Source organism: Pseudomonas reidholzensis (assembly GCF_900536025.1).
Lineage (GTDB): Bacteria > Pseudomonadota > Gammaproteobacteria > Pseudomonadales > Pseudomonadaceae > Aquipseudomonas > Aquipseudomonas reidholzensis.
In genome coordinates, this window is the sequence record NZ_UNOZ01000010.1 from 1 (window position 1) to 57273 (window position 57273).

46 protein-coding genes and 11 tRNA genes (1 of these 57 only partly in view) are annotated in these 57273 nt (G+C 64.8%); 49 read left to right on the plus strand and 8 right to left on the minus strand.

Annotated features, from left to right (window positions below; translation table 11 throughout):
* The first annotated feature begins 736 nt into the window (after positions 1-736).
* The 4 genes from CCOS865_RS07560 (at position 737) to CCOS865_RS07575 (ending at position 3692) form a co-directional block, all read left to right on the plus strand.
* Entirely contained in the window at positions 737-1372 is a 636-nt protein-coding gene (locus tag CCOS865_RS07560) for a TetR/AcrR family transcriptional regulator (RefSeq protein ID WP_119139444.1), read from the plus strand.
* A gap of 106 nt (positions 1373-1478) precedes the next feature.
* The gene (locus CCOS865_RS07565; RefSeq protein WP_119139447.1) at positions 1479-2447 is read left to right on the plus strand and encodes a GTP 3',8-cyclase MoaA; all 969 of its coding nucleotides are present in this window, start codon (positions 1479-1481) and stop codon (positions 2445-2447) included.
* A gap of 66 nt (positions 2448-2513) precedes the next feature.
* Positions 2514-3119, plus strand: a complete 606-nt coding sequence (locus CCOS865_RS07570; protein WP_119139449.1) for a DUF4823 domain-containing protein — start codon at positions 2514-2516, stop codon at positions 3117-3119.
* A 12-nt stretch (positions 3120-3131) separates the two neighbouring features.
* The gene (locus tag CCOS865_RS07575; protein ID WP_119139451.1) at positions 3132-3692 is read left to right on the plus strand and encodes a DUF1285 domain-containing protein; all 561 of its coding nucleotides are present in this window, start codon (positions 3132-3134) and stop codon (positions 3690-3692) included.
* A gap of 56 nt (positions 3693-3748) precedes the next feature.
* On the opposite strand, the gene CCOS865_RS07580 is transcribed toward CCOS865_RS07575, so the two are convergent.
* Positions 3749-3824 (minus strand) — tRNA-Asn (locus CCOS865_RS07580).
* 64 nt (positions 3825-3888) lie between these two features.
* Positions 3889-5085, minus strand: coding sequence for an amino acid aminotransferase (locus CCOS865_RS07585; protein WP_119139453.1), 1197 nt, complete (start codon positions 5083-5085; stop codon positions 3889-3891).
* 278 nt (positions 5086-5363) lie between these two features.
* Here CCOS865_RS07585 and uvrB point away from each other — a divergent pair, with 278 nt between their 5' ends.
* From uvrB to CCOS865_RS07650, 13 genes are all read left to right on the plus strand, one after another.
* A complete protein-coding gene (gene uvrB, locus CCOS865_RS07590) occupies positions 5364-7379 on the plus strand; it encodes an excinuclease ABC subunit UvrB (protein ID WP_119139455.1) in 2016 nt (671 codons plus the stop codon).
* A gap of 208 nt (positions 7380-7587) precedes the next feature.
* A complete protein-coding gene (gene gltX, locus CCOS865_RS07595; protein ID WP_119139457.1) occupies positions 7588-9069 on the plus strand; it encodes a glutamate--tRNA ligase in 1482 nt (493 codons plus the stop codon).
* A 211-nt stretch (positions 9070-9280) separates the two neighbouring features.
* A tRNA-Ala gene (locus tag CCOS865_RS07600) sits at positions 9281-9356 on the plus strand.
* A gap of 76 nt (positions 9357-9432) precedes the next feature.
* Positions 9433-9508, plus strand: a tRNA-Glu gene (locus CCOS865_RS07605).
* Positions 9509-9561: 53 nt separating this feature from the next.
* Positions 9562-9637, plus strand: a tRNA-Ala gene (locus tag CCOS865_RS07610).
* A 43-nt stretch (positions 9638-9680) separates the two neighbouring features.
* Positions 9681-9756: transfer RNA gene (locus tag CCOS865_RS07615), tRNA-Glu, on the plus strand.
* 64 nt (positions 9757-9820) lie between these two features.
* Positions 9821-9896 (plus strand) — tRNA-Ala (locus CCOS865_RS07620).
* Between the two features lie 43 nt (positions 9897-9939).
* A tRNA-Glu gene (locus tag CCOS865_RS07625) sits at positions 9940-10015 on the plus strand.
* 170 nt (positions 10016-10185) lie between these two features.
* Entirely contained in the window at positions 10186-10725 is a 540-nt protein-coding gene (locus tag CCOS865_RS07630; protein ID WP_119139459.1) for a TetR/AcrR family transcriptional regulator, read from the plus strand.
* 25 nt (positions 10726-10750) lie between these two features.
* A complete protein-coding gene (locus CCOS865_RS07635) occupies positions 10751-11584 on the plus strand; it encodes an alpha/beta hydrolase (protein WP_119139461.1) in 834 nt (277 codons plus the stop codon).
* 43 nt (positions 11585-11627) lie between these two features.
* Positions 11628-12062: an acyl-CoA thioesterase gene (locus CCOS865_RS07640; protein ID WP_119139463.1), complete on the plus strand. Its 435-nt coding sequence runs from the start codon at positions 11628-11630 to the stop codon at positions 12060-12062.
* A gap of 53 nt (positions 12063-12115) precedes the next feature.
* Complete coding sequence (locus CCOS865_RS07645) at positions 12116-13084, plus strand: tRNA dihydrouridine synthase (RefSeq protein WP_119139465.1); 969 nt, start codon at positions 12116-12118, stop codon at positions 13082-13084.
* A 127-nt stretch (positions 13085-13211) separates the two neighbouring features.
* A complete protein-coding gene (locus CCOS865_RS07650; RefSeq protein ID WP_119139467.1) occupies positions 13212-13655 on the plus strand; it encodes an Hsp20 family protein in 444 nt (147 codons plus the stop codon).
* A gap of 733 nt (positions 13656-14388) precedes the next feature.
* Here the strand turns inward: CCOS865_RS07650 and CCOS865_RS07655 are convergent.
* Both CCOS865_RS07655 and CCOS865_RS07660 read right to left on the minus strand, forming a co-directional pair.
* The gene (locus CCOS865_RS07655; protein ID WP_119139469.1) at positions 14389-17685 is read right to left on the minus strand and encodes a PAS domain S-box protein; all 3297 of its coding nucleotides are present in this window, start codon (positions 17683-17685) and stop codon (positions 14389-14391) included.
* Positions 17686-17747: 62 nt separating this feature from the next.
* Positions 17748-18626, minus strand: coding sequence for a LysR family transcriptional regulator (locus CCOS865_RS07660; protein WP_119139471.1), 879 nt, complete (start codon positions 18624-18626; stop codon positions 17748-17750).
* Between the two features lie 130 nt (positions 18627-18756).
* Between CCOS865_RS07660 and leuC the strand changes: the two genes are divergently transcribed.
* From leuC to CCOS865_RS07775, 21 genes are all read left to right on the plus strand, one after another.
* The gene (gene leuC / locus CCOS865_RS07665; RefSeq protein WP_119139473.1) at positions 18757-20190 is read left to right on the plus strand and encodes a 3-isopropylmalate dehydratase large subunit; all 1434 of its coding nucleotides are present in this window, start codon (positions 18757-18759) and stop codon (positions 20188-20190) included.
* Entirely contained in the window at positions 20187-20831 is a 645-nt protein-coding gene (leuD, locus tag CCOS865_RS07670) for a 3-isopropylmalate dehydratase small subunit (RefSeq protein WP_119139475.1), read from the plus strand. The genes leuC and leuD overlap by 4 nt, the downstream gene beginning before the upstream one ends.
* Before the next feature lie 86 nt (positions 20832-20917).
* Positions 20918-21682: a class I SAM-dependent methyltransferase gene (locus CCOS865_RS07675; protein ID WP_119139477.1), complete on the plus strand. Its 765-nt coding sequence runs from the start codon at positions 20918-20920 to the stop codon at positions 21680-21682.
* A gap of 53 nt (positions 21683-21735) precedes the next feature.
* A complete protein-coding gene (gene leuB, locus CCOS865_RS07680) occupies positions 21736-22818 on the plus strand; it encodes a 3-isopropylmalate dehydrogenase (protein ID WP_119139479.1) in 1083 nt (360 codons plus the stop codon).
* Positions 22819-22881: 63 nt separating this feature from the next.
* Positions 22882-23994, plus strand: a complete 1113-nt coding sequence (gene asd / locus CCOS865_RS07685) for an aspartate-semialdehyde dehydrogenase (protein ID WP_119139481.1) — start codon at positions 22882-22884, stop codon at positions 23992-23994.
* A 1077-nt stretch (positions 23995-25071) separates the two neighbouring features.
* Positions 25072-26076, plus strand: coding sequence for an aspartate-semialdehyde dehydrogenase (locus CCOS865_RS07695; protein WP_119139485.1), 1005 nt, complete (start codon positions 25072-25074; stop codon positions 26074-26076).
* A 72-nt stretch (positions 26077-26148) separates the two neighbouring features.
* A complete protein-coding gene (locus tag CCOS865_RS07700) occupies positions 26149-28905 on the plus strand; it encodes a FimV/HubP family polar landmark protein (RefSeq protein ID WP_119139487.1) in 2757 nt (918 codons plus the stop codon).
* 206 nt (positions 28906-29111) lie between these two features.
* Positions 29112-29966 (plus strand): tRNA pseudouridine(38-40) synthase TruA, encoded by an 855-nt coding sequence (gene truA, locus CCOS865_RS07710; RefSeq protein ID WP_119139491.1) that lies wholly within the window; start codon positions 29112-29114, stop codon positions 29964-29966.
* A 59-nt stretch (positions 29967-30025) separates the two neighbouring features.
* On the plus strand, positions 30026-30646 hold the full coding sequence (locus tag CCOS865_RS07715; RefSeq protein ID WP_119139493.1) for a phosphoribosylanthranilate isomerase: 621 nt from the start codon (positions 30026-30028) through the stop codon (positions 30644-30646).
* 226 nt (positions 30647-30872) lie between these two features.
* Positions 30873-31766 (plus strand): acetyl-CoA carboxylase, carboxyltransferase subunit beta, encoded by an 894-nt coding sequence (accD, locus tag CCOS865_RS07720; RefSeq protein ID WP_119139495.1) that lies wholly within the window; start codon positions 30873-30875, stop codon positions 31764-31766.
* Positions 31766-33073 (plus strand): bifunctional tetrahydrofolate synthase/dihydrofolate synthase, encoded by a 1308-nt coding sequence (gene folC, locus CCOS865_RS07725; protein ID WP_119139497.1) that lies wholly within the window; start codon positions 31766-31768, stop codon positions 33071-33073. Before accD ends, folC begins: the two co-directional genes overlap by 1 nt.
* Positions 33057-33731, plus strand: a complete 675-nt coding sequence (locus CCOS865_RS07730) for an SPOR domain-containing protein (protein WP_119139499.1) — start codon at positions 33057-33059, stop codon at positions 33729-33731. Before folC ends, CCOS865_RS07730 begins: the two co-directional genes overlap by 17 nt.
* A gap of 218 nt (positions 33732-33949) precedes the next feature.
* The gene (locus tag CCOS865_RS07735; protein ID WP_119139501.1) at positions 33950-34504 is read left to right on the plus strand and encodes a CvpA family protein; all 555 of its coding nucleotides are present in this window, start codon (positions 33950-33952) and stop codon (positions 34502-34504) included.
* 42 nt (positions 34505-34546) lie between these two features.
* The gene (gene purF, locus CCOS865_RS07740; RefSeq protein WP_119139503.1) at positions 34547-36052 is read left to right on the plus strand and encodes an amidophosphoribosyltransferase; all 1506 of its coding nucleotides are present in this window, start codon (positions 34547-34549) and stop codon (positions 36050-36052) included.
* Between the two features lie 15 nt (positions 36053-36067).
* Complete coding sequence (locus CCOS865_RS07745; RefSeq protein ID WP_119139505.1) at positions 36068-37279, plus strand: O-succinylhomoserine sulfhydrylase; 1212 nt, start codon at positions 36068-36070, stop codon at positions 37277-37279.
* Positions 37276-38049 carry an SDR family oxidoreductase gene (locus tag CCOS865_RS07750; RefSeq protein WP_119139507.1) on the plus strand — a complete coding sequence of 258 codons (774 nt, stop codon included), beginning with the start codon at positions 37276-37278 and terminating at the stop codon, positions 38047-38049. The genes CCOS865_RS07745 and CCOS865_RS07750 overlap by 4 nt, the downstream gene beginning before the upstream one ends.
* A 1041-nt stretch (positions 38050-39090) precedes the next feature.
* Positions 39091-39166: transfer RNA gene (locus tag CCOS865_RS07755), tRNA-Val, on the plus strand.
* A 78-nt stretch (positions 39167-39244) separates the two neighbouring features.
* Positions 39245-39321: transfer RNA gene (locus CCOS865_RS07760), tRNA-Asp, on the plus strand.
* Positions 39322-39418: 97 nt separating this feature from the next.
* Positions 39419-39495, plus strand: a tRNA-Asp gene (locus CCOS865_RS07765).
* Positions 39496-39639: 144 nt separating this feature from the next.
* A tRNA-Asp gene (locus tag CCOS865_RS07770) sits at positions 39640-39716 on the plus strand.
* A 194-nt stretch (positions 39717-39910) separates the two neighbouring features.
* The gene (locus tag CCOS865_RS07775) at positions 39911-40801 is read left to right on the plus strand and encodes a DUF2242 domain-containing protein (protein WP_119139509.1); all 891 of its coding nucleotides are present in this window, start codon (positions 39911-39913) and stop codon (positions 40799-40801) included.
* Positions 40802-41041: 240 nt separating this feature from the next.
* Here CCOS865_RS07775 and CCOS865_RS07780 read toward each other — a convergent pair whose 3' ends face one another.
* Both CCOS865_RS07780 and CCOS865_RS07785 read right to left on the minus strand, forming a co-directional pair.
* Complete coding sequence (locus tag CCOS865_RS07780) at positions 41042-42082, minus strand: AraC family transcriptional regulator (RefSeq protein WP_119139511.1); 1041 nt, start codon at positions 42080-42082, stop codon at positions 41042-41044.
* Between the two features lie 4 nt (positions 42083-42086).
* Entirely contained in the window at positions 42087-43205 is a 1119-nt protein-coding gene (locus CCOS865_RS07785) for a carbon-nitrogen hydrolase family protein (RefSeq protein ID WP_119139513.1), read from the minus strand.
* A 193-nt stretch (positions 43206-43398) separates the two neighbouring features.
* Here CCOS865_RS07785 and CCOS865_RS07790 point away from each other — a divergent pair, with 193 nt between their 5' ends.
* Both CCOS865_RS07790 and CCOS865_RS07800 read left to right on the plus strand, forming a co-directional pair.
* On the plus strand, positions 43399-45435 hold the full coding sequence (locus tag CCOS865_RS07790; protein WP_119139515.1) for an NADPH-dependent 2,4-dienoyl-CoA reductase: 2037 nt from the start codon (positions 43399-43401) through the stop codon (positions 45433-45435).
* A gap of 248 nt (positions 45436-45683) precedes the next feature.
* Entirely contained in the window at positions 45684-46583 is a 900-nt protein-coding gene (locus tag CCOS865_RS07800) for a 1-aminocyclopropane-1-carboxylate deaminase/D-cysteine desulfhydrase (RefSeq protein WP_119139520.1), read from the plus strand.
* On the opposite strand, the gene CCOS865_RS07805 is transcribed toward CCOS865_RS07800, so the two are convergent.
* Entirely contained in the window at positions 46574-47119 is a 546-nt protein-coding gene (locus tag CCOS865_RS07805) for a cytochrome b (protein ID WP_119139522.1), read from the minus strand. The two genes, CCOS865_RS07800 and CCOS865_RS07805, sit on opposite strands and share 10 nt — an antisense overlap.
* On the opposite strand from CCOS865_RS07805, the gene CCOS865_RS28160 reads away from it, so the two are divergent.
* Positions 47118-47258 carry a hypothetical protein gene (locus CCOS865_RS28160; RefSeq protein ID WP_167469028.1) on the plus strand — a complete coding sequence of 47 codons (141 nt, stop codon included), beginning with the start codon at positions 47118-47120 and terminating at the stop codon, positions 47256-47258. The two genes, CCOS865_RS07805 and CCOS865_RS28160, sit on opposite strands and share 2 nt — an antisense overlap.
* Before the next feature lie 47 nt (positions 47259-47305).
* On the plus strand, positions 47306-48922 hold the full coding sequence (locus CCOS865_RS07810; protein WP_119139524.1) for a WG repeat-containing protein: 1617 nt from the start codon (positions 47306-47308) through the stop codon (positions 48920-48922).
* A 180-nt stretch (positions 48923-49102) separates the two neighbouring features.
* On the opposite strand, the gene CCOS865_RS07815 is transcribed toward CCOS865_RS07810, so the two are convergent.
* On the minus strand, positions 49103-50092 hold the full coding sequence (locus CCOS865_RS07815) for a DUF1853 family protein (protein ID WP_119139526.1): 990 nt from the start codon (positions 50090-50092) through the stop codon (positions 49103-49105).
* Between the two features lie 44 nt (positions 50093-50136).
* Here CCOS865_RS07815 and CCOS865_RS07820 point away from each other — a divergent pair, with 44 nt between their 5' ends.
* The 7 genes from CCOS865_RS07820 to CCOS865_RS07855 form a co-directional block, all read left to right on the plus strand.
* On the plus strand, positions 50137-51027 hold the full coding sequence (locus CCOS865_RS07820; RefSeq protein ID WP_119139528.1) for an NAD(+) kinase: 891 nt from the start codon (positions 50137-50139) through the stop codon (positions 51025-51027).
* Positions 51027-51998, plus strand: coding sequence for a metallophosphoesterase (locus CCOS865_RS07825; RefSeq protein WP_119139530.1), 972 nt, complete (start codon positions 51027-51029; stop codon positions 51996-51998). The genes CCOS865_RS07820 and CCOS865_RS07825 overlap by 1 nt, the downstream gene beginning before the upstream one ends.
* A complete protein-coding gene (locus CCOS865_RS07830; RefSeq protein ID WP_119139532.1) occupies positions 51995-52873 on the plus strand; it encodes a rhomboid family intramembrane serine protease in 879 nt (292 codons plus the stop codon). The genes CCOS865_RS07825 and CCOS865_RS07830 overlap by 4 nt, the downstream gene beginning before the upstream one ends.
* Positions 52874-52886: 13 nt before the next feature.
* Positions 52887-53147: a YeaC family protein gene (locus CCOS865_RS07835; RefSeq protein ID WP_119139534.1), complete on the plus strand. Its 261-nt coding sequence runs from the start codon at positions 52887-52889 to the stop codon at positions 53145-53147.
* Positions 53144-53974 (plus strand): DUF2797 domain-containing protein, encoded by an 831-nt coding sequence (locus tag CCOS865_RS07840; protein WP_119139536.1) that lies wholly within the window; start codon positions 53144-53146, stop codon positions 53972-53974. Before CCOS865_RS07835 ends, CCOS865_RS07840 begins: the two co-directional genes overlap by 4 nt.
* 13 nt (positions 53975-53987) lie before the next feature.
* Positions 53988-56645: an aminopeptidase N gene (gene pepN / locus CCOS865_RS07845; protein ID WP_119139538.1), complete on the plus strand. Its 2658-nt coding sequence runs from the start codon at positions 53988-53990 to the stop codon at positions 56643-56645.
* A gap of 323 nt (positions 56646-56968) precedes the next feature.
* Positions 56969-57273, plus strand: the start of a protein-coding gene (locus CCOS865_RS07855) for a WD40/YVTN/BNR-like repeat-containing protein (protein WP_119139542.1). The gene runs 724 nt beyond the window's last position; 305 of the gene's 1029 nt are visible here — the first part of the coding sequence; it begins with the start codon at positions 56969-56971; its stop codon lies off the right edge, out of view.

The window sequence follows — 57273 nt, forward strand, 5'->3', positions numbered from 1 at the left end:
GCCAGTCCAGGCACCACCCGTAACTTGGCGACCTCAGGAGGCCGAACGGAGGTCTTGCGGAGCGGGGTGACGGCCAGGAAGGCCGGCAAGGGCTGGGGGCCAGGAAGGCCCCTACAGCCCGGTCCACGCGGGAGCAAGGCCGGAGTGAGGGAACCCGCAGCGCAGCGGAGGGCCGTATGTGGGAGCCGGCGGTTTTTGGTTACTTTTTTCCAAGAAAAAAAGTGACCCGCCGTAAGGGCGGAAGGGGCCATCAGCGGCACCCCATCGAATGGATAAGCCCAAAATACACCGACCCAAACCCAAGCCCATCACCAGCTCCCCCGACAATCCGCAATGAACCAAAAAAAAACCCGGGTTCTGGGGGGGGAATCCGGGTTAAGACCATTAGGAGTAAACAAAGGCACACGCTCCCTGGGCACCTTTATCGATGCGGCACTTGGGGGGATGTGCCGCGTCAACACTTCAAGTATTGGTCAGCTTTGGCGCAGTGCCAGCGACAGTTGGTCGTTTTTTAAACAGATTTGGAATACGTGCGGGGTCCGTAGCGCACTCATTGCACGCAAATCGGCCTGATCGGCCCAGACACCCCTTCAATCCCCTGCCTGAAAGTGCACCGAAACGCGCACGTCGGCGCCTGCTCGAACTTATCGTGAAACACAGACATGGTCGGATGATCCGTGCAATTTGCTGCAAGTTAGGCATAATAATCCGCTTCGATTGTCAGCCAGTCCTTCCCATGCAGAAAGAACCTCGTAAGGTCCGTGAGTTTCGCCGCCGCGAACAAGAGATCCTTGATACCGCCCTCAGGCTGTTCCTCGAACAAGGTGAAGACAGCGTCACCGTCGAGATGATCGCCGACGCCGTGGGTATCGGCAAAGGCACGATCTACAAGCACTTCAAGTCCAAGGCGGAGATCTACCTGCGCCTGATGCTCGATTACGAGCGCGACCTGAACAGCTTGTTGCACTCGGCCGATGTCGACCGCGACAAGGAAGCCCTGTCGCGCGCCTACTTCGAGTTCCGCATGCGCGACCCGCAGCGCTATCGCCTGTTCGACCGCCTCGAAGAGAAAGTGGTCAAGGGCAACCAGGTGCCCGAGATGGTCGAGGAGCTGCACAGCATCCGCGCCTCCAACTTCGACCGCCTGACCCAGCTGATCAAGGGCCGCATCAGCGAAGGAAAGCTCGAGGACGTACCGCCGTACTTCCACTACTGCGCCGCCTGGGCCCTGGTGCATGGCGCCGTGGCGCTGTACCACTCGCCATTCTGGAGCAACGTGCTGGAAGACCAGGAAGGCTTCTTCCAGTTCCTCATGGACATCGGTGTGCGCATGGGCAACAAGCGCAAGCGCGACCCAGAACCGACCACCTGAAGCCCCTCGCCGGTAGTCTTCCGGCACTGTCCGACGGTGAGGCTTGCAAAAACCTGATTTTTGAGTCAGGTTTTGCACGCCCCATTCTTCCATGTCGGAGTCATCCATGATCGTCGATCGTCAAGGCAGGCGCTTTCGCAACCTGCGGGTCAGCCTTACGGCTGCCTGCAACTACGCCTGTACCTATTGCGTGCCCGACGGCAAGCGCCTGGTGGCGGCGCAGGATGAACTCCCGGGAGAAGCCCTGGCCAAGGGCGTCGCCTACCTGATCGAAGCCGCCGGCATCGAGCGCTTGCGGATTACCGGCGGCGAGCCGTTGATCAGCCCCAGGCTGGACGGGTTTCTCGCCGCGATTGCCGGCCTCGGCCTGCAGGATGTCGCCCTGACCACCAATGGCCAGCTGCTTTCACGCAAGCTGCCCCGCCTGCAAGAAGCCGGCATCCGCCGCTTGAACGTGTCCCTCGATACCCTGGATGCCAGCGCCTTTCGGCGCATTGCCCGCGGCGGTGACCTAGCCACTGTCCTGGAGGGCATGCGCCAGGCCAGTGCCGCTGGCATGCGCATCAAGGTCAACATGGTGCCGATGCGCGGGCAGAACCTCGATCAGGTATTGCCCTTGCTCGACTACTGCCTCGAGCACGGCTACGAGCTGCGCTTTATCGAACTGATGCGCATGGGGCACTTGGCCCGCGACAGCAATGCCTTCCTGCAGCAGTTCGTCAGCCTCGAGCAGTTGCTCGCGCTGATCGGCCAGGCGCACAGCTACCAGCAGGCCAGCGCGCCAATGGATGCCACCGCCTTGCGCTATCAGGTCGCCGGTAAGGGCCACTTTGGCGTGATCGCCAATGAGAGCGTGCCGTTCTGCCGGACCTGTTCGCGGCTGCGCTTGTCGTCGACCGGCTGGTTGCACGGCTGCTTGTCGTCAGGTAACCGACACTTCGTCGGCGACCTGCTTGGCAAGCCCCGCCACGAGGCGCTGCCGGCGCTCCAGCGGTTGCTGGTGAAGGCCCTGGGCGACAAGCAGGAACTGGCGTTTTCCGGTGGGGTAACGGTGATGAAGGTGATCGGCGGCTGACTCTGGCGCAAAAGCTGCATCTGGCGGCTATTCGCCGGTTTTTCGTCACCGGCCACTGGAGGAAAGATGCGTAGCCTGGTCTTGCTGCTGGCGCTGATGGCGCTGGGCGGCTGCATGAATGTCAGCGATATGGGTGAAGGCGTTCGCTATCACATGAGCGATGCCGGTTTGCTGGATCACAGCGATACCCAGCGCAACCTGTCTGTGCGCCTGCAGCCCGACTCGTTCATCTTCATTGGCCAGGGCGCGTTCATGCCGCCGGGCAAGGGGCCGTTGCCCAAGCAGAACGTGGTGGCCGAAGAAGCCTTCAAGGGCTTTGTCGAGTACTTCCCGCTGGTGCGCCGCGCACAGGCCCCGCTGGGCCTGGAAGACGCCCTCGCCGAGGCCCGTTCGGTGGGCGCGCATTACGTGCTGTACACCCGCTTTGCGCGCACCGACGATCGCATCGGCAACGGCGATGAGTGGTATGACGAGCAGGTCGTCGATCGCCTTGGCTGGGATACCGGCGTGGTGCAGATGATGCTGATCGAGACCAGTACCCGCTACCTGATCGACACGGCCCGGATCAAGAGCCGTGGCGGTTTGTTGACGTTCCACGACAACGCGCCGCAGGATTTGCTTGCCGCCCCCATGCGCGAGTACGCTCGTAGCCTGTTGGGCATGAGCCGCTGACAGGAGAGGGTGATGACGGATTCCGCGAAGGCCAATGATCTGCTGGCGCAGCTTCCCAAGGGCAAGGGCCCGGCGCCGGTGCACCTGTGGAATCCGGATTTCTGCGGCGACATCGACATGCGCATCGCCCGCGATGGCACCTGGTTCTACCAGGGCACGCCGATCGGGCGTAAGCCGATGGTGCGGTTGTTCTCCAACATCATCCGCCGCGACGGCGATGATTACTTCCTGATCACCCCGGTGGAGAAGGTCGGCATCCGCGTGGATGACGCGCCGTTCGTGGCGTTGTCGCTGGAAGTCGAGGGCAGGGGTGAGCAGCAGGTGTTGCGCTTTACCAGCAATGTCGACGACCAGGCCGAGGCGGGCGCCGAGCATCCGCTGCGGGTCGAAATCGACCCGCTGACGCAGGAGCCTTCGCCCTACATCCTCATGCGCAGCAACCTCGAAGCGTTGATCCACCGCAACGTGTTCTACCAGCTGGTCGAGCTGGCGGTGCCGCGCGAGATCGACGGGCAGGCGTGGCTCGGCGTCTGGAGCCATGGCGAGTTTTACCCCATCGGCCAGGCGGACTGAGCACCTGAAACGAAAAAACCTCCAGTGCTTGCGCATCTGGAGGTTTTTTCAGTGTCTGGCTCCGCGACCTGGACTCGAACCAGGGACCCAATGATTAACAGTCATTTGCTCTACCGACTGAGCTATCGCGGAATCTGCACGTATCTTACTGATAACAAAGGGGAAGTCAAGACTCCCCCAGCGTCATCCGGGTGGCTCAGAGGACCTCGACGATCGCCTTGGTCACCACGTGGATATTGTTCTGGTTCAGCGCCGCCACACAGATGCGGCCCGTCTCCAGCGCATAGATCCCGAACTGGTCTTTCAGGCGCGCAACCTGCTCGGCGGTCAGGCCCGAGTAGGAGAACATGCCGCGCTGACGGCCAACGAAGCTGAAGTCGGTCTGCGCGCCGTACTGGCCCAGCAGCTCGACCATCTGCTTGCGCATGCCGTGGATCCGGTCACGCATCTCGCCCAGCTCGGCTTCCCACATCTGACGCAGCTCAGGGCTGTTCAGCACGGTGGCGACGATGGTCGCGCCATGGGTCGGCGGGTTGGAGTAGGTGGTGCGAATGACCCGCTTGACCTGCGACAGCACGCGCGTGCTCTCGTCCTTGGACGTGGTGACGATCGACAGCGCGCCGACGCGCTCGCCATACAGCGAGAACGACTTGGAGAACGAGCTCGAGACGAAGAAGTCCAGGCCCGATTCGGCGAACAGGCGTACGGCGAAGGCATCTTCAGCGATGCCGTCACCAAAGCCCTGGTAGGCCATGTCGAGGAACGGCACGTGGCCCTTGGCCTTGACCACTTCGAGGACGTTTTTCCAGTCGTCCAGGCTCAGGTCGACGCCGGTCGGGTTGTGGCAGCAGGCGTGCAGGACGATGATCGAACCGGACGGCAGGTTCTCCAGGTCCTCGAGCATGCCGGCGCGGTTGACGTCGTGGCTCGGCGCATCGTAGTAGCGGTAGTTCTGCACCGGGAAACCGGCGGTCTCGAACAGCGCGCGGTGGTTTTCCCAGCTCGGGTCGCTGATGGCGACCACGGCGTCTGGCGACAGGCGCTTGAGGAAGTCGGCACCGATCTTCAGTGCGCCGGTACCGCCGACCGCTTGCACGGTCACCACGCGGCCAGCGGCCAGCAGCGGCGACTCGGCGCCGAACAGCAGCTTCTGCACGGCCTGGTCATAGGTGGCGATACCGTCGATCGGCAAGTAGCCGCGCGAGGCGTGCTGGGCGGCACGCTGGGTCTCGGCTTCGATCACGGCGCGCAGCAGCGGGATGCGGCCTTCCTCATTGCTGTAGACACCTACGCCGAGGTTGACCTTGTCGGTCCGGGGGTCGGTGTTGAACGCTTCGTTGAGGCCCAGGATAGGGTCGCGGGGTGCCAGCTCGACAGCAGAAAACAGGCTCATTGTTACCTTGGCTCTGATTGGAGTGTGATAGGGCGTGCACGCTCCAACCGAATGCACTGAAGCGGTGCACAAACGGGGAGTCAGTATAGTGATACCGCTCGGTCACTGCGACAGTCTGGCGCAGGTTTTCGGGCGTTTTACGCGAAATTTTTTGGACCATTGGTCGAATTGCCAGGTCCACTGACACAGGGGCGTGCCCGGCAACCTTGAAAGGGGGCCTGGCTGCGCCCATTTCGGTATAGACTACTGGCTATATTTACAGTTGCTCGAGGTCCGCCATGTCCGAGTTCCAGCTTGTCACCCGTTTCCAGCCGGCCGGCGACCAGCCCGAGGCCATTCGCCAGATGGTCGAAGGCATCGAGGCCGGGCTTTCGCACCAGACGTTGCTGGGCGTGACGGGCTCGGGCAAGACCTTCAGCGTCGCCAACGTGATCCAGCAGGTGCAGCGCCCGACCCTGGTGCTGGCCCCCAACAAGACCCTGGCGGCCCAGCTGTACGGCGAGTTCAAGGCGTTTTTCCCGAACAACGCGGTCGAGTATTTCGTCTCCTACTACGACTACTACCAGCCTGAAGCCTATGTGCCGTCGTCGGACACCTTCATCGAGAAGGACGCCTCGATCAACGACCACATCGAGCAGATGCGCCTGTCGGCGACCAAGGCCCTGCTCGAGCGGCGTGACGCGATCATCGTCACCACGGTGTCGTGCATCTATGGCCTGGGCAGCCCCGAAACCTACCTGAAGATGGTCCTGCACATCGACCGCGGCGACAAGCTCGACCAGCGTGCGCTGCTGCGCCGGCTGGCCGACCTGCAGTACACCCGCAACGACATGGACTTCGCCCGCGCCACCTTCCGCGTGCGCGGTGACGTGATCGACATTTTCCCGGCCGAATCGGACCTGGAGGCCATCCGCATCGAGCTGTTCGATGACGAGGTCGACAACATCGCCGCCTTCGACCCGCTGACCGGCGAGGTCATCCGCAAGCTGCCGCGCTTCACTTTCTACCCCAAGAGCCACTACGTGACCCCGCGTGAAACCCTGCTCGGCGCGGTGGAGGGGATCAAGGAAGAGCTCAAGGAACGCCTCGAATTCCTCCACCAGGGCAACAAGCTGGTCGAAGCCCAGCGGCTCGAGCAGCGCACCCGTTTCGACCTCGAGATGATCCTCGAGCTGGGCTATTGCAACGGCATCGAGAACTACTCGCGCTACCTCTCCGGGCGCCCCTCGGGCGCCGCGCCGCCGACGCTCTACGACTACCTGCCGGACGATGCCTTGCTGATCATCGATGAGTCGCACGTCAGCGTTCCGCAGGTCGGTGCCATGTACAAGGGCGACCGTTCGCGCAAGGAGACCCTGGTGGAATACGGCTTCCGCCTGCCCTCGGCGCTGGACAACCGGCCCATGCGCTTCGACGAGTGGGAGTCGGTCAGCCCGCAGACCATCTTCGTCTCGGCCACGCCCGGTGCCTACGAGGCCGAGCATGCCGGGCGGGTGGTCGAGCAGGTGGTGCGCCCCACCGGCCTGGTCGACCCGCAGGTGGAGGTGCGCCCGGCGCTGACCCAGGTCGACGACCTGCTGTCGGAGATCGGCAAACGGGTGGCGGTCGGCGAGCGGGTGCTGGCGACGACGCTGACCAAGCGCATGGCCGAGGACCTCAGCGACTACCTGGCCGATCACGGGGTGCGGGTGCGTTACCTGCACTCGGACATCGACACCGTCGAGCGAGTCGAGATCATCCGCGACCTGCGCCTCGGCACCTTTGACGTGCTGGTCGGCATCAACCTGCTGCGCGAAGGCCTGGACATGCCGGAAGTGTCGCTGGTGGCGATCCTCGATGCCGACAAGGAAGGCTTCCTGCGCTCCGAGCGCTCGCTGATCCAGACCATTGGCCGCGCCGCGCGTAACCTCAACGGCAAGGCCATCCTGTATGCCGACAACATGACCGGCTCGATGCAGCGGGCGATCGACGAAACCGAGCGGCGGCGGACCAAGCAGGTGGCCTTCAACGAAGCCAACGGCATCGTGCCCAAGGGGGTGGTCAAGGACATCACCGACATCATGGAAGGCGCCAACATCCCCGGTGGCCGCAGCAAGAAGCGCAAGGGCATGGCCAAGGCTGCGGAGGAGAGCGCCCGTTACGAAGCCGAGCTGCGCACGCCGGGCGAGATCAGCAAGCGCATCAAGCAGCTCGAAGAGAAGATGTTCCAGCTGGCCCGCGACCTGGAGTTCGAGGCCGCCGCGCAACTGCGCGACGAGATCACCCAGCTGCGCGATCGCTTGATCACCAGCTGATCGCCTGCGGCGTGCAGGCTGACCCCATCGCGGGGCAAGTCGCATCGGCGCACGGCCGCTCCCGGGCGGCCCGCGCCGAGCCCAACATTCGGCAAATTCAGCAGCGTCTGGCGCGGCGATCACACGTGTCGATCGCGCCATTGCTGGAGCCGGGTGCCTGCTCCCTGCTAACATCCAGCCTTTGTTTCATCTTTCGTCCGAGACTCTCATGACCACCGTCCGCACGCGTATCGCGCCATCGCCCACCGGCGACCCCCATGTTGGCACCGCCTACATCGCCCTGTTCAACTACTGCTTTGCCAAGCAGCACGGCGGCGAGTTCATCCTGCGTATCGAAGACACCGACCAGTTGCGTTCGACCCGCGAGTCGGAACAGCAGATCTTCGACGCCCTGCGCTGGCTGGGCATCGAGTGGAATGAAGGCCCGGACGTCGGCGGCCCGCACGGCCCTTACCGGCAGAGCGAGCGCGGCGAGATCTACGCCAAGTACGCCAAGGAGCTGGTCGACGCCGGTCACGCCTTCTACTGCTTCTGCACCGCCGAAGAGCTCGACCAGATGCGTGCCGAGCAGATGGCCCGTGGCGAAACCCCGCGCTATGACGGCCGTGCGCTGAACCTGAGCGCCGAAGAAGTGCAGCGTCGCCTGGCCGCGGGCGAGCAGCACGTGATCCGCATGAAGGTGCCGAGCGAAGGCGTCTGCGTGGTGCCGGACATGCTCCGTGGCGATGTTGAAATCCCGTGGGATCGCATGGACATGCAGGTCCTGATGAAAAACGACGGCCTGCCGACCTACTTCCTGGCCAACGTCGTCGACGACCACCTGATGGGCATCACCCATGTGCTGCGTGGCGAAGAATGGCTGCCGTCGGCGCCCAAGCTGATCAAGCTGTACGAGTACTTCGGCTGGGAGCAGCCCAAGCTGTGCTACATGCCGCTGCTGCGTAACCCGGACAAGAGCAAGCTGTCCAAGCGCAAGAACCCGACCTCGGTGACCTTCTACGAGCGCATGGGCTTCATGCCCGAAGCCATGCTCAACTACCTCGGCCGCATGGGCTGGTCGATGCCGGACGAGCGCGAGAAGTTTTCCCTGGCGGAAATGGTCGAGCATTTCGACCTGTCGCGGGTTTCCCTCGGTGGGCCGATCTTCGACATCGAGAAGCTCTCGTGGCTCAACGGTCAGTGGCTGCGTGAGCTGCCGGTCGAAGAATTTGCCGCGCGCGTGCAGAAGTGGGCGTTCAACAGCGACTACATGATGAAGATCGCCCCGCACGTGCAGGGCCGGGTCGAAACCTTCAGCCAGATCGCCCCGCTGGGCGGCTTCTTCTTCGAGGGCGGGCTGAAGCTGGACGCCAAGCTGTTCGAGCACAAGAAGCTCTCCGCCGACCAGGTGCGTCAGGTCATCCAGCTGATCCTGTGGAAGCTCGAGAGCCTGCGCCAGTGGGAAAAAGAGCGCATCACCGGCTGCATCCAGGCCGTGGTCGAATCGCTCGAGCTGAAGCTGCGTGATGCCATGCCACTGATGTTCGCCGCCATTTCTGGCCAGGCCAGCTCGGTGTCGGTGCTCGACGCCATGGAGATCCTCGGCCCCGACCTGACCCGCTTCCGCCTGCGCCAGGCGCTGGACCTGCTGGGCGGCGTGTCGAAGAAAGAAAACAAAGAGTGGGAAAAGCTGCTGGCGAACATCGCCTGACAGCCGTGCGAGCGGGGTACACCCGCTCGCATCCCTCGTATTTGCGGGGCAGGGCGGTAAGTGATTGTTATCTGTGAAAAAACTTTTGAACATTTGCAAAAATTTGTTTGACAGAGCGGCAATCCGATCTTAATATGCGCCCCGTCCACAGCGATGAACGTTACGAAGCGCGAGGCACCCAGCCGGCGATTCCAGTTCAGCGCGACATTGTGGGGCTATAGCTCAGCTGGGAGAGCGCCTGCATGGCATGCAGGAGGTCAGCGGTTCGATCCCGCTTAGCTCCACCAAATTCCGATTCTCAGTCAGCCAAGGCGACTGGGAATGAAACCCGGATTCAGCACCGGGTTTCGCGGTAGAAGGTTCGTCCCCTTCGTCTAGTGGCCTAGGACACCGCCCTTTCACGGCGGTAACAGGGGTTCGAGTCCCCTAGGGGACGCCAGTTTTACACAAGCGATGTCTAATCATGTCGCTGGGCCGCGAGGCTAGAAATCTGGGGCTATAGCTCAGCTGGGAGAGCGCCTGCATGGCATGCAGGAGGTCAGCGGTTCGATCCCGCTTAGCTCCACCAATTTGCCAGGGTTCGTGAAAACGGACCCGTACGAAGGTTACATGTCCCCTTCGTCTAGTGGCCTAGGACACCGCCCTTTCACGGCGGTAACAGGGGTTCGAGTCCCCTAGGGGACGCCAGTTTTACCCGCGTTTTGCGGGGCTTTAAAGGCTCATTCGGATATTGGATGGGCCTTTTGTTTTCGGGGCTATAGCTCAGCTGGGAGAGCGCCTGCATGGCATGCAGGAGGTCAGCGGTTCGATCCCGCTTAGCTCCACCAATTTGCCAGGATTCGTGAAAACGGATCTGTACGAAGGTTACAAGTCCCCTTCGTCTAGTGGCCTAGGACACCGCCCTTTCACGGCGGTAACAGGGGTTCGAGTCCCCTAGGGGACGCCAATTTTTTCCCGCGTTTTGCGGGGCTTATAAGGCTCATTCGATTATTGAATGGGCCTTTTGTTTTTTATGGGTCTCCCTTTTCTCCGTGTGCCGACCGAGGGTCGCCGATAGCGCTTGCCAGAAAATATTATATAGGTAATATTTCAACCATAATATTTTCGAGGTGAGCCATGAGCGACAAGAAAAGCAAAACCCGCGAACGGATTCTCGAGTCGGCGCGCAGCGCCTTGATCCAGCACGGCCCGGCCGAGCCGAGCGTGAGCCAGGTGATGGGCGCGGCAGGGCTGACGGTGGGCGGTTTCTACGCGCATTTCGAGAGCAAGGATGAGCTCATGCTCGAGGCGTTCAGCCAGTTGCTCGGCGAGCGCCGCGGCTTGCTCGCCCAGGTCGATCCGGCGCTGGATGGCGAAGGTCGGCGTGCCTTGGCGGCGGCCTTCTACCTGTCACGCAAGCACCGCGATGCGCAGGTGCATGCCTGCCCGCTACCCACCTCGCTGAGCGAGATGCAGCGCCTGCCAGAAGCGTTCCGCGAGGTGCTGGCCGAGCACATCGAGCTGATGGCCGCACAGATGGTCGACCGCCCGGAAGACATCGACAAGGCGTTCGCCGACCTCGCCCTGATGGTCGGTGGCCTGGCCCTGGCCCGTGCCCTGGGCGGCAGCGAGCTGTCCGACCGTATTCTGCGCGCCGCCAAGTCGGCGGTGATCTGAGCAACCCCCACCCTGGAGCATGGCGATGACTACCCTGAGCTGGATTCGCGGCGTCAACGGTACCCTGGGCCGACTGGCCCCCGAACATGTCGCCGGCAAGATGCGCCGCGCCTTCATGACCCCGCGCAATCTGCCGCCCAAGCACTGGGAGCTGCCCTTGCTGGCGCGGGCCGAGCGCATCACCCTGCGTTTCGGCCTGTCGGCGCTGCGCTGGGGCAAGGGCCCGACGGTGTTGCTGATGCACGGCTGGGAAGGGCGCCCGACCCAGTTCGCCGCGCTGATCGAAACGCTGGTCGACGCCGGGCATACGGTGGTGTCGCTCGAGGGCCCCGCGCATGGTCGTTCGCCAGGCCAGCAGGCGCATGTGGTGCTGTTTGCCCGGGCACTGCTCGAGGCGGCGGCCGAGCTGCCGCCGCTGCGCGCGGTGATCGGCCACTCCATGGGTGGCGCCAGTGTCCTGCTGGCGCTGCAGTGGGGCCTGCGCACCGAGGCGGCGGTGAGTATCGCCGCGCCGGCGCAGTTGCTCGGCGTGCTGCGTGGCTTCGCCCGGCACCTGGGGATGCCGGCCCGGGCCCGGGCGGCGTTCATTCGCCAGGTCGAGCGCGATGTCGGCCTGCCGATCGCCCGGCTCGACGTCAGTGGCTACCAGCTCGAGCTGCCCGGCCTGATCGTGCATGCCGGCGATGATGGGCTGGTCGCCGCCAGCGAGGCGCAAGTGATCCACAAGGCCTGGTTCGACAGCCGCCTGATGCTGCTGGAGGAGGGCGGGCATCAGCGCGTGCTGGCCGACCCGCGGGTCAGCGACGCGGTGCTGGAGCTGCTGGCGCGGATCGAGGCACCTGCCCGGCAAAGCGCGTGAGCATCCGTTACACTCTGCCCGTTCACTGACTTTGGGAGCGGGCATGAGCTGGGACCTGGCATCGCCATTCATCATCGACCTTCGCGTCGGCAACGACGACATCGACGGCCTCGGCCACGCCAACAACGCCGTCTACGTCACCTGGCTGGAGCGCTGCGCCTGGCGCCACTCGCAGCGCCTGGGCCTGGACCTGGCCGAGTACCGGCGCTTGGACCGGGCCATGGCGGTAGTCCGCCATGAAATCGACTACCTCGCCGCCGGCTACGAAGACGACGAGCTGCAACTGGCCACCTGGATCGTCGACTGGGACCAGCGCCTGCGCATGACCCGCAGCTTCCAGCTCAAGCGGCCACGCGACGGCGCGACCTTGTTGCGGGCGCAGACCACCTTTGTCTGCATCGAGCTTTCCAGCGGCAAGCCCAAGCGCATGCCGGCGGAATTCGTCGAAGGTTACGGCCAGGCGCTGATCGGTGCCTGAAGCGGGCTGATTGTTTGCTAGACTGCCGCCTTTTTCGCCGAGACCCTTCCTACATGCAAATTGCCCTGGCCCCCATGGAGGGGCTGGTCGACAACATTCTGCGCGACGTCCTCACTCGAGTCGGCGGTATCGACTGGTGTGTCACCGAGTTCATCCGCGTCTGTGACCGGCTGCTGCCGCCTTCCCAGTTCGACAAGCTCGCGCCCGAGTTGCGCCTGGGTGCGCGCACGGCGGCCGGGGTGCCGATGCGCCTGCAGCTGCTGGGGTCCGACCCTGTGTGCCTGGCGGAGAACGCGGCGTTGGCCTGCGAGCTGGGCGCGCCGGTGATCGACCTGAACTTCGGTTGCCCGGCCAAGACCGTCAACAAGTCGCGTGGCGGCGCCGTGTTGCTCAAGGAGCCGGAGCTGCTGCATGCGATCGTCCGCGAGGTGCGCCGTGCGGTGCCGGCGCACATTCCGGTGACGGCCAAGATGCGCTTGGGCTTCGACACCCCGGATGGCGCGCTGGACTGCGCCACGGCGCTGGCCGAGGGCGGCGCCGCGCACCTGGTGGTGCATGCGCGGACCAAGGTCGAGGGCTACAAGCCGCCGGCGCACTGGGAGTGGGTGGCGCGGGTGCAGGATGTGGTCAAGGTGCCGGTGTTCGCCAATGGCGAGATCTGGACCGTCGACGACTGGCGGCGCTGCCGTGAGGTCAGTGGCGCCGAGGACATCATGCTCGGTCGCGGGCTGGTGTCGCGGCCGGACCTGGGGCTGCAGATCGCGGCGGCGCGGGAAGGGCGCGACTATCAGCCGCTGGACTGGCAGGCGCTGTTGCCGCTGCTGCGTGAGTTCTGGCGGCAGGCGCAGGCCAAGCTGTCGCCGCGCTATGCGCCGGGGCGGATGAAGCAGTGGGTGGCGATGCTGACCCGCAGTTATCCGGAGGCGGTGCTGCTGTTTGCCGAGTTGCGCCGGGAAAGTGACTGTCAGCGGATCAGCGAGCTGTTGGGGGTGGTCGAGACGCGTTGCGAAGCGGTGGCCTGAAGCCGGGTGCGAAAAAATTTTTCGGCGAGGGCTTGAAAGCCTTTTCGTGGCCCTTATCTCTTGAGTACGCGATGCCGAAGTCGGGTCGCGTAATGACTTACTTGCTGAATCTCAGGAGTTTATGACCATGACCACCGCTTTCTCTCTCGCACCACTGTTCCGCCATTCCGTTGGCTTCGACCGTTTCAATGACCTGTTCGAGTCGGCGGCGCGTAACGAGGCGGGTAGCAGCTACCCCCCCTACAACGTCGAAAAACATGGCGATGACCATTATCGTATCGTGGTGGCCGCAGCCGGCTTCCAGGAAGAAGACCTCGAGCTGCAGGTCGAGAAGGGTGTCCTGACCGTCAGTGGTGGCAAGCGTGATGCCGCCAATGGCGCGGTGACCTACCTGCACCAGGGCATTGCCCAGCGGGCCTTCAAGTTGTCGTTCCGCTTGGCCGACCACATTGAAGTGAAGTCCGCCGGGTTGGCCAATGGGCTGCTCAGTGTTGACCTGCTGCGCATTGTGCCCGAAGAAGCCAAGGCCAAACGCATCCCGATCAATGGCGAGAAACCTGTGCTGAATTAAGTTTGCCAGGATGAAAAAAGGGGCACCTTCGGGTGCCCTTTTTTTGGTTTTGGTGCGTTGGGAATTGTGTGTTTATCCGTTGGGTGTGGCGCGGCCAATCCATGGCCGTCACCTCGCTCCGCAAGACCTCCGTTCGGCCTCCTGAGGTCGCCAAGTTAGGGGTGGCGCCTGGGCTGGCGTTATCTTCGATAGTGGCATGAGCGGTGGATAGCTTGGCCTCTTCGCGGGTAAACCCGCTCCCACAGGGACCGCAGTGGCCTTACAGTCAGCAGATAACCTGTGGGAGCGGGTTTACCCGCGAAGAGGCCGGGACTGCCAATGGAAATTCTGGCGCTGACGCGCTGTACCGCCCTTATAAACCAGCGAGAGCGCAGCGATTCGCCAGCCGTTGCCCTGGCCCTTGATCTTGATCTGGCTGGTGATCTTGATCTACTGCGACTTCAGGAGGCCGAACGGAGGTCTTGCGGAGTGAGGTGACGGCCATGGATGGCCGGCAAGCGCCGCGGGCCAGGAAGGCCCGTCCGGCGCGGTCCTCACGGGAGCAAGACCGGAGTGAGGGAACCCGCAGCGCAGCGGAGGGCCGGATGCAGGAGCCGAGACCTTTTGGTTACTTTTGGGGCGTTTGCCAAAAGTGACCCGCCGTAAGGGCGGAAGGGGCCATCAGCGCCACCACATCGAATGGATAAGCCCCCAATCTGCAAGCCCTTTCTGGGCTCAACCGCTGCCTAGCGACTCAATAATCCGCCGGCGCCTCCAGCAGCATCTGCCGAAACTCCGGCAGCGGCAGCGGCCGGCTATGCAGATACCCCTGATACAAGTGACACCCCAGCCGCTCGAGAAACTCCAGCTGCTCGGTCAACTCCACCCCCTCGGCAATCACCGACAGCTCCAGGCTGCGCGCCATGGCGACAATCGCCCGGACGATCTCGGCATCATTGGGGTCGATCGGCGCATCACGCACGAACGTCTGGTCGATCTTCAGCGTGTCCACCGGCAGCCGCTTGAGGTACGTCAGCGACGAATAGCCCGTGCCGAAGTCATCCATGGCAAAGCTCACCCCATAGCGCTTCAGCTCACGCATCTTGGCAATCGTGTCCTCCAGGTTCTGGATGACGATGCCCTCGGTGATCTCCAGCTTGAGCATCCGCCGTGGCAACCCATAGTCGTCCAGGCTGCGCAGCACCCGCTCGACGAAATCGTTCTGGCGGAACTGCCGCGGGCTGATGTTCACGCACAGGCTGAAGTCATCGGCATCGATCAGCCCGTCGACCAGCATGCGCGCGCAGGCGTCGCAGGCTTCGTCGAGGATCCAGCTGCCCACCTCAAGGATCAGCCCGCTTTCCTCCAGCACCTGGATGAACTGCGCCGGCGGTTGCTGGCCCAGCTGCGGATGATGCCAGCGCAGCAGCACTTCGGCGCCGACGATGCGGTTGTCGCGCGCGTCCACCTGGGGCTGGAAGTGCAGCGCCAGTTCACCCCGGGCCAAGGCCAGGCGCAGGTCGTTTTCCATGCGCAGGCGCTCGCTGGCGGCCTTCTGCATGGTGGTGTGGAACAGTTGGGTGGTGTTGCGGCCCGAATCCTTGGCCCGGTACAAGGCGATGTCGGCGCGCTTGAGCAGGTCGGCCGGGGTCGCGCCATGGTCGGGGATCAGCGCCACGCCGATGCTCGGCGTCACCTGCAGGCGCTGGCCGTCCAGCGACATCGGCTCGGCCAGCAACTCGCGCAGGGTATCGGCCAGTTCGCGGACTTTGTTCTCGACGTGCTCGCGGCTGCCCTCCAGGCCGCTCAGCAGCACCACGAACTCGTCGCCGCCCAGGCGCGCCACGGTGTCTTCCAGGCGCACGCTGGCCTCGAGCCGGGCGGTGATGATCTTCAGCACGGTGTCGCCCACCGGGTGGCCCAGCGAGTCGTTGATGTGCTTGAAGTGATCGAGGTCGAGGAACAGCAGCGCGCCGCGCAGGTTGTGGCGCTTGAGCAGGGCGATCTGCTGGCTGAGGCGGTCCATCAGCAAGGCGCGGTTGGGCAGGTTGGTCAGCGGGTCGTGGTAGGCCAGGTGGCGGATCTGCGCCTGGGCGTTCTTCAACTGGCTGACATCCCGCGCGGTGAGCAGCAGGCAGTCGCTCTCGTTGAGGCTGATCGGCTCCACCGACACCTCGACGGTGAGGATGTCGCCGCGCTTGTTGCGCCCGAGCATCTCCCGGTGGTGCACCCGGCCGCGCTCCTTGAGCTCGCTGAGCAGGGCGTTGCGCTGCTTGTCGTCGGCCCAGATGCCGATTTCGTACACCGAGTGGCCGACCACCTCGGCGGCGCTGTAGCCGGTCAGCCGGCCGAACCCGTCGTTGACCTCCAGGTAGCGGCCGCTCTGGCGGTCGGTGATGGTGATGGCGTCGGGGCTGGAGTGGAAGGCCTTGGCGAACTTCTCTTCGCTGTTCTTCAGCGCGGCTTCGGCGCGTTGCTGCTGGGTGATGTCGCGCAGCGAGGTGACGCTGCACGGCTGGCCGTCGACGCTGATCAGGCGGCTGGAGATCACGCAGGTCAACGGCGTGCCACTGCGGTGGTTGACCACCACCGCGACGTTGCTCAAGGCCTGCTCGCGGATCACCTGCTCGATGCGCCGCGCGCGCTCGGACGACTCGGCCCACAGGCCGATTTCTTCGGCGGTGCGGCCGATCACCTGCTCGGCGGCCCAGCCAAAGGTCTGGGTAAAGGCCGGGTTGACCTCGATGAACTGGCCGGAGTCCTGGCGGGTCACGCAGATCGGGTCGGGGCTGACCTGGAACAGGCTGGCGAACTTCTCTTCCGAGGCGCTCATGCGCTGTTCGCGCTCGACCTGGTCAGTGATGTCGAGCAGGGTCCCGGCCATGCGCAGCGGGTTGCCGTGCTCGTCGCGGTACAACCGTGCGCGGCTTTCGATAAAGCGCGAGGCGCCGTTTTCCAGCTGCACCCGGTAGGTGATCTGGTAATTGCCCGCCGGGCCCTCGCGCAGGCTGCGATAGGCCTGGCGCATGACGCTGCGTTCGTCTTCCGGCACGCCCTCGAAAAACGCCTCGAACGACTCGTGGAACGGCACCGGGTCGAGCCCGTGCAGTTGGGCGGCGCGCGCCGAGCCATAGAGCATGCCGCTGGGGATGTGCCAGTCCCAGGTGCCCAGTTGCGCCGAGTCCAGGGCCAGGTCGAGGCGCTCCTGGCTGTCTTTCAGGGCCAGTTCGGCGCGCTTGCGTTCGGTGGTGTCGACAAAGGTGCTGATCAGGAAGTTGACGCCCTCCAGGTCAATGCCCTGGGCGCAGAGGATGCCGTCGTGGATCTTGCCGCTGCTGGCGCGAAACTGCACTTCCATGCTCACCGGCCCGCTGGTGCCGAGGGTGGCCTCGAGCATCTGGTGGCGCTGCTCGGGGTTGACCCACAGGCCCAACTCCAGGCTGGTCTTGCCGACCACCTGGGCACCAGGCCAGCCGAACATGTCCTCGAAGTGCTGGTTGACCTCGAACAGCATGCCATCGCTGCGCCGGGTCAGCAGAATCGCGTTGGGGCTCATGTGAAACAGCGTGGCGAAGCGTTTTTCCGAGTTGATCAGGGCGGTTTCGCGCTCGCGCTGGCGACTGATCTCGCGGATCACCCCGATCATCTGCCGGCGGCCATGGCTGTCGTGGGTCAGGCTGCCGTTGATCTCCAGCCAGTGCAGGCTGCCGTCTGGCCAGCGGATGCGGTGGCGCATGGCCTGTTCGATCGGTTCGCCGTTGACCACCGCCTGGAACGCCTGGCGGGTGCGCGCACGGTCCTCCTCGGGCAGCAGGTCGAGGTAGTCGATGTCGCCCGGCAGCGGCCGCTGCGGGTCGAAGCCGAACAGCGCCTGGGTGCCACGCGACCAGCTGACCCGGCCGCTCTCGATATCCCACAGCCAGGCGCCCAAGCGCGCGCCGTTGAGCGCGGCGAGCAGTTGCGGGGCATTCTGCCAGGCCTGTTCCGACGCCTGAGGGTCGGCCGCAGGGATGCGCGGCAGGCGCGGAAAGCGGTTAACTGATTTGGGCATCGGTACCAGACCTTTGGCGAATGACGCGTCCCTGAGAATGAAAATGCCGTGCTTGCGACCGGTCAGGCGGTCCCTGCGTGGCTGTCGAGCAGTGCCATGAAGGCCCTGGCCGCGTTCGAAAGCGTTCGCTCGGTGTGCAGAATGTAGCCTAGCTGTCGCGACAGCTTTACGCCGGGTAAAGCGATGGGTGCAACTTGCTCGTCGAGCATGGTCCGCGGCAGCACGCTCCAGGCCAGGCCGATCGAGACCATCATCTTGATGGTTTCCAGGTAGTTGGTGCTCATGGCGATGTTCGGCGTCAGCCCTTGGCTTTCGAACAGACGCTGGACGATATGGTGGGTAAAGGTGTTACCGCCGGGAAACACCGCCGGGTGGCGGGCGACATCGGCCAGGCTGACCTCGCCATCGCTTGCCAGCGGGTGCTCGGGGGCGGCGACGAAGTCCAGCAGGTCGTCCCACACGGGCACCGCACGGATCAGGTGGTGCGGTTCCGGGGCGAGGGTGATGACCGCGATTTCGGCGCGGCCATGGAGGATTTCATCGTAGGCCGCTTCCGAGTCGAGGAACTGGATATCCAGTGCCACCGCCGGGTACTGCCGGGTAAACGCCCGTAATAGAGGCGGCAAACGGTGCAAGCCGATGTGATGGCTGGTGGCCAGGGTCAGGCGGCCGGTCACTTCACCGGTCAGATTGGTCAGTGCACGGCGGGTATCGTCGAGTACATTGAGTATCTGGTAGGCGCGCGGCAGCAGGGCGCGGCCGGCCTCGGTCAGGGTGATTTCCCGGCCCAGGCGGTCGAACAGGCGCACGCCCAGTTGCTGCTCGAGCCCGGCAATGCGTTTGCTGATCGCCGGTTGGGTCAGGTGCAGGCGCTCACCGGCGCCCGAAAAGCTGCCGGTCTCGGCGATCGCGATAAACGCGCTGAGGTTGGCCAGGTCCACGTCTTGTATTCCTTTCGGTTATCCAAAGCATAAAAATTATGAATTTGAGTTATTCAATCTAACCCCATAGCATCGACCGTACAAGCCAAGGGGTTATTGGCATAGAAAGACGCTGATGAGGAACAGTCTGATGGCTGGCAAAACGCTCTACGACAAACTCTGGGATGCACATGAAGTCAAGCGACGCGACGATGGGTCGTCCTTGATCTACATCGATCGCCACATCATTCACGAAGTGACCTCGCCCCAGGCTTTCGAAGGCCTGCGCCTGGCCAGCCGCAAACCGTGGCGGATCGACGCCAACATCGCCACGCCCGACCACAACGTGCCGACCACGCCTGAGCGCAAGGGCGGCATCGAGGCCATCGTCGACCAGGTGTCGCGCCTTCAGGTGCAGACCCTCGATGAAAACTGTGACGAATACGGCATCGTCGAATTCAAGATGAACGACGAGCGCCAGGGCATCGTCCACGTCATCAGCCCGGAGCAGGGCGCTACCTTGCCGGGCATGACCGTGGTCTGCGGCGACTCGCACACCTCGACCCACGGCGCGTTTGGCGCGCTGGCCCACGGCATCGGCACCTCCGAGGTCGAGCACGTGCTCGCCACCCAGTGCCTGGTCGCCAAGAAAATGAAGAACATGCTGGTTCGCGTCGAAGGCCAATTGCCTGAGGGCGTCACCGCCAAGGACATCGTCCTCGCCGTGATCGGCAAGATCGGCACCGCGGGTGGCAACGGCCACGCCATGGAATTCGCCGGCAGCGCCATCCGCGAGCTGTCGATGGAAGGCCGCATGACCATCTGCAACATGTCCATCGAGGCCGGTGCCCGCGTCGGCCTGGTGGCCGTCGATGACATCACCATCGATTACGTCGAGGGCCGCCCGTACGCGCCGACCCCGAGCCAGTGGCCGCAAGCGGTTGCCGCCTGGCGCGGGCTGGTGTCTGACGCCGACGCGGTGTTCGACACCGTGGTCGAGCTCGACGCCGCGCAGATCAAACCGCAAGTCAGCTGGGGCACCTCGCCGGAGATGGTCCTGGCCGTCGACCAGCGCGTGCCGGACCCGGCCGCCGAGCCTGACCTGATCAAGCGTGGTTCGATCGAGCGCGCGCTCAAGTACATGGGCCTCAACGCCAACCAGGCGATCACCGATATTCGCCTGGACCGGGTGTTCATCGGCTCCTGCACCAACTCGCGGATCGAAGACCTGCGCGCTGCTGCCGTCATCGCCAAGGGCCGCAAGGTCGCCGCCAACGTCAAGCAGGCCTTGGTGGTACCGGGTTCGGGCCTGGTCAAGGCGCAGGCCGAGCGGGAAGGGCTGGACAAGATCTTCATCGAAGCCGGCTTCGAATGGCGTGAACCGGGCTGCTCGATGTGCCTGGCGATGAACCCGGACCGCCTGGAAAGCGGCGAGCACTGCGCCTCGACCTCTAACCGCAACTTCGAAGGCCGTCAGGGCGCCGGTGGCCGTACCCACCTGGTGAGCCCGGCCATGGCCGCCGCCGCCGCGGTGACCGGCCACTTCATCGATGTCCGCGAGTTGATCCAAGGGAGCGCAGCATGAAAGCCTTTACCCAGCACACCGGCCTCGTCGCGCCGTTGGACCGTGCCAACGTCGACACCGACCAGATCATCCCCAAGCAGTTTCTCAAGTCGATCAAGCGCACCGGCTTTGGCCCCAACCTGTTCGACGAGTGGCGCTACCTGGATGTCGGCCAGCCGTACCAGGACAACAGCAAGCGCCCGTTGAACAAGGACTTCGTGCTCAACCACGACCGTTACCAGGGTGCCAGCGTGCTGATCGCCCGGGAAAACTTCGGCTGCGGTTCGAGCCGCGAGCACGCGCCGTGGGCGTTGGACGAATACGGCTTCCGTAGCGTGATCGCGCCGAGCTTTGCCGACATCTTCTTCAACAACAGCTTCAAGAACGGCCTGCTGCCGATCATCCTCAGCGATGAGGAAGTCGACGAACTGTTCAAGCAGGTCGAGGCGATGCCGGGCTACCAGTTGACCGTCGACCTGCAGGCGCAGGCGGTGACCCGTCCGGATGGCAAGGTGCTGCACTTTGAAATCGACGCGTTCCGCAAGCATTGCCTGCTCAATGGCTTCGATGACATCGGCCTGACCTTGCAGGATGCCGAGGCCATCAAAGGCTTCGAACAGCAGCATCGCGTCAGCCAGCCCTGGTTGTTCCGCGACGCCTGAGGCCTGTAGTTGATCGTGCTGGCCTCTTCGCGGGCTTGCCCCGCGAAGAGGCTGGTACCGGCACACCGAGATAAAAGGATTGATCCATGACCAGCAGCACCCACACCGACGTCGTCCAGCGCCAGTTCGGCGAGCAGGCCAGCGCTTACCTGAGCAGCGCCGTGCACGCCCAGGGCAGTGAATTCGCGCTGCTCCAGGCCGAGCTGGCCGGCCACGCCGAGGCCTGCGTGCTGGACCTGGGCTGTGGTGCCGGTCATGTCAGTTTCCACATCGCGCCACTGGTCGCCGAGGTGGTCGCCTACGACCTCTCGCAATCGATGCTCGACGTGGTCGCCAGCGCCGCCGCCGCGCGCGGCCTGGCCAATATCAGCACCGAGTGTGGCGCGGCCGAGCGCTTGCCGTTCGCCGACGCCACGTTCGATTTCGTCTTCAGCCGCTACTCGGCGCATCACTGGAGCGACCTCGGCCTGGCCCTGCGCGAAGTGCGCCGGGTACTTAAGCCGGGTGGGGTGGCGGCCTTCGTCGACGTCATGTCGCCGGGCAGCCCGCTGCTCGACACCTACCTGCAAAGCGTCGAAGTGCTGCGCGACACCAGCCATGTGCGCGACTATAGCGCCGCCGAGTGGCAGCGCCAGGTCAGCGAAGCCGGCCTGCATGTACGCAGCCACAGTCGCCAGCGCCTGCGCCTGGAGTGGCAGACCTGGGTCGAACGCATGCGTACCCCAGAGCCGCTGCGCGTGGCGATTCGCCAATTGCAGCAAGCCATGGGCGAGGAAGTGCGGCAGTATTACCAGATCGAAGCCGACGGCTCGTTCAGCACCGATGTCCTGGTGATGTGGGCTGAGCGCTAGTTTTTTCCGGTGGGGCCGAGCGGGCCGCGCCGTTTGAATGGATAGAGGAAAGCATGAGCAAGCAGATTCTGATTCTCCCAGGTGATGGCATCGGTCCGGAAATCATGGCCGAGGCGGTCAAGGTGCTGGAGCTGGCCAACGACAAGTTCCAGCTCGGTTTCGCCCTCGAGCACGACGTGATCGGCGGCGCTGCCATCGACCAGCACGGCGTGCCACTGGCCGACGAGACTTTGGACCGCGCCCGCAAGGCCGACGCCGTACTGCTGGGCGCCGTCGGTGGGCCGAAGTGGGACAAGATCGAGCGGGATATCCGCCCTGAGCGCGGCCTGCTGAAGATCCGTGCGCAACTGGGCCTGTTCGCCAACCTGCGCCCGGCCATCCTCTACCCGCAACTGGCCGACGCCTCCTCGCTGAAGCCGGAAATCGTCTCGGGCCTGGATATCCTCATCGTCCGTGAGCTGACCGGCGGTATCTACTTCGGTGCCCCGCGTGGCCAGCGCGAGCTGGAAAACGGCGAGCGCCAGGCGTATGACACCCTGCCGTACAGCGAGAGCGAGATCCGCCGCATTGCCCAGGTCGGCTTCGACATGGCCCGTGTGCGTGGCAAGAAGCTCTGCTCGGTCGACAAGGCCAACGTCCTGGCGTCCAGCCAGCTGTGGCGTGAAGTGGTCGAAGACGTCGCCAAGGCCTACCCGGACGTCGAGCTGAGCCACATGTACGTCGACAACGCCGCCATGCAGCTGGTGCGTGCACCCAAGCAGTTCGACGTGGTGGTCACCGACAACATGTTCGGCGACATCCTGTCGGATGAAGCTTCCATGCTGACCGGTTCCATCGGCATGCTGCCCTCGGCGTCGCTGGATGCCGACAACAAAGGCATGTACGAACCGTGCCACGGCTCCGCGCCGGACATCGCCGGGCAGGGCATTGCCAACCCGCTGGCGACCATCCTGTCGGTGTCGATGATGCTGCGTTACAGCTTCAACCAGCAGGCCGCCGCCGAGGCGATCGAGCAAGCGGTCAGCCGGGTCCTGGACCAGGGGCTGCGCACGGGCGACATCTGGTCGGCCGGTTGCACCAAGGTCGGTACGCAAGAAATGGGCGACGCAGTAGTCGCAGCACTGCGGAATCTGTAATCTCTCTGGCCCGCCGCCGATCTCTCTCGGTGGCGGCCCACTTTTAGCAAAGGTGTAGTTGCGATGAAACGTGTAGGTCTGATCGGTTGGCGTGGGATGGTCGGGTCCGTGCTTATGCAGCGGATGCTCGAGGAGCAGGATTTCGACCTGATCGAGCCGGTGTTCTTCACCACCTCCAATGTGGGTGGCCAGGGTCCGAACGTGGGCAAGGACATTGCTCCGCTCAAGGACGCGTACAACATTGAAGAACTGAAGACCCTCGACGTCATTCTGACCTGCCAGGGCGGCGACTACACCAACGAGGTCTTCCCCAAGCTGCGCGAAGCCGGCTGGCAGGGTTACTGGATCGATGCGGCCTCGTCGCTGCGCATGCAGGATGACGCGGTGATCATCCTCGACCCGGTCAACCGCAAGGTCATCGACCAGCAGCTGGATGCCGGGACCAAGAACTACATCGGCGGCAACTGCACCGTCAGCCTGATGCTGATGGGCCTGGGTGGCCTGTTCGAAGCCGGCCTGGTCGAGTGGATGAGCGCCATGACCTACCAGGCGGCCTCCGGTGCCGGCGCGCAGAACATGCGTGAGCTGATCAAGCAGATGGGCGGCATCAATGCGGCGGTCACCGAGGAGTTGGCCAACCCGGCCAGCGCCATCCTCGACATCGACCGCAAGGTCGCCGAGGCCATGCGCAGCGAAGCGTTCCCGACCGAGAACTTCGGTGTACCGCTGGCCGGCAGCCTGATCCCATGGATCGACAAAGAGCTGCCGAACGGCCAGAGCCGTGAAGAATGGAAGGCCCAGGCCGAGACCAACAAGATCCTCGGCCGCTTCAAGAGCCCGATCCCGGTCGACGGTATCTGCGTGCGCATCGGCGCCATGCGTTGCCACAGCCAGGCGCTGACCATCAAGCTGAACAAGGACGTGCCGCTGGCCGACATCGAAGGCATGATCAGCCAGCACAACCCTTGGGTGAAGCTGGTGCCGAACCAGCGTGAGATCAGCATGCAGGAGCTGAGCCCGACCAAGGTCACCGGTACCCTCAATGTGCCGGTCGGCCGTCTGCGCAAGCTCAACATGGGCTCGCAGTACCTGGGCGCGTTCACCGTTGGCGACCAGCTGCTGTGGGGCGCCGCCGAGCCGCTGCGGCGCATGCTGCGGATCCTGCTGGAGCGTTGATTGCGCTTGGCTGGACCAAAAACCCGCGCTTGTGATGAGCGCGGGTTTTTTTTGCGTGTGTTCGGTGTGGATGCGTTGGGCTTAGGGGGCTTATCCGTTCCATGTAGTGGCGCTTATGACCCCTTCCGCCTTTACGGCGTCCTACTTTTTTCTTGGAAAAAGTAGGCAAAACCGCTGGCTCCCATATACGGCCCTCCGCTGCGCTACGGGTTCCCTCACTCCGGTCTTGCTCCCGCGAGGACCGCGCCGGACGGGCCTTCCTGGCCCGCGGCGCTTGCCGGCCATCCATGGCCGTCACCTCGCTCCGCAAGACCTCCGTTCGGCCTCCTGAGGTCGCCAAGTTAGGGGTGGCGCCTGGGCTGGCGTTATCTTCGATAGTGGCATGGGTGGTGGATAGCTTGGCCTCTTCGCGGGTAAACCCGCTCCCACAGGGACCGTGGTGGCCTTACGGTCAGCAGTGAACCTGTGGGAGCGGGTTTACCCGCGAAGAGGCCGGTATTGCGAATACAAATTCTGGCGCTGACGCGCTGTACCGCCCTTATAACCCCGCGAGAGCGAAGCGATTCGCCAGCCGTTGCCCTGGCCTTTGATCTGGCCTTTGATCTGGCCTTTGATCTGGCCTTTGATCTGGCCTTTGATCTGGCCTTTGATCTGGCTTGTGATCTTGATCTACTGCGACTTCAGGAGGCCGAGCGGAGGTCTTGCGAAGCGAGGTGACGGCCAGGAAGGCCGGCAAGGGCTGCGGGCCAGGAAGGCCCGTACAGCCCGGTCCTCGCGGGAGCAAGACCGGAGTGAGGGAACCCGCAGCGCAGCGGAGGGCCGGATGCAGGAGCCGAGACCTTTTGGTTACTTTTGGGGCGTTTGCCAAAAGTGACCCGCCGTAAGGGCGGAAGGGGCCAGTGGCAGCCCCACATCAACCGGATAAGCCCAACGATCGAAACGCGCTACCCCGGCATCTATCCAATAATCCCTAATTAACCTTTCGCTATCCGGCGTTTGCTGGATAAACCCAAGGTACCCCCCGCAGGAGAATCCAAGTAAAGTGCCGCTCCCGCCGTTCCAGCAGAGGATTTCCCCATGACCCAACCCCTAGACATCGCCGTCATCGGCGCCACCGGTAGCGTCGGTGAAACCCTCGTGCAGATCCTCGAAGAGCTCAACTTCCCGGTCAAGACCCTGCACCTGCTGGCGAGCATGGAATCCGCCGGCAGCAGCGTCATGTTCGCCGGGAAGAAAGTCCGTGTGCGTGAAGTCGACAGCTTCGACTTCAGCCAGGCCAAGCTGGCCTTCTTTGCCGCGGGCGCCGCCGTCAGCCTCAGCTTCGCCGCCAAGGCGCACGCCGCCGGGTGCACCGTCATCGACCTCTCTGGCGGCCTCGACCAGGCCCTGGCGCTGGTCCCAGAGGCCAACGGCGAGCAGCTCGCCACGCTGACCCTGCCCGCACTGATCACCAGCCCCAGCGCTGGCGCCGTCGCCCTTGCGGTGGTCCTGGCGCCCCTCAAGGGCCTGCTCGACATCGAGCGCGTGCAGGTGGTGGCCAGCCTGGCCGTTTCGGCCCAGGGCAAGGAGGCGGTCGGCGAGCTCGCCCGGCAGACCGCCGAGCTGCTCAACGCGCGCCCGCTGGAGCCGCGCTTCTTCGATCGGCAGATCGCCTTCAACCTGCTGGCTCAGGTCGGTGCCAGCGACGCGCAGGGCCACACGGCCGTCGAGCGTCGCCTGGTGAGTGAGCTGCGGGTGCTGCTGGGCCTGCCGACGCTGAAGATTTCCGTGACCTGTGTTCAAGTCCCGGTGTTTTTCGGCGATAGCTTGAGTGTGGCCGTGCAAAGCCGTCGTCCGGTGGACCTGGCCGCGGTCAACCAGGCCCTGGAGGCCGCCGAGAGCGTCGAATTGGTCGAACCCGACGATTATCCGACGCCTGTCGGTGACGCAGTGGGCCAAGACGTGGTCTATGTTGGTCGTGTACGTCATGGTATTGATGAACAAGAGCAGCTAAACCTCTGGCTGACCACCGACAATGTGCGCAAGGGTGCGGCGCTCAACGCCGTGCAAGTCGCCCAATTGTTGATTAAACACATGGCGTAAAAGATACTGCTGTGCAATTTTTGTCCTGCACCACACGCAGGTTTCGGGACGATTCATACAAGGGAAGAGGTCATGCTTCGAATTCGCAAACTGGTTCTGGCCATGGCGGCAGCGTCGGCGCTGTCGTCTGGCATGGCGAATGCCCTGGGACTGGGTGAGCTGACCCTGAAGTCGGCACAGAACCAGCCGCTGGACGCCGAGATCGAGCTGCTCGACGTGCGCGACCTTTCCGCAGGCGAGGTGGCGCCAAGCCTCGCCTCGCCAGAAGACTTCGCCAAGGCCGGGGTGGCCTATCCACCCTATGTCGAAGACCTGACGTTCACCCCGGTGATCAACCCCAACGGCAAGAGTGTGCTGCGGGTTACCTCCAGCCGCCCGCTGAGCGAGCCGGTGGTCAAGTTCCTGGTCCAGGTGATGTGGCCACAGGGCCGCCTGCTGCGCGACTACAGCGTGCTGCTCGACCAGGCCAAGGCCCAGGGCGAACAGCCGGCCGCGGGCAACATCGCCCCGGCGGTGAGCGGTGCCGGCAACTACACCACCAAGCGCCGTGACACCCTCTGGCAGATTGCCGCGCGCAACAGCCAGGGCGGCTCGGTGCAGCAGACCATGCTGGCGATCCAGGCGTTGAACCCGGACGCCTTCATCGGCAACAACATCAACCAGTTGAAGGTCGGCCAGGTCTTGCGCCTGCCTGACCAGCAGCAGATCCAGAGCATCGCCCAGGGCGAGGCCAACCGTGACGTGGCCGAGCAGTATGCGGCCTGGCGCGAAGGGCGCCGGCTGGGGCCGCGTGCCCGTCAGCTGGATGCCACCCGCCGTGGCGCGGCCGAAGCGGCGCCGTCGCGGATCGCCCAAGGTGACAACCTGCGCCTGGTCACCCCGGGTAGCCAGGGCAGCAAAGGCGCGGCCAAGGCGATCAACGACAAGTTGGCGGTCGCCCAGGAGAGCCTCGACACCAGCCGTCGTGACAACGACGAACTGAAGAGCCGGATGACCGACCTGCAGAGCCAGCTGGACAAGCTACAGCGTCTGATCGACCTGAAGAACGACCAGCTGGCGCGCCTCGAAGCCCAGGGCGCCGCCGACCCAGCGGCACCCGTCGCCGCAGTGCCCGGTGAGCCTGCGCCGGCTGAACCGGCACCGGCTGCCGAGGCCCAGCCGACCCCGGCCGAGCCTGTGGTTGCACCGGCGCCGGCCGCGGTCGATACCGCGCCCGCGACGCCTGCCCCGGAAGCGGCCAAATCAGAACAGAACGCCCTCGACGAACTGCTCGGCAACCCTTGGCTGCTGGCGCTGATCGCTGGCTCCACGTTCCTCGTGCTGCTGCTCCTGGTGCTGCTGCTGATGCGCCGGCGCAAGGCCCAGCAGGAAGCCGAGAAGCACCTGCGCATGGCCCGTGCCTTGTCGGAGGACGGTGAGCGTGGCCCGGACCGGGATCTGCCGGACGACAGCTTCGATGGCCTGGACATGTCGGCCCCGAGCGTGACGCTGGCGCCTGCTTTCGTGGCGGCGTCTGCAGCGGCGGCGACGGCGGCGGAGAAACCGACCGTGTTCGAGGCGCCTGTGGTCGAGCCGCTGGTGCAGCCTGAAGCAGCCCAGGACCCGTTCGCCGAACTGCTGGCCGAAGCTGACCAGAGCCTGGCGCAAGGTCGCCTGAACCATGCTGCCGACCTGCTCGAGCCGGCGGTGGCGGCAGCGCCTGAGCGCGCTGATCTGCGCTTGAAACTGATGGAAGTGTACGCCCGTCAGGGTGACCAGAACGCCTTTGCCGAGCAGGAGCGGCAACTGGACGCCACTGAGGACAACCAGGCCCAGGTCGAGTCGCTGCGCGAGCGCTTCCCGGCGATGGTCGCGGTGGCCGCTGTCGGTCTGGGTGCCGCTGCGTTGGCCGCAGAGCTGGACGAGCAGTACGTCCAGGAACTGCTGCAGGACGAGCAGGATGTTCCGGCTGTTGATGATCTTGAGCCGGAGCCGGAGCCCGAACTGGAATCCGAACCCGAGCCGGTCGTCGAGCCCGAGCCTGTGCTCGATGACCTCGAAGCTGATCCGCTGCTGGAGCCTGAGGCGCCGTTGTCGGTGGATGTCGAGCCGATCGAAGCGAGCGACCTGGACAGTGCGTTTGACCTGAGCCTGGACGACGACCTGCCGACGGACGATCCGCTCGACACGCCGATGCTCGACGACATTGCGCTGGAGCCCGAGGTTGAGATCGAGCCTGAGCCTGAGCTGACCGAGACGCCCGAGCCGGTTGTCGCCGACACGGATGCCGATGACGATTTCGAAGCGCTGCTGGCACAGGCACAGGCCCAGGCCGAGCCGACGAGCGTCGACGACCTGGCCGACTTCGACCTGGATGTCGGTGAGCCCGCTTCGCCAGCCCCTGTTGAAGAAGCCCCGGTGGATGTGGCTGCAGAACTGGCTGCGTTCGACGAGATCCCTGAGTTCGACCCGATCTCTGAGCTGGAGCTGCCGGACGACTTCGACCTGTCGCTGTCGCTGGACGACGACTCGCCGGCGGCGAAGAACTTCGCCTCCGAGCTGAGCGACGTCAACGCCGAACTCGACAAGCTCTCGCAGAACCTCGAAACCCCCTCGCTGGAGCCGCAGTTCACCGCGGCGGATGCGGCGCTGGAGCCAGAGCCGCTGGATGACCTGGACTTCGACTTCTTCTCCGGCGCGGACGAAGTGGCCACCAAGCTCGACCTGGCACGTGCCTACATCGACATGGGTGATCACCAGGGCGCGCGGGACATCCTCGATGAAGTGGTCAAGGATGGCAGCGACACCCAGCGCGGCGAGGCTGAAGAGATGTTGTCCCGGTTGGTGTAAGGCGTGACGGCAGCGTCGCGCTTTTCGCGGGTAAACCCGCTCCCACAGGTTTGGCGCAAGCGTTGAGGTTTGCATCTGCCCTGTGGGAGCGGGTTTACCCGCGAAAAGGGCGACGCGCAGGCACTAGCAACCCCCGCAACGGCAGCCAGATGGCTGCCGTTGTCGTTATACTGCCGCCTTTCGTTCCATCCACAGGTTTCAGCTACTTGGACATCATCGACATCGATCCGGCCGAATCGGCGGCCGCAGGCTACTCGCGCATCGCCCTCGGGGTGGAATACAAAGGCGCCCGCTACCGTGGCTGGCAACGCCAGGCGAGTGGCGTGCCGAGTGTCCAGCAGGCCCTTGAACAGGCGCTGTCGAAGGTGGCCAACGCGCCGATCACCGTGGCCTGTGCCGGGCGCACCGATGCCGGCGTGCACGCCTGCGGCCAGGTCGTGCATTTCGATACCGATGCCGTGCGTGACGAGCGCGCCTGGACCCTGGGCACCAACTTCAACCTGCCGCGCGACATCAGCGTGACCTGGGCGCGGACCATGCCGGCGGACTTCCACGCCCGCTTCAAGGCCACCGCCCGGCGCTATCGCTACGTCATCTACAACGACCCGATCCGCCCGGCGCACCTGGCCGAGGAAGTGACCTGGAACCACCGCCCGCTGGACGTCGCGTTGATGGCCGAGGCAGCCCAGTGCCTGCTCGGCACCCACGACTTCAGCGCCTTCCGCGCCAGCCAGTGCCAGGCCAAGTCGCCGATCAAGACCATGCACCACCTGCGCGTCACCCGCCATGGCCAGATGATCGTGCTGGACCTGCGCGCCAGCGCCTTCCTGCACCACATGGTGCGCAACATCGCCGGCGTGCTGATGAGCATCGGCACCGGCGAGCGGCCGGTGGCGTGGGCCCGTGAAGTGCTGGAGGGGCGCGATCGCCGTGAGGCCGGGGTCACCGCGCACCCGTTTGGCCTGTACCTGGTCCAGGTGGAGTATCCCGAGGCCTTCGAGCTGCCCCAGCGTTACATCGGCCCACACTTTCTTACCGGTTTCGACGCACTGGCGGACTGACGGGGCAAAAGTCATTTGCTAACATCCGGCCTTCACCGATTACTCAAGGTTCGCTGTCCATGAGCAACGTTCGCAGCAAGATCTGCGGGATTACCCGCATCGAAGACGCCCTGGCCGCCGCTGAAGCCGGCGCCGACGCCATCGGCTTCGTCTTCTATGCCAAGAGCCCGCGTGCCGTGGACGTGCGTCAGGCGCGGGCGATCATTGCCGAGCTGCCACCGTTCGTGACCACGGTCGGCCTGTTCGTCAATGCGTCGCGCTGTGAGCTCAGCGAGATCCTCGAAGTGGTTCCGCTGGACCTGCTACAGTTCCACGGCGACGAAACCCCGGCCGATTGCGCGGGCTTTCACCGGCCCTGGATCAAGGCCTTGCGGGTGCGCCCCGGGGATGACCTGGAGGCCGCCTGCCAGCACTATGCCGGCGCCAGCGGTATTCTCCTCGACACCTTTGTCGCCGGCGTGCCGGGCGGGACGGGCGAAGCCTTCGACTGGTCGCTGGTGCCGCCGCGCCTGAGCAAGCCGATCATTCTCGCCGGCGGCCTGACGCCGGACAACGTCGGCCAGGCGATCGCCCAGGTGCGGCCTTACGCGGTGGATGTCAGCGGTGGGGTAGAGCAGGCCAAGGGCATCAAGGATGCCGACAAGATCGAGGCCTTCCTGCGTGCCGTGAGGCAGGCGTGAAGGCAGATGTGACGGCTGGCCGCGCGCCATCGTCCATAGTTTTCGCAGCCTTGTGCTGCCAGGCTCGCGCCTATACAGATTGAACAAGGTCCGGTGGCTCGGCCGGCTCCGCGCAACAGCGGGCCCCGATACCGGTCCTTCATCGTTTTATTGAAGATATGAGCTCAAGGGCAGGGCATGGCCGGCCAGACCGGTCCCCGCCCGCCAAATACTGGAGAAAGAAAGCATGAGCAACTGGTTAGTCGACAAACTGATCCCTTCGATCATGCGTTCCGAGGTGAAGAAGAGCTCGGTGCCTGAAGGCCTGTGGCACAAGTGCCCGGCCTGCGAGAACGTGCTGTATCGTCCGGAGCTGGAAAAGACCCTGGATGTCTGCCCCAAGTGCAACCACCACATGCGCATCGGCGCCCGTGCGCGCATCGACATCTTCCTCGACGCCGAAGGCCGTGCCGAACTGGGTGCCGACCTCGAGCCGGTCGACCGCCTGAAGTTCCGTGATGGCAAGAAGTACAAGGACCGCCTGGTCGGCGCGCAGAAGCAGACCGGCGAGAAAGACGCCCTGATTTCCATGAGCGGCAGCCTGATGGGCATGCCGGTGGTGGTCAGCGCCTTCGAGTTCTCGTTCATGGGCGGCTCGATGGGTGCCATCGTCGGTGAGCGCTTCGTGCGTGCCGCCAACTACGCCCTGGAAAACCGCTGCCCGATGATCTGCTTCTCCGCTTCCGGCGGTGCGCGGATGCAAGAGGCGCTGATCTCGCTGATGCAGATGGCCAAGACCTCTGCGGTGCTGGCGCGCCTGCGCGAAGAAGGCATCCCGTTCATCTCGGTGCTGACCGACCCGGTCTACGGCGGCGTTTCTGCCAGCCTGGCGATGCTCGGCGACGTGATCGTCGGTGAGCCCAAGGCGCTGATCGGCTTCGCCGGCCCGCGCGTCATCGAACAGACCGTCCGCGAGAAGCTGCCAGAAGGCTTCCAGCGCAGCGAGTTCCTGCTCGAGCACGGCGCGATCGACCTGATCATCTCCCGTCATGAGCTGCGCCCACGTCTGGCCCGCCTGCTGGCGCAGATGACCGGCCAGGCGACCCCGGCCGAAGCCTTGGAAGAGGCGGCTGTCGCGTAATGAGCCAACGTACCCTCGGCGAGTGGCTCGCCTATCTCGAGCAGTTGCACCCTTCGGCCATCGACATGGGCCTGGAGCGTTCGCAACAGGTGGCGCAGCGGCTCGGGCTGGGCAGGCTGGCGCCCCGGGTAGTGACGGTTACCGGCACCAATGGCAAGGGTTCGACCTGCGCCTTTGTCGCATCCTTGCTGCAGGCCCAGGGCCTGCGGGTCGGCGTGTACAGCTCACCGCACCTGCTGCGCTACAACGAGCGGGTGCGTATCGACGGCGTCGATGCCAGCGATGAGCGCCTGTGCGAAGCCTTCGCCGCCGTTGAAGTGGCGCGCGGCGAAACCTCCCTGACCTACTTTGAGATGGGCACCCTGGCGGCGTTCTGGCTGTTTCAGCAGTCGGCGCTGGATGCCGTGGTGCTCGAAGTCGGCCTGGGCGGTCGGCTGGACACGGTCAACGTGGTGGATGCCGACCTGGCGCTGGTGACCAGCATCGGCGTCGACCATGTCGATTACCTCGGCGATAGCCGCGAGTCGGTGGCGTTCGAAAAGGCCGGCATCTTCCGCCAGGGCAAGCCTGCCCTGTGCGGCGACCTCGACCCGCCCCAGCCGCTGCTGGACAAGGCGCGCGAACTGGCCTGCCCGTTGTTCCTGCGGGGTCGTGAGTTCGACCTGGCCATTGGCGACAGCCATTGGCAGTGGAGTGGCCGCCAGCTGGATGGCACGCCGGTGGCGTTGCCCGACCTGCCGCTGCTCGACCTGCCCATGGAGAACGCCGCGCTGGCGCTGCAGGCCTATCTGTTGATGGGCCTGCCCTGGGATGCCGCTCAGGTCCGTCAGGCCCTGCTCGATACGCGCATCACCGGTCGCCTGGACCGCCGTGTGCTGAACTGGCAGGGCAAGCGCGTTGAGCTGCTGCTGGATGTCGGGCACAACCCGCATGCCGCCGAGTACCTGGCCCGCCGCTTGGCGGCCCGGCCGCCGCAGGGCAAGCGCCTGGCGGTGTTCGGCCTGCTCGCCGACAAGGACCTGGACGGCGTTATCGCGCCGTTGCAAGGGCTGGTCGCGGACTGGGCGGTGGCACCGCTGGACACCCCGCGCAGTCGTCCGGCGGCCGAGCTTGCAACGGCCTTGACGAACCACGGCGCCGCGGTGAAGTCTTACCCGAGCGTCGAGGCCGCTTTGGCAGGGCAGTGCGCGCAGGCGACGGCGGATGATCAGATCCTGCTGTTCGGTTCGTTTTTCTGTGTCGCTCAGGCCCTGGAATGGCTCGAGCGGCAGGCGCCTGAGGGTGGAGTAGATGGCAGTGCTGGATAAGGGAATGAGACAGCGCATGGTCGGTGCGCTGGTGCTGGTGGCACTGGCGGTGATCTTCTTGCCGATGCTGTTCACGCGCGAAGACGAAATGCGTCAGGTCCGGGTCGATGCACCGGAGGCACCGGCCATGCCGAGTTTGCCGCAGGTGCAGGTCGAGACGATCCAGGTGCCGGAGCAGCAGCCGCTGGCGGATCAGCCACCGGTGGTGGTCGACGAGTCGACCGCGGTGGCCACTGCCCCGAGCCAGCCGATCGCGCCGGCGCCAACGGCCGCGCCGCCGGTCGAAGCGCCGGTGGTGAAGCCGCAGGCACCGGCACCGGTAGCCAAGGTTGAAAGCCGTCCGGCGGCGACGCCTGCGCCGGCGACAACCGCCAGCGCCGCCAAGCCCGCCGCCGCGTCGAAGATCGATGCCAATGGCCTGCCGGTGAGTTGGTCGATCCAGCTCGCCAGCCTGTCCAACCGTGCCGGCGCCGACAATCTGCAGAAAACCCTGCGCAGCCAGGGCTACAACGCCTATATCCGTTCGGCCGATGGCATGAACCGGGTGTATGTGGGGCCGTTGATCGAGCGCGCCGAGGCCGAGCGCCTGCGCGATGTGATCAACCGCCAGCAGAAACTCAAAGGCTTTGTGGTGCGCTTCCAGCCGGAACGCAACTGAATTTCTGGCTGGCTGTGCTGGCCTCTTCGCGGGTAAACCCGCTCCCACAGGGGGTGGGTTGGCCATACAGGCTGTGTGGCTTTCGCGCAGCTTGTGGGAGCGGGTTTACCCGCGAATGCGGCACCACCCATCTCGATGGCTCAACCCCTGACATTCCGCTTACCCCCAGCCCGCCGCTCTGGTAAAATGCGCCGCCTCAAACATCTGCAGGCAGCACCGTGGCATTTACCTGGGTTGATTGGGCGATCATCGCAATTATCGCCGTTTCCACATTGATCAGTCTTACGCGCGGCTTCGTCAAGGAAGCCCTCTCGCTGATCATCTGGATCGTTGCGGGCGCGGTCGCCTGGATGTTCGGTGGTTCGCTGTCGCAGTACCTGGAAAGCTATATCCAGACGCCTTCGGCACGGGTCATCGCAGGCTGTACGATTCTTTTCGTCGCCACCCTGATCGTCGGGGCGATGCTCAATTTCCTCATCGGCGAGCTGATCCGCGTGACCGGGCTGTCCGGCACCGATCGCTTCCTGGGCATGGCCTTTGGTGCCGCGCGCGGCGCCCTGCTGGTGGTCGTGGCGGTCGGGCTGCTGAGCCTGGGCCCGGTGCAACAGGACCCGTGGTGGCAGGAATCGCGCCTGATACCACAATTTCTATTGGTCGCTGACTGGTCGAAAAACCTTATCCTGGGTTTCACCGGTCAGTGGATGTCCAGTGGGGTCAGCGTACCTGCTGATCTTCCGTTCAAGGAACAGCTGCTCGGCCCCTCCAGGCCGTAAGCGCTATTCACTCAAGTTTCATCAAAGTAGGGGTTGCGTCGCATGTGTGGCATCACCGGTATTGTCGGTAAGTCGAACGTCAATCAGGCGCTGTATGACGCGCTAACGGTCCTCCAGCACCGCGGCCAGGATGCTGCCGGTATCGTGACCAGCCATGATGGCCGGTTATTCCTGCGCAAGGATAATGGCCTGGTGCGTGACGTCTTCCAGCAGCGTCACATGCAGCGCCTGGTCGGCCACATGGGCATCGGCCACGTGCGCTATCCGACCGCGGGCAGCTCGACGTCGGCTGAAGCCCAGCCGTTCTACGTCAACTCGCCGTACGGCATCACCCTGGCGCACAACGGCAACCTGACCAACGTCGAGCAGTTGGCCAAGGAGATCTACGAGTCCGACCTGCGCCACGTCAACACCAACTCCGACTCGGAAGTGCTGCTCAACGTGTTCGCCCACGAGCTGGCCGTGCGCGGCAAGCTGCAGCCGACCGAAGAAGACGTGTTCGCCGCGGTCTCCCACGTGCACAGCCGCTGCGTCGGCGGTTACGCGGTGGTGGCGATGATCACCGGCTACGGCATCGTCGGCTTCCGTGACCCGAACGGCATCCGCCCGGTGGTCTTCGGCCAGCGTCACACCGACGAAGGCGTGGAGTACATGATCGCCTCGGAAAGCGTCGCCCTGGACGTCCTCGGCTTCACCCTGATCCGCGACCTGGCGCCGGGCGAAGCGGTGTACATCACCGAAGAAGGCAAGCTCACCACCAAGCAGTGCGCGACCAACCCGCAGCTCAAGCCGTGCATCTTCGAGCACGTCTACCTGGCCCGCCCTGACTCGATCATGGACGGCGTCTCGGTGTACAAGGCGCGCCTGCGCATGGGCGAGAAGCTGGCCGAGAAGATCCGCCGTGAGCGCCCTGAGCACGACATCGACGTGGTCATCCCGATTCCGGACACCAGCCGCACCGCGGCGCTGGAGCTGGCCAACCACCTGGGCGTGAAGTTCCGCGAAGGCTTCGTCAAGAACCGCTACATCGGCCGTACCTTCATCATGCCCGGCCAGGCCGCACGCAAGAAGTCGGTGCGCCAGAAGCTCAACGCCATCGAGCTGGAATTCCGCGGCAAGAACGTGATGCTGGTCGACGACTCGATCGTGCGCGGCACCACCTGCAAGCAGATCATCCAGATGGCCCGCGAAGCGGGTGCGAAGAACGTCTACTTCTGCTCCGCAGCGCCGGCTGTGCGTTACCCCAACGTCTACGGCATCGACATGCCGAGTGTGCACGAACTGATCGCCCACAACCGCACCACCGACCAGGTGGCCGAGTTGATCGGCGCCGACTGGCTGATCTATCAGGACCTGCCGGACCTGATCGAATCGGTCGGTGGCGGCAAGGTCAAGATCGAAAACTTCGATTGCGCGGTGTTCGACGGTGAGTATGTCACCGGTGACATCGACGACGCCTACCTGGAACGCATCGAGCAGAACCGCAACGATGCGGCCAAGGTCAAGACCCAGGCCGTCAGCGCGATCATCGACCTGTACAACAACTGATTTGGGAGCGACGGCATGACGGATCAATGGGATGCCGGGCGACTGGACAGCGACCTCGAGGGTGTCGGTTTCGACACCCTGGCGGTCCGCGCCGGTCAGTACCGTACGCCTGAGGCGGAGCACAGCGACGCGCTGTTCTTCACCTCCAGCTATGTGTTCCGCACGGCCGCCGATGCGGCCGCGCGGTTTGCCGGCGAAACGCCGGGCAATGTCTACTCGCGCTACACCAACCCGACCGTGCGCGCCTTCGAAGAGCGCCTGGCGGCGCTGGAAGGCGCCGAGCAGGCGGTGGGCACCTCCACCGGCATGTCGGCGATCCTGTCCACGGTGATGGCGCTGTGCAGCGCCGGTGACCATGTGCTGGTGTCGCAGAGCGTGTTCGGTTCGACCATCAGCCTGTTCGAGAAGTACTTCAAGCGCTTTGGCGTGCAGGTGGACTACGTGCCACTGGCCGACCTCGGCGGTTGGCAAAAAGGCATCAAGGACAACACCAGGCTGCTGTTCGTCGAGTCGCCGTCCAACCCCTTGGCCGAGCTGGTGGACATCGCCGCCCTGGCCGAGATCGCCCACGCCCGTGGCGCGATGCTGGTGGTCGACAACTGCTTCAGCACGCCAGCGCTGCAGCAGCCGCTCAAACTCGGTGCCGACATCGTCGTGCATTCGGCGACCAAGTTCATCGACGGCCAGGGCCGTTGCATGGGCGGTGCGGTGGCCGGGCGCAGCGAGCAGATGAAAGAAGTGGTGGGCTTCCTGCGGACCGCTGGGCCGACCCTCAGCCCGTTCAACGCCTGGGTATTCCTCAAGGGCCTGGAAACGCTCAAGCTGCGCATGCGTGCGCACTGCGAGAGCGCCCGTGCCCTGGCGCAGTGGCTGGAGCAGCAGGACGGGGTGGAGAAGGTCCACTACGCCGGCCTGCCGAGCCATCCGCAGCATGAGCTGGCCAAGCGTCAGATGAGCGACTTTGGCGCGGTGGTGAGCTTTGAGGTCAAGGGCGGCAAAGACGGCGCCTGGCGCTTCATCGACGCGACCCGTCTGTTGTCGATCACGGCCAACCTGGGTGACAGCAAGACCACCATCACCCACCCGGCGACCACCTCCCACGGCCGTCTGTCGCCGCAGGAGCGTGAAGCGGCGGGCATCCGTGACAGCCTGATTCGCATCGCGGTCGGCCTGGAAGACGTCGCCGACCTGCAAACCGACCTGGCGCGTGGGTTGGCTGCGCTGTGATCGACTGGAAGGGTGGCGAGCCGGACCATAACGGTCGGGTAGCCCTGGTCACCGGTGCCGCGCGCGGCATCGGCCTGGGCATCGCCGCCTGGCTGATCTGTGAAGGTTGGCAGGTGGTCCTCAGCGACCTTGATCGCCCGCGTGGCGCCAAGGTGGCGAAGGCGCTCGGCGACAATGCGTGGTTCATCACCATGGATGTCGCCGATGAGGCGCAGGTCAGTGCCGGGGTGTCCGAAGTGCTCGGCCAGTTCGGCCGGCTTGACGCGCTGGTCTGCAATGCCGCCATCGCCAACCCGCACAACCACACCCTGGAGAGCTTGAGCCTGGCTCAATGGAACCGGGTGCTGGCGGTCAACCTCAATGGGCCGATGCTGTTGGCCAAGCACTGTGCGCCGTACCTGCGTGCGCATGCTGGGGCGATCGTCAACCTGACTTCGACCCGGGCGCGGCAGTCCGAGCCGGATACCGAGGCTTATGCGGCGAGCAAGGGCGGGCTGTTGGCGTTGACCCATGCCCTGGCGATGAGCCTGGGGCCGGAGATTCGGGTCAATGCTGTGAGCCCGGGGTGGATCGATGCGCGTGATCCAGCCCAGCGCCGTGCCGAGCCGTTGAGCGAGGCCGACCATGCCCAGCATCCGGCGGGCAGGGTAGGGACCGTTGAGGACGTGGCTGCGTTGGTGGCTTGGTTGTTGTCCAGACAGGCGGGGTTTGTGACTGGGCAGGAGTTTGTGGTTGACGGTGGGATGAGTCGCAAGATGATTTACACCTGAGCGGATGGCTATAAGCTGGAAGCTTTGAGAAAGGGACCGAGAGGTTCCTTTGTCGTTTTTGGGTGGGGGGGTGGTGGGAGCGGGCATATCCATTTTTTGTGGTGGGGCCACTGGCCCCTTCCGCCCTTACGGCGGGTCACTTTTTTTCTTGGAAAAAAGTAACCAAAAACCGCTTGCTCCTACATCCGGCCCTTCGCTGCGCTGCGGGTTCCCTCACTCCGGTCTTGCTCCCGCGAGGACCGGGCTGTACGGGCCTTCCTGGCCCGCAGCCCTTGCCGGCCTTCCTGGCCGTCACCTCGCTTCGCAAGACCTCCGTTCGGCCTCCTGAAGTCGCGGTAGATCAAGATCACGAGCCAGATCAAGATCAAGGGCCAGGGCGATGGCTGGCGAATCGCTGCGCTCTCGCTGGTTTATAAGGGCGGTACAGCGCGTCAGCGCCAGAATGTGCATTGGCAGTCCCGGCCTATTCGCGGGTAAACCCGCCCCACAGGTTATCTGCTGACTGTGAGGCCACTGCGGTCCCTGTGGGAGCGGGTTTACCCGCGAAGAGGTCAAGCTATCCACCACCATTGCCACTATCGAAGATAACGCCAGCCCAGGCGCCACCCCTAACTTGGCGACCTCAGGAGGCCGAACGGAGGTCTTGCGGAGCGAGGTGACGGCCATGGATGGCCGGCAAGCGCCGCGGGCCAGGAAGGCCCGTCCGGCGCGGTCCACGCGGGAGCAAGACCGGAGTGAGGGAACCCGCAGCGCAGCGGAGGGCCGTATGTGGGAGCCGGCGGTTTTTTGGTTACTTTTTTCCAAGAAAAAAAGTGACCCGCCGTAAGGGCGGAAGGGGCCATAAGCGCCACCACCTGAAATGGATAAGCACACCATCCCCCCGCGCGCATTTTCGTGCCCGCTTCCTGCCTCCCACGCAAATCCACTTTTTTGCCCTTTTTGAAAAAAAATTCAATGGGGGTATTGACTTAGCATCGGTACCTGCGTAAATTTCGCGGCCTCAGAGAAGCAAACGCAACACGCAACACCAAGCAGCAAAATGGGTGATTAGCTCAGCCGGGAGAGCATCTGCCTTACAAGCAGAGGGTCGGCGGTTCGATCCCGTCATCACCCACCACTTCTCTGAGATGTTCCTGGCATGAATACTTCGCAAGAAGTTTCAGCTAGAGAGGAACAGGACGTAAGTCCACACTGCGCAGCGGTAGTTCAGTCGGTTAGAATACCGGCCTGTCACGCCGGGGGTCGCGGGTTCGAGTCCCGTCCGCTGCGCCATTTTTCTCCAGATGGGTGCTTGTCACCGGTCTGAGGTCCAGAGGCCAAGCCTTTGTACCAGATCCCAGTTTCAATCGGGCGCAAGCCTGAACGATACGCAGCGGTAGTTCAGTCGGTTAGAATACCGGCCTGTCACGCCGGGGGTCGCGGGTTCGAGTCCCGTCCGCTGCGCCATCTTCTGCTACGAGGCCCCATGAACGCCTCGCAGCAACACAAGAAGAGCGATCACGTTATCGCTTTTTTTGTGCCTGACCGACCAGCACCCAGTGCGCGGAAGGTTAGATCCCAGTTTCAATCGGGCGCAAGCCTGAATGATACGCAGCGGTAGTTCAGTCGGTTAGAATACCGGCCTGTCACGCCGGGGGTCGCGGGTTCGAGTCCCGTCCGCTGCGCCATCTTCGCCTCGAGGCCCCTTGAACGCCTCGAAGCACTACAGAGAAAGCGACCTTCGGGTCGCTTTTTTTGTTTCTGCCGTCGCCCCGCTTAACACACTTTTACAAAGCCCTGACCGAGTCTTCACCGATCAGCGGTTTCAGTGTGCGAGCAGGTGTTGCACAATAGGCGCCATTCGACTTATCCGGTATTCATGATGTCCAGATCATCCGTCTTCGGTGCGCTCGGGCTGGCCCTTGTGCTGGCGGGCGTATCCGGTTGCTCCTCGAAAAAGACCGCCGTCTACGAACACGAAAACTTCGATGATTCGGGCACCTACTCGCGCAGCTTCCCGGTCAGCGACGCCGGCTCGTGCGAGGCCGCTCGGCGCGCGCTGCTCAGCCAGGGCTATATCATCACCAGCAGTGGCCCGAACCAGATTGCCGGCAACAAGAGCTTTCAGCAGAACAGCGACAACCACCTGCAGATCAGCTTCAGCGTGACCTGTGCGCCGGACAGCAGCGATGACCAGCGCTCGACCATGTTCGCCAACGCCCTGCAGGACCGATACGCCCTGAAAAAATCCAACACCTCGGCCAGCCTGGGGGTGGGTGTGCTGGGTTCGGTGTCGATGCCGATCGGTTCGAGCGACGACTCGCTGGTCAAAGTGGCCAGCGAGACCGTGACCGCAGCGCAGTTCTACGATCGCTATTTCGCCCTGGTGGAGAGCTACCTGCCGAAACCGAAGAAGCACGAACAGGCCGCGCCGCACGTCGAGCTGCCCAAGCCCGAGCAGCCCGCACCTGACCTCGGCTTGCCCGAGCAGGCGCCAGCCGCCCTGGCGCCCGCTGCGCTGGCACCCGCCGCGCCGCAGAACGTCGCGCCTGTAGCCGTCAGCGAGGCTCCCGTAGCCGCAGCAGCCACCCCGGCCACCAGCGACGCACCCGTCGCCGCAGTCCCTGCCAGTGAGGTGGAGCCGGCGCCGGTGGTGGACGACAGCCAGGGTTCGCAGCCCGTCGCGCCGCCGACCGAGTCGACGCCGATCCAGGTGGAGCAACCGGCAGCGGCCAGCGAGCCAGCGCCAGTGGCAACGCCAGCCTCGCTGTAGCGTGACACTGCTTAATTTTCTGTTACAGGTTCCGGCTGAAAACGCGGCGAACCCCTGCTACGTTTACCACTCATAAGATTGTCATCATTGTTTCATCCGGGCAGCTTAGGTTGACCCTATGAACGAACAACATCATGAGTGAAGAGGGCGCAGGGCGATGGACGACTATCAGGAAGAACTGCTCGAATTCCAGGCCTACGAACTGGATATCCCGGAACCCTCCGACGACGCCACCGAGCTCTAGCCGGTGCGCCGCTGACCGCGGCGAAACTCTCCCGGGGTCAGGCCCGTCCAGCGCTTGAATGCGCGCTGGAAGGCCTCAGCCGAAGCAAACCCCAACAGATAGGCGATTTCGCCAAAGGCCAATTCCGTGTCGCGGATATAGGTCTCGGCGAGGTCGCGTCGCGTGTCGTTGAGCAGGCTGCGAAACCGCGTGCCCTCTTCGGCGAGCTTGCGCCGCAGGGTCCAGGTCGGCAGCTGCAGGTGGCGCGCCACTTCTTCCAGATCGGGCTCACGCCCACCATTGAGCAGCGGCCCGAGCAGATGCGTGATGCGCTCGCCCAGGCTGCGCACGCGCGTGCGCTGGGCCAACTCCGTCTCGCACAGCTGCAGCAGGTGCTGCCAGGTGCTCGGGCAGTGCTGTGGGTTGGCCAGGTCGAGGGTGGCACGGGCCAGGCGCAGCTGATTGCTGCCCGCGCCGAACTGCGGCGCAGTGCTGCTCAAGGCTTGATAGTGCGCGGCGTACACCGGCGCGTCGAACTCGATCTCGATCCGCTCGGCCTGGATCGGCCTGGCCGCCAGGTGCCCCAGCTGCGCCAGCCAGCCGGCCAGCAGCGAGTCGACCACGAAGCGGTTGTAGGCGTTGTACGGGCTGATCGAGTAGAAGCGCAGCCAAGCCCCTTGAGCGTCCTCGATAAACAGCGACTGGCCGCGGTAGTTGGCGGCGTACAGCGGTTCGAAGCGCAGCAGGGTGCGTGCCGCTTCGCCGAGGGTCGGTGCCTGGGCGGCGGTAACCCCGGCCAGGCCGGCCTGGGCCAGGCGGCTCAGGCTGCCCATGCGCAGGCCCAGCGCCGGGTCGCCACAGAGTTCGATGGCGGCGTGCCCCAGGTGCATGTAGCGCGGGATCGACAGGCGCGCGCAGGCTTCGGCCAGGCGCACGTCGTCCAGGCCGTAGCGGCGCAGCAGCGGCTCGGGGTCGTGACCCAGCTGGCGCAGCGCCTCGGCCAAGGGTTGGACGAACCCTACCGCAAGATCACCCAGGCGCAGGCGGGGGCGGGGCATGCCGTCACAACCACAGGTTGAGCAGGCGCGCACCCGGCTGCGGGCTGCCTGCCAGTTGTTCGCCGGCATGGTTGGCAAAGCCCTGGCCGTCGCCGCTCAGCTCCCAGAACTGCCCCCGCAGGAACACACTCATGCTGGTAATACCGCTATTGGCGGCCTGGGTCAGTTGCCGCCAGGCGGTCTGCTCGCTGACTTCGCCGCGTTGCAGTGGCAGGTCGGCCGCGGCGTCCTGATGACGATTGCCGCGCCACGGCGCATTCCAGCTGCCCTTGCCGCTGAGGAACACCGGGTTGGCGATCAGTTGCACCGACTGGCCGGCCAGTTGCTGGTAGTTTTCCGGGTACCAGCTGTCGCTGCCGACCAGCACGCCGAGGCGCCCGGCCGGGGTCTGCAGCACCTGCAGGGGAGACTGACGGCCGTCATGGATATAGCGACGCACTTCGCTGTCCGGGAACTGCTGGCGTTGCGGCTGGCCGATGACCGCGCCGTCGCCGCCGAACACCAGGCTGCTGTTGAACAGCGGGCCGTTGCCGGCGTGCAGCACGCCTTTCTCGACGTAGGGCGCGGGCAGGACGATCGAGCCGGCCACCAGGGTCACGCCGAACTCCTTGGCCAGGCCGCCAAACAGCGCCTGGTAGTCGGCGGCCATCTGTGCGGCCTTCATCCGCAGGTGGGCATCGGCGCGGCGGTCATCGCCGGTCGCCCAGAGCATGGCCAGGCCGTAACGCAACGGGTTGCTCAGCTCCAGCCATTGCTCGGCCTCGCGTTGCTGGGTGACCTGGTACAGCTCGTTCTTTTCGCCGCGGGCCCACAGCCAGGTGCCGATGTGCTCGGGCAGCACCACCACCGTGCGTGCGCTCACCAACCCTTGCGCGCGGGCCTGTTGCAGGTAGGCCGAGAGCTTGCGGTGCAGGCGTTGCAGGTTCTGGTAGTCGCTCGGGTTGAGCTGCGGCTCGATGCCCAGCAGGTTGCCGTGCTCGCCCGGCGCACCCTGGTTGAGCGCGAGTTCGATGCGCAGGTCGGACAAGTAGTGGCCTTCCGGACGTTGTTGGGTCCAGAAACCATAGCCGCACACGGCAGCGATCATCACCAGCGCCAGGGCGCTTGCCAGTAGTTTGCGCATCGAACGGGCCAGCACTCTCGAAACAAAGGTGTCCTAGGGTAGACCCGCTGTGCAGCACGATCAATAACTTGTCAGTTTCGATCATTGAGCTGATTCAAACGGCTGTTTAATGTCGTCTCCAGATAAACGACGGGGCCCGCGTGATGCGTGAGGTGCCCGCATTCCGTGATTACGCCACATGTGGAGTTCATCCATGGCTGCCGACCGTTACCCGCACCTGCTGGCCCCGCTCGACCTGGGCTTTACCACGCTGCGCAACCGCACCCTGATGGGCTCGATGCACACCGGCCTCGAAGAGCGCCCGGGCGGCTTCGAGCGCATGGCGGCGTATTTTGCCGAGCGCGCCCGTGGCGGTGTCGGCCTGATCGTCACCGGTGGCATCGCGCCGAACGATGAAGGCGGGGTGTACTCAGGCGCGGCCAAGCTGAGCACCGAGGCAGAAGCCGACCAGCACCGGGTGGTGACCGAGGCGGTGCACGCCGCCGGCGGCAAGATCTGCCTGCAGATCCTCCACGCCGGGCGTTACGCCTACAGCCCACGGCAGGTCGCGCCAAGCGCGATCCAGGCGCCGATCAACCCGTTCAAGCCCAAGGAACTGGACGAGGAGGGCATCGAGAAGCAGATCCACGACTTCGTCAACTGTGCCGCGCTGGCCCAGCGCGCCGGGTATGACGGGGTCGAGATCATGGGTTCGGAAGGCTACTTCATCAACCAGTTCCTCGCCGCCCACACCAACCAGCGCAGCGACCGCTGGGGCGGCAGCTACGAAAACCGCATGCGCCTGGCGCTGCAGATCGTCAGCCGGGTGCGCGCAGCGGTGGGGCCGAACTTCATCATCATCTTCCGCCTGTCGATGCTCGACCTGGTCGAGGGCGGCAGCAGCTGGGAGGAGATCGTGCTGCTGGCCAAGGCCGTCGAACAGGCGGGCGCGACCCTGATCAACACCGGCATCGGCTGGCATGAGGCGCGCATCCCGACCATCGCCACCAAGGTGCCGCGGGCGGCGTTCAGCAAGGTCACGGCCAAGCTGCGGGGCGAGGTGCAAATCCCGCTGATCACCACCAACCGGATCAACACCCCGGAGGTCGCCGAGGCGGTCCTGGCCGAAGGCGATGCCGACATGGTGTCGATGGCGCGGCCGTTTCTGGCCGACGCGGACTTCGTCAACAAGGCCGCTGCGGGGCGTGCCGATGAGATCAACACCTGCATCGGTTGCAACCAGGCCTGCCTGGACCACACCTTTGGCGGCAAGCTGACCAGTTGCCTGGTCAACCCGCGGGCTTGCCATGAAACCGAGCTCAACTACCTGCCGGTCGCCCAGGCCAAGCGCATTGCCGTGGTCGGCGCCGGCCCGGCCGGGCTTGCCGCGGCCACTGTGGCGGCGGAGCGGGGCCATCAGGTGACCCTGTTCGATTCGGCCGCCGAAGTGGGTGGGCAGTTCAACGTGGCCAAGCGCGTGCCGGGCAAGGAAGAATTCTTTGAAACGCTGCGTTATTTCCGTAACAAGCTGAAATCGACCGGCGTCGAATTGCGCTTGAACACCCGCGTTGGCGTGGACGACCTGGTGGCGGGGGGCTTCGACGAGGTCATCCTGGCCACCGGGATCGCCCCACGCAGCCCGGCGATCCCCGGGATCGAGCATGCCAAGGTGCTCAACTACCTCGACGTGTTGCTCGAACGCAAGCCGGTGGGCCGCCGGGTGGCGGTGATCGGTGCCGGGGGGATCGGCTTCGATGTTTCCGAGTACCTGGTGCACGAAGGCGTCGCCACCAGCCAGGATCGCCAGGCGTTCTGGCGCGAGTGGGGCATCGACACGCACCTTGAAGCGCGCGGTGGCGTCGCCGGGATCAAGCCCGCGCCGCATGCGCCGGCGCGTGAGGTGTACCTGTTGCAGCGCAAGAAAACCAAGGTGGGCGATGGCCTGGGCAAGACCACCGGCTGGATTCACCGTACCGGGCTGAAGAACAAGCAGGTGCAGATGCTCAACAGTGTCGAGTACCTGGCGATCGACGATGACGGCCTGCACGTGCGCATCGGCGATGGCGAGCCGCAGCTGTTGGCGGTGGACAACGTGGTGATCTGCGCGGGGCAGGAGCCGCTGCGCGAACTGCACGAAGGGCTGCTGGCGGCAGGGCAGTCGGTGCACCTGATCGGCGGCGCCGACGTGGCCGCCGAGCTGGATGCCAAGCGGGCGATCAACCAGGGCTCGCGCTTGGCTGCCGAGCTGTGACCGTCTGAGCCGATGCATCGTGGGACAAGCCCCAATGCCAGTCAGTTAAGCCTTGGTTGCCTGCTTGGGGCTGCTTTGCAGCCCTTCGCGGGTAAACCCGCTCCCACAGGGGGTGAGTGCTCTGGAGGTTTCGCGCGCTACCTGTGGGAGCGGGTTTACCCGCGAAGGGCCGCAAAGCGGCCCCCGCTTCTGGATTAACTCGCATTGGGCTTGCTGGCGTCGGTCCAGGCACCTGATAAACTCGCGCGATGTACGCTGAATTCGACACGCTCCCTCTCGCCCCCCTGCAACCCTTGTCCTTACCTTGGCTAGAGGCCGCCAACCTGCAGCTGGCAGTCCTGCGCCTGGACCTGATCGACCCGCTGATCAGCGGCAACAAGTGGTTCAAGCTGCGCGATCACCTGATCCAGGCCAAAAGCACAGGCGCACCCGGGCTGATCAGCCTCGGCGGCAACCATTCCAACCACCTCCACGCCCTCGCCGGCGCCGGCAAGCGCTTCGGTTTCGCCACCGCCGGCCTGCTGCGCGGCCACCCCCAGGACACCCCCACCGTCCGCGACCTCCAGGCCATGGGCATGCACCTGCACTGGCTCGGCTACGGCGGCTACCGGGCACGCCATGAGCCGGGATTCTGGGCGCCGTGGCAGGCGCTCTATCCCGGCTGGCAGTGCATCCCCGAGGGCGGAGGCGGTGTGCAGGGCGCGCAAGGCTGTCGCCTGATCGTCGAGCAGGCACAGGCGCAGCTAAGCACCCTGGGCTGGGACGACTACGATGCCTGGTGGCTGCCCGCAGGCACCGGCACCACAGTGGCGGGCCTGGTCCTGGCCGAGGCCGGCAGGCATGGGGTGCATGGCGCGTTGGCCGTGCCGCACGACCACGGCGTAGCGCAGACCGTCGCCAGCCTCGCGGGTGCGCAGGGTTATCAGCTGCACGAAGCCTGCCGTGGCGGCTTCGCCCGTATCGATGACGATCTGCTGGCCTTTATCGCCGACACTGGACACACCACGGGCCTGCCGCTGGAGGCGGTCTACACCGGCAAGGCGCTGCTGGCGTTGCGCGCGCAGTTCGCGGCCGGGCAGTTCGCACCCGGCACCCGGCTGATCTTCCTGCACACCGGCGGCCTGCAGGGCCGGCGCGGTTACTTGTAGGGCAGCATGCGCAGCAGCGTGTTGTCCCGTCGCACGAGGTGGTGGTACAGCCCCGCCACGGCATGCAGGCCAATCAACCAGTAGCCCCAGGTGCCGACACGTTCATGCCAGCCCTTGATGAACTTGGCCTGGTCCGGGTCCGGGCCGATCAGCGCCGGCAGCTCCAGCCCATAAAACGGGATCGGCTTGTCGGCGGCGCTGAGGATCAGCCAGCCGGCCAGCGGCAGGCCGATCATCATCAGGTACAGCAACAGGTGCACCAGATGCGCCAGGCCGGTCTGCCAGGCCGGTGGCTTGGGCACGATCGGCGGCGTAGGGCGGCTCAGGCGCAGGGCCAGGCGCAGCCAGACCAGCACGAACACGCTGAGGCCGAGCATGAAGTGCAGCTCCTTCATCAGGTCGCGCTCGGCGCTGTCCTTGGGAAACAGCCCACGCAGCTCGATGCAGGCGTAGACCGCGGCCAGCAACACCAGCATCAGCCAGTGCAGGATGATCGACGCGCGCGCGTAGTGCGCGGCGGGGGTGGATGAAACCATGGGCGATCCTCGTCATCAGGTCAAAGGGAGCGCTCTTGCTGGCGCCTCCCTTTACTCTAATCGCTGGCTGGAATATTTCTTTGCTTCAGATCCTGGAAACGATGCCGACACAGCAAACTGGATGATGGCACTGGGCTAGCCAGGGCACTTGCATCCGTTCGCACATCGCACAAGGACTCCGTGTACATGAACCACCTCCCGACTGCCGTCCGGGCAGCCCTGCTAACGACCGTTTCCGCGCTGATGCTGGGCTGCCAGCAGACCCCCGAGGCCAGCAAGCCGATTGCCGAAATGGTCATCCCGGTTTGCGTCAACGAGCAATGCGCGGTCATCGACCAGACCGGCGCGCTGCGCGTAGGCCCCGACAACGACTACGCGTCGATCTACGCCGTGCCCTTCAGCAATACCTTCATCTTTGGCCGTGACGGCTACTGGAACCTGGCCAGCGGCGATGGCAAACAGGTGCTCAAGGCCAATTTCACTGACGAGCTGTTCACCCTCACGCCGGGCTATTTCGGCTTTGTCCGCGACGGCAAGGTCGGGGTGATGGACGAGCAGGGCAAGGAAGTCCAGCCCGCCACCTTCGACGATGTCTACGTCGGTGGCGACAACGACTTCATCGTCTATGAGATCGATGAGTTGCGCGGCATCCTCAGTGCCAAGGGCGAGAAGATCAGCGACGCGGTGTTCGACTCGATGTACGTGCGCGACGAATTCGCCAAGCGCGGCAACTGGGTACTGGCCGAGCGCGATGGCCAGAGCTGGGGCTACAACCTCGACAGTAAAGTGCTCAAGCAGCTGGATTTCGACAGCATCGAAAGTGCTGCCGATGGCCATCTGGTGGTCGCCAAGGAAGGCGTCACCGGCAAGGGCCTGGCCGATGCTGCGGGCAACCTGCTGATCCCGATCGGCCAGTACTGGCTGGGCACGCCAGGCGGTGGCCTTGTAGCCTTCAAATCGGCCTACGACAGCGCCTGTGGCTACCTGGACTACCAGGGCAAGGTGGTCATCGAGGGCAAGTTCGAGGCCTGTGAAACCTTTGGCAAGACCGGCGCCATGGTCCAGCTGCCACGCACCGAGCAGGGCCGGGGCAAGGCCGGCATGATCGGCCACGATGGCAAATGGCTGATCGAGCCGCAGTACGATTCGGTCGGTGATGCCGGCATCGGCTTGCTCGGCATGGCCGGGCACCGTCCTGGCTTCAACCACATCGGTGTGCTGCAGAACATGTTCACCGCCACGTACGGCACGATCAACCTGGACACCGGCAAGGTGGTGTTCGCGCCGACCTACACCCAGATCGGCGTGATCACCCCTGAGCGCTTCGCCTTTTCCGACGCCCAGTCGCCGCGCAAGTCGCTGATGGTGCTGGGCATGGCCAATACGGTGCAGACCGTGGGCGTGATGGATGCCAAGGGCAAGGTGCTGATCAAGCCGGAGCAGTTCGTCGGCATCAAGCTCACCGCCGACCAGCATCACCTGCTCGCGGCCGAGGGCAGCAGCTCCGACGACAACCGTGCGCTGTATGACCTCGACGGCAAGCTGCTGGTGCCCGCCAAGTGGCAGGACGTGCAGGTCGACGAGGCCCGTGGGGCGATCTTCGCCTATCAGGTCGAAGGCAATGGCGATGACGCGGTGCGCAGCTTGCGCGCCCTGTATCGCCTGGATGGCAGCGTGGTGTTCGACACCAACCGCCTGCCGTGCGGTGCCGAGCAAGTGGTCGACGGCAAGGGCAAGGTGCTCTGGCCGAGCGATCCGCAAGCGCATTGCCCGCAGCCTGAGCCGGTTGCCGAGGCGTCCTGAGCGCACTGAGTGAGCCCTCACCAGTTTTGGGGCCGCTTTGCGGCCCTTTCGCGACACAAGGCCGCTCCCACAGGGTTCAGCGCTTGTCCTGTAAATATGGGCGGCACGCGGTCGGCGTGGGGGCGGCCTTGTGTCGCGAAAGGGGCGCGCAGCGGCCCCAGCGAGCTCAAGCCAGGCAGGTCATTGCGGCAGGTGCGGCCAGCTGTCGGCCACCAGAAACAGCCGTTGCTGTTCCTCCCAGGCGCCATCCGCGCCTGGCTCCAGCCTGACCAGCAACTGCGCCGGGGCAAACGCGTCCAGCGCCTGCAGCCAGCGGTCAAAGTGCTGCGCCGTCCAGCAATCCTGTTGTTCGATCCGCGCGGGCGCCAGCCAGTCATGCCGCGCCAATGCCTGCCAGCGGCCGCCCGCCACCGCATCGCGATAAACCTCCCAGTCACGCCGGTGCAACCACTGCCCACGCAAGTGCGCGGGGTCTGCCCCGAGCGGCGGCTCGGCGTGCCCAGGCGTTGGATAGAACAAATAGCCCCCGAGCCACAGATGCGCCTGCACCTCGCCCACCCCCAGCGTTGCGAGCACCACCCGGCTTTGCGGACGCGCCGAGATCGGCAACTGGTGCCCCACCAGGTGGGCCAGTTTCAGGTCCAGCCGATCATGGCAGCCAGGCCCGCGCCAGTGCGCCGGGTCATGGCCATCGCCGCCGGGCGGCCCGAGGTAGAGCTTGATCGCCAGTTCCAGGTGGTGCACGCCTTCTCGGTCGCGCAAGAGGATGTCGAGTTCGCCCAGGGTCTGCCCACCTTCACGGATCGCCAGGTTGGCCGCCAGCAGCTCGACACCCGGCGCCTGCCGCAGGGCGAACTGCCAGAGGCCTTCGTAGTACAGCCCCAGACGCCGGCTGGTAAGGCTTGCCAGCCACTGCGCGAGGCCCCGATCATCCTCATCCAGGGCGCGCAGCCAGTCGCCCAGGCGCTGCGGGTCGTCGGCCCAGGCACTGGCCGCCAGCGGGTGGCGCTGGGAGGCGGGCGGGTCGCTTAGTAGCGGCGGCGACAGCAGCGCCCAGGCCAGGTCACGCACCGCCGGGCGGCGCAGTTGGCGGGGCAGGTCGCGCAGTTCGGCAAAGGGCGTCATCCAGCGAGCATAGCCGGTTTGCCGCCTGGCGGTCGTTTCGCCCATAATCCTCGCTATCGTTACCCGCCGCAGAGCCTTGCAGGAGCACCATGGAGCAATTTCGCAATATCGGTATCATCGGCCGCCTGGGCAGTTCCCAGGTGCTCGACACCATTCGCCGACTGAAAAAATTCCTCCTCGACCGGCACCTGCACGTGATCCTCGAGGACACCATCGCCGAGGTCCTGCCCGGTCACGGCCTGCAGACCTCCACGCGCAAGCTGCTCGGCGAGGTCTGCGACCTGGTCATCGTCGTCGGCGGTGACGGCAGCCTGCTCGGCGCCGCCCGCGCCCTGGCCCGGCACAATATCCCGGTGCTGGGGATCAACCGTGGCAGCCTGGGCTTCCTGACCGACATTCGTCCGGACGAGCTCGAGGTCAAGGTCGCCGAAGTGCTCGACGGCCATTACCTGGTGGAAAACCGCTTCCTGCTGCAAGCCGAAGTACGCCGCCACGGCGAGGCCATCGGCCAGGGTGATGCGCTCAACGACGTGGTCCTGCACCCGGGCAAGTCGACGCGGATGATCGAGTTCGAGATCTACATCGACGGCCAGTTCGTCTGCAGCCAGAAGGCCGACGGCCTGATCGTCGCCACCCCGACCGGCTCGACCGCCTATGCGTTGTCGGCCGGCGGGCCGATCATGCACCCCAAACTCGACGCCATCGTCATCGTGCCAATGTACCCGCACACACTGTCGGGCCGGCCGATCGTGGTCGATGGCAACAGCGAGCTGAAGATCGTCGTCTCGCAAGACCTGCAGATCTACCCGCAAGTCTCCTGTGACGGCCAGAACCACTTCACCTGTGCCCCCGGCGACACCATCACGGTAAGCAAGAAGCCGCAGAAACTGCGCCTGATCCACCCGCTCGACCACAATTACTACGAGGTCTGCCGCACCAAGCTCGGCTGGGGCAGCCGCCTGGGGGGTGGAGGCGACTGATGCTCGATCCGGCGCGAAGTTTCGACATCATCGGCGACGTGCACGGCTGTGCACAGACCCTCGAACGCCTGCTCGACACCCTCGGCTACGCGCGGGTGGGCGGTGTCTGGCGGCATCCACGGCGCCAGGCGCTGTTCCTCGGTGACATCGTCGACCGCGGGCCGCGCATCCGCGAGGCGCTGCACATCGTCCACGACATGGTCGAGGCCGGCCAGGCGTTCTGCATCATGGGCAACCATGAGTACAACGCCCTGGCCTGGGAGACCCCGGCGCTGCCGGGCAGCGGCAAGGCCTACGTGCGTGAGCACACGCCACGCCACGCGCGGCTGATCGACGAGACCCTGACCCAGTTCGCCCAGCACCCGGGCGACTGGCATGATTTTCTCGCCTGGTTCTATGAGATGCCGCTGTTCGTCGACGCTGGGCGCTTCCGCCTGGTGCATGCCTGCTGGGACCCGCTGCTGATCGAACCGCTGCGCCAGCAGTACCCGCGCGGCTGCATCGATGAGCATTTCGTGCAGGCCTCGGCGGTGTCCGGCAGCTTTGCCTCGAACGTCTGCAACCGCCTGCTGCGCGGCACCGACATGCGCCTGCCGGACGGCCTTACGCTGACCGGCGGTGACGGCCTGACCCGAGCGTTCTTCCGCACCAAGTTCTGGGAAGAAGACCCGCAGACCTACGGCGATATCGTCTTCCAGCCCGACGCCCTGCCGGCGGAAGTGGCCAGCGCGCCGCTCAGCCATACTCAGAAAAACGCCCTGCTGCGCTATGAAGAGGAAGAGCCGTTGCTGTTCGTCGGCCATTACTGGCGCAGCGGCCGACCGACGCCGATCCGCCCCAACCTGGCCTGCCTGGACTACAGCGCCGTGCTCTACGGCAAGCTGGTGGCCTACCGGCTGGATGACGAAACCCGCATCGACCCGCACAAGTTCGTCTGGGTCGATGTCGACCGCCCGCAGGACACTCAATGAACGTGATCGAAGTACTGCGCCTGCCGCTGGCCGTCGACCTCAGCGGTTTCGTCCACTTGCTGCGCCGCCTGCAGGTGCCGCACCGGGTCAGCGAGGAGGGCGAGGAGCAGGTGCTGTGGGCGCCTGAGACGCTGCTCGGCGAAGTGCGCGAGCTGTACCAGCGCTACCCCGACGGCAATGACCAGATCGAGCGGGCGGCCGAGGCCCAGGCCCAGGCCAACCAGCCACAGCGCCCGTCCCTGGCCGAGCAGGCCCGCGCCTGCAAGGTCACCGCGGCGGTGCTGCTGCTCAGCGTGGTGGTGGCCGGGCTGACCGGCCTGGGCGACAACCTGTCGACGATCCGCTGGTTCACCTTTCTCGATTTTCGCGTGCAGGGCGACTACATCTACTTCACCTCGCTGGCCCAAGGCCTGGCCAACGGCCAATGGTGGCGGCTGGTGTCGCCGATGCTGCTGCACTTCGGCGTGCTGCACCTGGCCATGAACGGCCTCTGGTACTGGGAGCTGGGCAAACGCATCGAGCTGCGCCAGGGCCCGTGGCTGCTGCTGAGCCTGACCCTGCTGTTCAGCCTGGTGTCCAACCTGGCCCAGCATTTCGCCGGGGGCGCGAGCCTGTTCGGCGGGCTGTCCGGGGTGCTCTACGGCCTGCTCGGGTATGTCTGGCTGTACCAGTGGCTGGCGCCCAACCCACACTACAGCCTGCCCAAGGGCGTGCTGGTGATGATGCTCATCTGGCTGGTGGTCTGCCTGACGGGGCTGGTCGGCCAGCTCGGCTTCGGCCAGATCGCCAATGCCGCCCACGTCGGTGGCCTGCTCATCGGATGCCTGACGGGCCTCTTGGGCGGTGGCCTGGCCCGGCGTAAACTGTCGGCTTGATTTAGGAGACGCTATGTCCACGTTCGCGCAAATGATCGAAAACATCACCCCGGAAATCTACCAGAGCCTGAAAACGGCCGTGGAACTGGGCAAATGGTCTGACGGGCGCAAGCTGACCGTCGAGCAGAAAGAGCTGTCGCTGCAGGCGGTGATCGCCTGGGAGATGCACAACCTGCCCGAAGACCAGCGCACCGGTTACATGGGCCCGCAGGAATGCGCCTCGAAATCGGCGCCGATCCCCAACATTCTGTTCAAGTCGGACTCGGTACATTGATCGAACTCGCTCGTGGCTCTTTGAGCAAGATGGCGGTGCGCCTCGAAGCACCGGTCGTGCAGTACAGCTTTCGTCTGGGTGAGGCGCAGGTCGCGGTCAACCCGCTGATCGGCAAGACGCTGCGCCTGGAGTACCTCGGTGCGATCCATTGCAGCCATTGCGGCAAGCGCACCAAGACCAGCTACAGCCAAGGCTACTGCTACCCGTGCATGAGCAAGCTGGCCCAGTGCGACCTGTGCATCATGGCCCCTGAGCGCTGCCACTACGACGCCGGCACCTGCCGCGAACCGTCGTGGGGCGAGCAGTTCTGCATGACCGACCACGTGGTCTACCTGGCCAACTCGTCGGGGGTCAAGGTCGGTATCACCCGTGCCACCCAGTTGCCCACCCGCTGGCTCGACCAGGGCGCCAGCCAGGCCCTGCCGATCATGCGCGTGGCCACCCGTCAGCAGTCGGGCCTGGTCGAAGACGTGCTGCGCAGCCAGGTGCCTGACCGCACCAACTGGCGCGCGCTGCTCAAGGGCGATGCCGACGTGCTCGACCTGGTGGCCATCCGCGAGCAGATCTTCGAGGCCTGTGCCGAGGGCATTCACGCCCTGCAGCAGCGCTTTGGGGTGCAGGCCATCCAGCCGTTGAACGATGCCGAAGTGGTGCAGATGCGCTATCCGGTCGAGGCCTACCCGAGCAAGATCGTCAGCTTCAACCTGGACAAGACGCCGATCGTCGAAGGCACGCTGCTGGGCATCAAGGGTCAGTACCTGATCTTCGACACCGGCGTGATCAACATTCGCAAATACACGGCCTACCAGTTGGCCGTGCATCAGTAAAAAGGACAGCCACATGCGTACCGAGCAACCGCAAGTGATCTACCTCAAGGACTACCAGGCGCCCGAGTACCTGATCGACGAGACGCACCTGACCTTCGAGCTGTTCGAGGACCACAGCCTGGTCCATGCGCAACTGGTCATGCGCCGCAACCCGGCACGTGGCGCCGGCCTGCCGCCGCTGGTGCTCGACGGCCAGCAGCTCGAGCTGGTCAACGTGCAGCTGGACGACCAGAGCCTGTCCGCCGCCGACTACCAGCTCGATGACGACAGCCTGACCCTGCACCCGCAGGCCGAGCGCTTCACCCTCGACACCACGGTGAAGATCCACCCGGAAACCAACACCGCCCTCGAAGGCCTGTACAAGTCCGGCACGATGTACTGCACCCAGTGCGAGGCCGAGGGCTTCCGCAAGATCACCTATTACCTCGATCGCCCGGACGTGATGAGCACCTTCACCACCACGGTGATCGCCGAGCAGCATCGCTACCCGGTGCTGTTGTCCAACGGCAACCCGATCGGCAGTGGCCCGGCCGAAGACGGTCGGCACTGGGCGACCTGGGAAGACCCGTTCATGAAGCCCGCCTACCTGTTCGCCCTGGTGGCCGGTGACTTGTGGTGCGTCGAAGACAGCTTCACCCGCCAGTCTGGTCGCGACGTGACCCTGCGCATTTACGTCGAGCCGGAAAACATCGACAAGTGCGCCCACGCCATGGTCAGCCTGCAGAAGTCGATGCGCTGGGACGAAGAAGTCTACGGCCGTGAGTACGACCTGGACATCTTCATGATCGTCGCGGTCAACGACTTCAACATGGGCGCCATGGAAAACAAGGGCCTCAACATCTTCAACTCGAGCTGCGTGCTGGCCCGCGCCGAAACCGCCACCGACGCCGCTCACCAGCGCGTCGAAGGGGTGGTCGCCCACGAGTACTTCCACAACTGGACCGGCAACCGCGTGACCTGCCGCGACTGGTTCCAGCTGTCGCTCAAGGAAGGCTTCACGGTGTTCCGCGACGCTGAGTTCAGCGCCGACATGAACTCGCGCACGGTCAAGCGCATCGAGGATGTCGCCTACCTGCGCACCCACCAGTTCGCCGAAGACGCCGGCCCCATGGCCCATCCGGTGCGCCCGGACAGCTTTATCGAGATCTCCAACTTCTACACCCTGACCGTGTACGAGAAGGGCGCCGAAGTGGTGGGCATGGTCCGCACCCTGCTCGGTGCCGAGGGCTTCCGTAAAGGCAGCGACCTGTACTTCGAGCGCCACGACGGCCAGGCCGTTACCTGCGACGACTTCATCAAGGCCATGGAAGACGCCAACGGTGTCGACCTGACCCAGTTCAAGCGCTGGTACAGCCAGGCCGGCACGCCGCGCCTGGAGGTCAGCGAGGCGTATGACGCCGCAGCCCGCACCTACAGCCTGAGCTTCCGCCAGAGCTGCCCGCAGACGCCGGACAAAGCCGAAAAGCTGCCGTTCGTGATCCCGGTCGCACTGGGCCTGCTGGATGCCGAGGGCAATGACTTGGCGCTGCGCCTGCAAGGCGAGGCCGCGGCCGTGGGTACGCAACGTGTGCTGTCGCTGACCGAAGCCGAGCAGACCTTTACCTTCGTCGACATCGCCGCCAAGCCGCTGCCGTCGCTGTTGCGCGGTTTCAGCGCGCCGGTGAAGCTGAGCTTCCCGTATGACCGCGACCAGCTGATGTTCCTCATGCAGCACGACAGCGATGGCTTCAACCGCTGGGAAGCCGGCCAGCAACTGTCGGTGCAGGTGCTCCAGGAACTGATCGGCCAGCACCAGCGTGGCGAAGCGCTGAGCCTCGACCCACGCCTGATCAGCGCGCTGGGCACGGTGCTGGGCAATCCGTCGCTGGACCCGGCGATGGTCGCCGAGATGCTCTCGCTGCCCGGCGAGGCCTACCTCACCGAAATCAGCCAGGTGGCCGACGTCGACGCCATTCATGCCGCCCGCGAATTCACCCGCAAGGCGATCGCCGAGCAGCTGTTCGATGCGCTGTGGGCGCGTTACCAGGCCCACCGCGAAGTGTCGGGCAAGACCGCCTATGTCGCCTCGGCCGAGCACTTCGCCCGCCGCAGCCTGCAGAACATCGCCCTGTCGTACCTGATGCTCAGCGGCAAGCCGCAGGTGCTCGAGGCGACGCTGGAGCAGTTCGAGCAGTGCGACAACATGACCGAGCGCCTGACCGCCCTGGCGGTCCTGGTCAACTCGCCGTTCGAGGCCGAGCGGGCCAAGGTCCTCGAGGCCTTTGCCGAGCACTTCAAGGACAACCCGCTGGTCATGGACCAGTGGTTCAGCGTGCAGGCGGCCAGCGCCTTGCCGGGTGGCCTGGTGCGGGTCAAGGTGTTGATGGCGCATCCGGCGTTCACCCTGAAGAACCCGAACAAGGTGCGCGCCCTGGTGGGCGCGTTTGCCGGGCAGAACCTGGTCAACTTCCATGCCGCGGACGGCTCGGGTTATCGCTTCCTGGCGGACCTGGTGATCGAGCTGAATGCGCTGAACCCGCAGATCGCCTCGCGCCAGCTGGCGCCGCTGACCCGCTGGCGCAAGTATGACGTGGCGCGTCAGGCGTTGATGAAGGGCGAGCTGGAGCGGATTCTCGCGTCCGGGGCGTTGTCCAGTGATGTGTATGAGGTGGTGAGCAAAAGCCTGGCTTGATTCAAGCCGGTGTGAACTGGGGCCGCTGCGCGCCCCTTCGCGGCGGTCCGGCGTCCCGGCAAGCCCGCTCCCACAGGATCCCCGCAAATTTCCCAAGCGGCGCGGTACCTGTGGGAGCGGCGGTGCGCCGATGCGACTTGCCCGCGAAGGGCCGCAAAGCGGCCCCGTTTTTTACTGCTTAACAAAACATAACGCTGCGCTCGTTGTGCTCTTGAAGATTTCCCCGCTAGGATGGCTCAAAGCTATTGCAGGCCTCTGGCACAGGCTTTTCGCAGTACCTGCAAGGCATTGACCCACTAAAAAGAACACAACAGGGGACGGTCATGAGGGAGCGGGAATTCGCACACGCCAGGCGTGCTGCCTGGCCGCTGGCCGCCGGCGCGATGCTGGCGCTGGCATTGGGAATGTGGACCGGCAGCGTCGAAGCCGCCGCCGCCGCGGAGTATTCGACCGAGTCGGCCAAGGCCAGCGAAAGCCTGCTGATCGACGTCGCCCATGCCGGCCAGCGCCTGGTGGTGGTCGGCGATCGTGGCCACATCCTCTTCTCCGATGACCAGGGCAAGACCTGGACCCAAGCCCGGGTGCCCACCCGCCAGCTGCTCACGGCGGTGTTCTTCCTCGATGACAA

Coding starts and splice junctions, on each gene's coding strand:
- CCOS865_RS07585 (WP_119139453.1), bottom strand. CDS start 5,085: ATGAGCCTGTTTTCTGCTGTCGAGCTGGCACCCCGCGACCCTATCCTG.
- CCOS865_RS07825 (WP_119139530.1), top strand. CDS start 51,027: ATGCTCGATCCGGCGCGAAGTTTCGACATCATCGGCGACGTGCACGGC.
- CCOS865_RS07775 (WP_119139509.1), top strand. CDS start 39,911: ATGTCCAGATCATCCGTCTTCGGTGCGCTCGGGCTGGCCCTTGTGCTG.
- CCOS865_RS07745 (WP_119139505.1), top strand. CDS start 36,068: ATGACGGATCAATGGGATGCCGGGCGACTGGACAGCGACCTCGAGGGT.
- CCOS865_RS07655 (WP_119139469.1), bottom strand. CDS start 17,685: ATGCCCAAATCAGTTAACCGCTTTCCGCGCCTGCCGCGCATCCCTGCG.
- CCOS865_RS07805 (WP_119139522.1), bottom strand. CDS start 47,119: ATGGTTTCATCCACCCCCGCCGCGCACTACGCGCGCGCGTCGATCATC.
- purF (WP_119139503.1), top strand. CDS start 34,547: ATGTGTGGCATCACCGGTATTGTCGGTAAGTCGAACGTCAATCAGGCG.
- asd (WP_119139481.1), top strand. CDS start 22,882: ATGAAACGTGTAGGTCTGATCGGTTGGCGTGGGATGGTCGGGTCCGTG.
- CCOS865_RS07675 (WP_119139477.1), top strand. CDS start 20,918: ATGACCAGCAGCACCCACACCGACGTCGTCCAGCGCCAGTTCGGCGAG.
- CCOS865_RS07645 (WP_119139465.1), top strand. CDS start 12,116: ATGCAAATTGCCCTGGCCCCCATGGAGGGGCTGGTCGACAACATTCTG.
- pepN (WP_119139538.1), top strand. CDS start 53,988: ATGCGTACCGAGCAACCGCAAGTGATCTACCTCAAGGACTACCAGGCG.
- CCOS865_RS07700 (WP_119139487.1), top strand. CDS start 26,149: ATGCTTCGAATTCGCAAACTGGTTCTGGCCATGGCGGCAGCGTCGGCG.
- CCOS865_RS07815 (WP_119139526.1), bottom strand. CDS start 50,092: ATGGGCGAAACGACCGCCAGGCGGCAAACCGGCTATGCTCGCTGGATG.
- uvrB (WP_119139455.1), top strand. CDS start 5,364: ATGTCCGAGTTCCAGCTTGTCACCCGTTTCCAGCCGGCCGGCGACCAG.
- CCOS865_RS07575 (WP_119139451.1), top strand. CDS start 3,132: ATGACGGATTCCGCGAAGGCCAATGATCTGCTGGCGCAGCTTCCCAAG.
- CCOS865_RS07565 (WP_119139447.1), top strand. CDS start 1,479: ATGATCGTCGATCGTCAAGGCAGGCGCTTTCGCAACCTGCGGGTCAGC.
- folC (WP_119139497.1), top strand. CDS start 31,766: ATGAGCCAACGTACCCTCGGCGAGTGGCTCGCCTATCTCGAGCAGTTG.
- leuB (WP_119139479.1), top strand. CDS start 21,736: ATGAGCAAGCAGATTCTGATTCTCCCAGGTGATGGCATCGGTCCGGAA.
- CCOS865_RS07650 (WP_119139467.1), top strand. CDS start 13,212: ATGACCACCGCTTTCTCTCTCGCACCACTGTTCCGCCATTCCGTTGGC.
- CCOS865_RS07635 (WP_119139461.1), top strand. CDS start 10,751: ATGACTACCCTGAGCTGGATTCGCGGCGTCAACGGTACCCTGGGCCGA.
- CCOS865_RS07630 (WP_119139459.1), top strand. CDS start 10,186: ATGAGCGACAAGAAAAGCAAAACCCGCGAACGGATTCTCGAGTCGGCG.
- leuC (WP_119139473.1), top strand. CDS start 18,757: ATGGCTGGCAAAACGCTCTACGACAAACTCTGGGATGCACATGAAGTC.
- CCOS865_RS07830 (WP_119139532.1), top strand. CDS start 51,995: ATGAACGTGATCGAAGTACTGCGCCTGCCGCTGGCCGTCGACCTCAGC.
- CCOS865_RS07640 (WP_119139463.1), top strand. CDS start 11,628: ATGAGCTGGGACCTGGCATCGCCATTCATCATCGACCTTCGCGTCGGC.
- leuD (WP_119139475.1), top strand. CDS start 20,187: ATGAAAGCCTTTACCCAGCACACCGGCCTCGTCGCGCCGTTGGACCGT.
- accD (WP_119139495.1), top strand. CDS start 30,873: ATGAGCAACTGGTTAGTCGACAAACTGATCCCTTCGATCATGCGTTCC.
- gltX (WP_119139457.1), top strand. CDS start 7,588: ATGACCACCGTCCGCACGCGTATCGCGCCATCGCCCACCGGCGACCCC.
- CCOS865_RS07800 (WP_119139520.1), top strand. CDS start 45,684: ATGTACGCTGAATTCGACACGCTCCCTCTCGCCCCCCTGCAACCCTTG.
- CCOS865_RS07785 (WP_119139513.1), bottom strand. CDS start 43,205: ATGCGCAAACTACTGGCAAGCGCCCTGGCGCTGGTGATGATCGCTGCC.
- CCOS865_RS07695 (WP_119139485.1), top strand. CDS start 25,072: ATGACCCAACCCCTAGACATCGCCGTCATCGGCGCCACCGGTAGCGTC.
- CCOS865_RS07810 (WP_119139524.1), top strand. CDS start 47,306: ATGAACCACCTCCCGACTGCCGTCCGGGCAGCCCTGCTAACGACCGTT.
- CCOS865_RS07730 (WP_119139499.1), top strand. CDS start 33,057: ATGGCAGTGCTGGATAAGGGAATGAGACAGCGCATGGTCGGTGCGCTG.
- CCOS865_RS07780 (WP_119139511.1), bottom strand. CDS start 42,082: ATGCCCCGCCCCCGCCTGCGCCTGGGTGATCTTGCGGTAGGGTTCGTC.
- CCOS865_RS07820 (WP_119139528.1), top strand. CDS start 50,137: ATGGAGCAATTTCGCAATATCGGTATCATCGGCCGCCTGGGCAGTTCC.
- CCOS865_RS28160 (WP_167469028.1), top strand. CDS start 47,118: ATGGGCGATCCTCGTCATCAGGTCAAAGGGAGCGCTCTTGCTGGCGCC.
- CCOS865_RS07790 (WP_119139515.1), top strand. CDS start 43,399: ATGGCTGCCGACCGTTACCCGCACCTGCTGGCCCCGCTCGACCTGGGC.
- CCOS865_RS07570 (WP_119139449.1), top strand. CDS start 2,514: ATGCGTAGCCTGGTCTTGCTGCTGGCGCTGATGGCGCTGGGCGGCTGC.
- CCOS865_RS07560 (WP_119139444.1), top strand. CDS start 737: ATGCAGAAAGAACCTCGTAAGGTCCGTGAGTTTCGCCGCCGCGAACAA.
- CCOS865_RS07715 (WP_119139493.1), top strand. CDS start 30,026: ATGAGCAACGTTCGCAGCAAGATCTGCGGGATTACCCGCATCGAAGAC.
- CCOS865_RS07835 (WP_119139534.1), top strand. CDS start 52,887: ATGTCCACGTTCGCGCAAATGATCGAAAACATCACCCCGGAAATCTAC.